The organism is Caulobacter sp. Root487D2Y (assembly GCF_001427165.1).
In the GTDB taxonomy this organism is placed as follows: Bacteria; Pseudomonadota; Alphaproteobacteria; order Caulobacterales; family Caulobacteraceae; genus Caulobacter.
Map to the genome: position 1 here is coordinate 324792 of NZ_LMFD01000012.1, position 42742 is coordinate 367533.

The window sequence follows — 42742 nt, forward strand, 5'->3', positions numbered from 1 at the left end:
AGCACCGCGCGGACGGCCGAATGACGGTGCAGGTCGATATAGGTCTGCTGGTTGCTGGTGACCTCGGCGCGATCGGTCTTCGGATCGGCGCGGCCCTCCTCGCCGCGCGCGGTCCCCTTGGCCATCTGCGCCGCGACGGCCTGGGCGCGGCGAGCCTCCTTGGCGGTCAGGAAGCCCTCGTGCGTGGTGACCTCGCCGCGCTGGCTGACCGACAGATAGACCTTGCCGCCCTTGGCCTTGCTGACGCGCTCGTGCTTCCAGCTGTCGAAGGAGCGCCCCGTCTCCAGCACCTCAACCGCGCTCCAGCCTTCGGCCAGCAGGGCCTCGCGCTTGGCGGCCAGGGCCGCGTTCTGGCAGGTCCAGAACAATCCCGGATCGGTGAAATAGCTGTCTTCGCCAAACAGGTCGGCGATGATGGCGCCGGGGTAGTCCTCCAGGCTGAACAGGGCGTGCTTGGTCGGGATCGCGGCGCCGCCGAACAGCCAGTTCTTCAAGCCCTGACCGACCGGCGTGACTTGGTCGGGGTCGTCATGGATCGCCAGCCAGGCCTTCTGCTGGCTCTTGGTGGCCAGGGTCAGCAGGCGGATGGTGGCGACATTGACCGCCTCGCGGCGATAGAGCTTGCGCAGGCGCGGCAGAAGATTGCCCAGCGCCAGGGTGCGGTTCACCACGGCTTCGGACATATGGAAGGTCGCGGCGATTTCCTGGGGCGTTCGCCCCTGCTTGATCAGCTTGGCGAACGCTTCCCAGGTCGAAACCTCGTCGGGCGGCAGGCGATGGAGGTTCTCGATCAGCGAGGCCTCGATGGCGGCGGCGTCGTCGCCGGGATCAAGGATGCAGATCGGCACGGGATCGATATCGACCCCGGCGGCGATTTCGGCCTGGGCCGCCGTCAGGCGGCGCGCCCCGGCCACGACCGCGAAGGCGCCGGGCATGACGGCGCCGTCAGCGAACCTCTCCTGGACCAGCATGGGAACAAGGACGCCGCGCTTTGCGATGGACGGCCGGATGTCCGAAACGTCCGGCGCGGGTTGTCCAAAGTGCATGTTGAGCGGCGAGATCGTCATGTTGCGGGGATCGGCGAAAGCAAGTCTCATAGCGAACGCTCCTGTTTTCCTGTTGGGGATTTGGGGGTGGAACCGACCCCGCCCGCGATGCTGTCCAGGCTTGGGGCGGGGTCGGGGATGCGCCGGGATTGGCGCGGGGCGTCCGGCGCCGGGGCTTGCCCCGGCGCGCGGAATTTCAGGGTCTGGATCGGGCGACTGGGATCATGACGCGCCGCCTTCGCGACGGGCGATGACCCGCAGCAGCGTCTCGGCGGCGCAGATCGAACCGGCGCGACGCGTCGCGGCGGTCCAGACCGACAGCGGCAGGCCCGTCGAAAAATGGAGATCGCGCTCGATGGTCAGGCCGAACGGCAAACGCACGGCCTGGATTTCGGCGAGACTGAACGACCCCAGTTCCGGCTCGCCCAGGTCCGCGAGACCGAACAGGGTGTCGCCGTCCGCGTCCATTTCGGTGACGAGCCAGCGGCCCGGACCGAGCGGATTGAAGAACTTGACCACCGGGACGTGGTCGGTCTCGACCTCGGCGGCGCCGTTGATCAGCAGCAAGGCGCGAAGGGTTGGCGGCAGCAGGATCATGCGACCAACTCCCGCTCCAGGACCTCGGCCGCCTTCGGACCGGTCGTGACGGACGACGCCCGCGAACCGAAGGCCAGCAGCAAGTCGGCGGCCTTGGAGGCCTGTGAGGCGGCGCGGAAGATGGCCCGGTTGTCCTCGCGCACGACCTCCAGCCACGAGGCCAGATAGTCGGCGTGCCGAACGGTGGGGACGATGCCCAGGCTGGCGCAGAGGAAGGCCGCGCCCATTTCGGCGACCAGTTCCTCGCGGGCATAGGCCTTGCCGCCCCGCACGCCCGACTGGTCGCGGTCCAGGCGCGAGCCGTGCCCGGTCCAGTGCGACAGTTCGTGAAAGGCGGTGCGGTAATAGTTGATCTGGTCGTGAAAGGCCGGTTGCGGCGGCACCTGCACGAGGTCCTGGGCCGGAGAATAGAAGGCCTTGGTTCCGCCGATCCGGAAATCGGCGCCCGTGGCGGCGATCAGCGCCTCGGCGCGCGGGACAACCTGCCGCTCGGGGAGCGGCGCGGGTTCGGGATCGACGTCCTCCAGGCCCTCGCACTGGGCGAGATTGAAGACGGTGAAGCGCTTGAGGAACGCCACCTTGCCCGGTTCCTCGCCGTCGCGCGCGGCGCGCTCCAGCTCCTCGCGCGGCGTGAAGCGGTCGGCATAGACCACGGTCGCGCCGCGTTCGCCCTTGCGCACGCAGCCCCCGGCGGCCTGGGCTTGGCGGAAGGTCAGCCAGCCTTGCGAGGGATAGCCGTTCTCGATGACGGCGCCCCAGAGGAGCAGGATGTTGACGCCCGAATACCGGCGCCCGGTGATCCCGTTGCGCGGCAAGGACAGCGCCGCGCCCCCTGCCCGCCCCCAGGGCTGGACCCAGGGCAGACGCCCGGCCTCCAGCTGGGCGATGATCTTGCGGGTGACCTCGTCATAGAGGCTGACGACATCGGTCTTGGCGCCCGCCCGTCGGGAGGGCGAGGCGGCGGACGTTTGGCGCTGGCCTTTGCGGCGTTGACCGGTGGGGCGCATGAGGATGCTCCTTCACCGCCCCAAAACCCCACATCCTTTCCCCGGAAAGGGGGGTGGGCGGCGAAGAAGCCGGTTAGGCCCGCCGCAAGGGCGGGCGGCACCCGAAGGGGCCGAAACGTAAGTGGAGGAGACGGCCGAAGGCCGGCTTGCCGCCGGCCCGGGCGGGCCTATGCCGGCGCGCCGCCCACCCCGCTTTCAGGGGAAAGGCCCTTCAGGAAAGTCATCGCGCGAAGCGCGATGTCCGCTTGGTCGGCGCCATGGCTCAAGCGGCGCGCGGCGATGTCAGGACGCGGCCATCACCTGGGCCAGATCGACAAGAACGCGGCGCTGGTCCGCCGACAGGTTTCGATAGGCCTTCACCAGTTCGGCCGAGCCGTTCAGGACCAGGAAATCGCCGAACTCGGAGAGGATCGACGGATCCGCCCCAGCCTCCTCCAGGTCGCTGAAAAAGCTCCCGGCCGGCACGCCAAGGGCCTGGGCGATCGCGAAGAGCTTGGACGCGCTGACGCGGTTGCTGCCGACCTCGTACTTCTGCACCTGCTGGAAGGTCACGCCGATCGCCGGCGCCAGGTCATGCTGTGACACGCCGATCGCACGCCGCCGGGCCCGGATCATCTTGCCGACATGCACGTCGATCGGGTCGGGGGCCTCCGCGGGCGGCTTGGACATCGGCGAGCTCCACATTCAGCCATTTGATAATGCACGACCGGCCCCGGTGCGTCGCGCCAGCCGGGCCTGACGGTGCTCCTCCCCAGGTCCGGGTCGCGGCGCCGGCCTCCGATCGCCGCGGCGTCGGCGGCGACGGCCTCGCGTACGGTTCCCGGCGGGCCGCCCGCGACGCAAGGGCGCACCAGCGGCCCAGGCCGCGCTAGTCCTCCAGGAAATCCGGCGGCAGGTCGATGCGGTTCAACTTCCAGGAAAACAGGCCCTGCCGGCGAAAGATGAGCTGGATCTTCTTGCCGCCGTCATCCCCGGCGGGCGCGCCGACCCGAAAGCGGTCGAGCGTCACGTAGCCGGCGTCCTTGGGCAGGCCGAAAACAGGCTTACGGTCGGACGGCGTCTGGGTCTTGGCCAACAGACGCGTCAGGCCCTCGGGGGTCACCAGCGCGTTGACGGCCTTGTCGGCCATCAGGGGAATCAAGGCCAGGCCCAGACCCGCGAAGGGATTGGACTGCATCTCCGGATCCTCCTGAAACTTGGTCATGAAGGTCGCGGTAAGCTCGGCCTTCAAGTGCTCGCGAACGGCCGGGAAATCGACGCGCTCCTCAAGACCGTCCTTGTCGCCGGCCCGAGCCGCGTTCACCAGGCCCACGACGGCGATGTAGGGCGACGCCAAATAGCCGCCGACAAGCAGCACGATCGCGCCCGCGGCCGCCGCGCCCCAGGTTTTCATGCGCTTGTTCACGCCCCGCCCTCCCCTTTTTGGCTATCGAACAAGCTTGGCTTTACGCACTCAGATTGTCCATCGCCTCGGGGCCATGTGATCGGCGACCAGCGGTAGCTTCCCCCCGGCGCTCGTGATCGATCACCGCGAGGCAGACACGCGCCGGCCGCCGCCCTTCGCCCGCCACCTGCAAGCGGACATTCAGTCAGATTCCACCTCAAGCCGATTGACTCTCACGCCATCCAGAATGAGAACATTAGCGGAACATCGAGAACCGCCAAATGTCACCCCCACGTGCCCCTCAGCGCGCGACACTGCACGCCCCTAAGCCGCCCCGGGTCTACCGCCGCGACGTCAAAAGGCTCACGCGCGTGCGCCTGTACGCCGACCCTGAGAGCAAGACGCTGTTCTTCACCACACCTGGCGGCGGCTCGGGAAACTCGCGATCGACGTTCATCGCCCCGGATAACGTCCCGCCCTTCGAAGGCGAGGAAGCGTGGTTCGAGATGGAGTTGGTCGAGGGCAAGCCGTGGTCGTTCTGGCGCGCCGTGCGCCAAGTGGAGCCGCCGGCCGATGCCTGAGCCTAGCGACAGCGATCGCCGCAAGGCCGCGATGCTGGCGCCAGACGTCGCCGCGACGCTGCTGATCGATTGTGTCGAGCTGGGCTACGACGTCCGGTTCAAGTGCCAATACTGCGGCATGGCGCGCACCTGGGGCCGGCGCGACATGCTCGGCCAGCGCCTGCGTTCCCGCCTGGCTTGGTCGATGGCGCGCCTCCAGCGCGCCGTGAGTTGCCCGGTGCGGACCTGCGGCGGCCCCATGCCGATCCTGCATCTGATGGCGGGCGGCTATCACGACGGCTTTGACCGCGGCGATGCGGCGCGTCGGCGATCGTGGCTGGTCGAGACGCTGCTGGACGCTGGGATCGCGCCGGGCGAGGTCGGCCTCGCCTCGACGCCTCGCGGGTGACGCATGGCGGTCATCTGGCCCACCCTGCAGCGGATCAAATCGCCGCTGACGATCACCTGCCGGCGATGCGGAAACCAGCAGATCTGGTCGCGCGAGAAGGCGATCGTGAACCTGGGCGGCGACACCCAACCCCACACCATCCGGATCAAGCTGCGGTGCAGCCGATGCGGCGCGCGCGGGCAAGACGGCTGGATCGACACCGACGCGAGGATGTAGATCTAGGACGACCAGGGCCTCAGCGCCCAGGCCGCAAACACCCCGCCCGCGGTGAACCCCGCAAGTCCGGCGACCAGGCTGCCGATAAACGGCAACTGGGCCAAGGCGAGCATGATCAGCGCGCCGGCCACGAACGTGCAGAGGAGCCATGCCAGCCAAGGCAGGACCTTGCGTTCGATCGGGCCCAGAGGCTGCTCGCCGCCATCGGGATAGTTGTTGGCCATGGACACGTCCTCCCCGCCACAAGGTGCGCAAGGTCCAAGACAACAACAACGGTTTTTGTCTCAAAGCCTCTCGGGCGGCGCGGTCAAATCCTCGAACTCGTCATGACCCAGCGCCATCGCCTCGGCGCGCGACAACACTTGATCCTCGAAAGCCCGCGAAACCCAGATCCGCACACCGCGATATCGGATGCCGCGCAGGGGACTGACGCAGCGCGCACCGAAATCACTCGGCATGCGGCACCAGGTGTCGGCCGACAGCCTGATCAAGCCGGGGCCGCCCTCGTCAGCATGGAGATCGATCAGCTTGTCGATGTCGTCAGGGGTCATGGACGGGGCATAGCTGAGTCGGCAAAGCCTCGCCCGACTAGTCGGCCGAACAGCGTTCGCCTAGGTTCCAGGAGATGAACGACGGCACGAAAAAGCCAGATCGGCCACCCGATGAGGAGCGCCACGGGAAAGGCGCTCCAGACGCGGGCGTCGGCGTGCTCGCCGAGGAGGCCTACTACGCTGAACTGTTCGTCGACGCGGCTGGACACCCGATCCATGCCCCGAGGGGGTGGTGGCATCTGAAGCTCTGGAAGGGTCCGTGATGTGCAACCTTTACAGCCTCAAGACCGGCGACCTCTTCGCCACCTGGAACAAGGTGCTGAAGCTGCCCGTGGTCTGGGAAGGTCGGGCGTCGAACTTCGAGCCGCGCCCGGAGATCAGAATGACGGAGATGGCGCCGATCGTGCGGCATGTCGGCGACAAGGCCATGGTCTCGATGACCCAGTGGGCCTGGCCTGGGCCCAAGGGGCCGGTGTTCAACTACCAGTCCGACGGTCGAGACTTCGCAAAAAGCGACCGCGTGCTGATCCCCGCCGACGCCTTCTATGAGTTCACCGACAAGCTGCCGGGGCAGAAACGCAAGACGCGGTGGAGATTCACGATGGTGGACAACCCGCTGTTCTGGATCGCCGGCGTCGTCAAGCATGGCTGCTGGACCATGCTGACGACCGAGCCCGGTGCGGACATCAAGCCCTATCATGACCGTCAGATCGTCCTGTTGTCAGCCGAGGACGGGCGAGATTGGCTGGACCTCACGCGGCCCCAGTCGCAGATGCTGACCGCCGCGCCGGCGGGCACGCTCAGCGTCGTGCGCGACTTCCCGCCCCTCCTGGACGAGGCGCCCGATCCGGCGCCCAGCGGACAAGGTAAAGGTTGAGACGATGATGAAACTGATCTGCATGCTGGCGATCACCCTCGCCCTTGGAGGGGCGGCAAGCGCCGCGGACTTTCCGTGCGGCGGCGCGACGACGTCGCCATTCCCCGCGCTGGCGCCGAACGATCACGATCATGGCCGCTATGCGCCGCAGGCCGCGGGCCTGAGGAAGACGTTCACGGCCTATCAGTCCGTCTTCGACGACGCCGATGACGACGACGGGGACGGGCGCGCCGATCTTCGCTTCAATCCCGAATACGTCGCCTATGAGCTTCGCGGCGTGGGGCCCAACGCCGCCGGCGACTATCCTGAGCCCGCGATTTCAATCCAGCGCCCGAGCCGCTGGTACAACTCGGTGGAGTTCGCGCCCCTTCTGGCCGCTGTCCCCGGCGTCACCGCCAAGGGGCTGGATGAGTCCTACGCCGGGCTGGGGAGCGTGTGGAACCGCGGCCACCTGGCGATGAGCGATCACGCCCAGCGCATCAGCGCTGAAGCCGCCTGCAACACCCATCAGTTTTGGAACGCCTCGCCCCAGGCCCAGGACCTCAACCAAGGCCCGTGGCGATTTCTGGAGACCTATTCGGCCGCCGCGGCCAACAAGTATCGCAGCGTCTGGATCGTCACCGGCCCGATCTTCGATCCGGCGACCCCGAAGCTGACGATCGGCGATGCGGGCGAAGCCCCGGTCGAAATTCCCGACGGCTTTTTCAAGATCCTCCTCCATGAAGGCCCCTCAGGCGTCGAGACCCTGGCGTTCATCTACGAACAGCCCAACGCCCTGGACGCGGCCGGCCGTCCAACGCCCAGCGCCCAATGGGTCAATTGCAACAAAGCCAAAAGCCTGCACCATCGCTACGACCCCAAGCCCCAGTTGGTGTCCATCGCTCAGATCGAGCTTCGCACCGGGCTGCGCTTTTTCGTGGGGCGGCCGGATCGCGAACATCTGACCGCCCGGGCCGCCGATCACCTTTGGCCCGTCGAGACGCGCTATTGGGACGCCCCGTCGGCCTGCGCCGGGCAGCGCGGCGTTCCCTAAGCTCGGAGAAGTGTTGGCCTGGCCGTCATGACCGAGATGCGCCAGAAACAGACCTTGGGCCACGAGCCACAAGCAGACGTTCGAGCCGCCGGCCCAAGGCTCGCCGTGGACCTCGATGCATCTTGAGGGCGCGCTGGTCGAATCAACAAGACAAGGTAGTGTCGCGTTTCGCGGTTCTGGGGAGGGCAAGCGTGACCCAAGTTCGTAAAGCTATTTTCGCCGGCGTGATCGCTCTGGGGGCCGGTCTTGGCTCGAGCGCCCTGGCCTGGCATGGGCAAGGTCATATGATGACCGCCAAGGTGGCTTGGGATCAGATGGCGCCGGGAGCCCGCTGCCGGGCGGTCAAGCTGCTCAAAACCCACCAAGACGCCTATGGCGATCAGTTGAACGCCTTGGGCCCGAACCGTGGCGACGAGGCCCTGTTCGTCAGCGCCGCGACCTGGCCCGACCGGATCAAGCAGGACAAGACCCACTATATCAATGACGGCGAGGAGCCGACGGGCGCTCAGGCCGGTGACAATGTCGGCTTCTCCGATCGGTACATGCACAAATACTGGCACTATGCGGACTACCCGGTGCCGGCCAGGCCGGCGGCCAATCTGCCGCCGCCCATCAATGCGCGCGAGCGCATCGAACTGTTCGCCAAGACCCTGGCCTCGACGGCGTCCGACGATGTGAAGTCCTACGACCTGGTCTGGCTGATCCACCTGGTGGGCGATGTCCATCAGCCCCTGCACGCGGCCACCCAGGTCAGCGGGGCGTTCAACGGCGGCAAGGACGACGGCGGCAACGGCGTCCTCCTCAGCTGGAAGACCAAGGCCGACTGGAGCGATCCGACCTATTATCCAGCCTCCAAATACCTGCCCGCCAATCTCCATTCCTACTGGGACGGCGCGCCGGGAGACGACAGCGCCAGCCTGGCCACTGCGGCCGATCTGGGGGCCGGCTTGCCCCTCGCCGACCAGGACAAGGCCATGGTGATCCATGTCCAGACCTGGCTCGACGAGAGCCATGATCTGGCGGACCGTCTGGTCTACGCCTCGCCGATCAAGCGCGGTCAGAAGGGGCCGTTTTACTTGACGCCAACCTATGCCGAGCGCGCGGTGCGGACCACGCGCGATCAGGTCTCGCTGGGCGGCGCGCGCCTTGCCCGCCTGCTCAACCAGGCCCTGACCTATGACGAGCCCGGCTGCCCTTGAACGGCCTTGAGCCCGCGCCAGGCGGGGCGGCCGGTATAAGGACCGCTCGCCGCCGGCTGGGCGGTCCGGCGGCGTGACGACCTGGGCCTTCTTCTGTCTTCGTGCGATCCCGGTTCGGAAACGCCGCGGCCTCCAACCTCCCCGGCGGCTCAGCCAGAGAGATCCTTGTCGCCTGCCAACCAAAGCCATTGTCGCTGGACGCCAAGGCTTCGCCGCCGCCACAAGGAGTCCAAAAGCGCTTGTCGCCGATGGGCTCGTTCAGCCGTAGCTTTTTCGGCTTCCAGGCGGACCGCGCAGCGCCAATCGCCAATATCGGCCGACCCTCAATGACCGAGCCTTCGTTCCCGCCATCACCTGGCTACGATGACCCGTCAAAAATACTCATCTTTCGATATCATCACGGAATAGACCGCATCGATATCGACATAGTCATGGCAAGGTCGGTTTTCTTTCGACAGATATTCGCACTTTCTGATCAAATCGGATTTAACGTCTTCGCTGAGCGCAAGGCAGACACCGAAGCTCCCAACCGCGCTGTCAGATAAGCGCACATCAGCTCCATCAATCGCATCGAATTCCAAGAAGACGCTGCCGGACAGCCTCGCGATGAATTCTGCCACTTCACGCGCCCGCAACATCACAAATATGATGTTGGTGTAAAGTCCGGTATCGACGAAGTACTCTATTTTCACAGCGCCGCTCTCTATCAGATAACGAGGTTGGGCATATTTCCCCAGGGAATATTTTGCCACCCCGCGTTTGGATTGCCCGGCGGCTTATAGTCCCAATGTGGATTATGGTACTTGCTGGTCCCCGGATCCCAACGCCACTCCCCGCCATCAGGGTCATAGAGACTTCTTCCGCCCTTCTGCACCTCCGAAGGCCGGCTTGCGGGACCTACGCGGAAAGGACCCTTGGTGGGAGGCTGCACCCCTCTCGGCGGCAGGCCTCGGCCAACACCCGGCAGCTCGCCATATTTGGTGTACTGCTCGACGAGTGCTTCCTCCAACGGCGTCAGGGGCACAAGTTCTTCGGGGATTCCGAACAATGGCGACGAAAACTGGGCCAAGGTCAGGTTCGGTTCAGGCATGCTGACGCAGCTGGTCGATGTCGTACCGAGGGTCGCGGTAAAGCTGCCGTCACTGTTTTGCACGAAACTGCCCGGATTCTGCTGGGCAAAGCAGACGTCCGCCAACCCGCTTGGATCGGTTCGATTGACCGGATCATTGCCGACATAGGCGTACCAGTTGAGACCGTCGTCGTAGCCGATGGGGTCGGTCTGGAGGAACCGGCCCAGATTGGGCGAGTAGGCGCGAGCCTTGTAGTGGTACAGGCCGATCTCCGGCATCCAGACTTGGCCGGTATATTCGAAACGACCGCTGTTGGCGGGACCGGCGCCGAACTCGTCGTAGGTGTTGATGGAAAGCACGGCGCCGGCGTTGTCGGTGGTGGCGACGACAGAGCCGCGCTCGTCGGCGACGAACCATCGCCGGGCCGCCGCCGGCGGCGTGGCGCTGGCGCTCTCGTACCAGACGAGCGGCTCGTCCTCGCCCGGACCGAAGACGTATCGACGGATCAGTCCGCCGCTGGCGTTGTATTCCGAGATCAGGTTGTCGCCATCATAGCCAAACCGCGTGGTCGCCGGCCCAACCACCCGCTCCAGCCTGCCGATCGGATCATAGGTCAGCGCGCCGCTCACCCCGCCGCCCGAAGCGCTTATCAGGCGGTTGTCTGCGTCGTAGCCGTAAGTGGTTCCCGCGCCGTCGGCGGTGAGATTGCCCTTGTCATAGCTCAACGAAACCGCGCCCGAGATCGTGACCTGGTTCAGGCCGTTGAGGGTGTAGGCGCGATCCACGACGCCCGGCGCGGGCGCGGCATAGGCGCTATTGGTCGCCGTTCGGCTGGTGATGCGTCCGGCCGCGTCGCGGCCGAAGGTCAAGGTCTGATTGCTGGCGGTGTTGGGGAAGGCGTGGCTCAGCGAGGTCAGGCGCGAGGCGGCGTCGTAGACGCTGGTCGTGTTGACCCCGTTGGCCCGGGCCAGCATCCGCCTTTGCCCCCGGTCGTCATAGTTGAACGCGGCCAGGATGGCGCCGGAGCTCTCATAGATGCTTTGAAGCCTCCCGCCGGCGTCATAGTAGTAATTGACTCCGAAGCCGTCGCTCCATTGCAGCGAAACACGCCGCCCGGCCAAGTCGTAGCCGGTGTAGGTCGGAACCCAGACGCTGTTTCTGTAATCGTAGGTGACGGAGGGACGGCCCAGGCCGTCATAGTAATTCGCGATCACCTGCTCGGCCGACGCGCCGGAATAGGTGAAGGTCGGACGGCCAAGGTTGTCGTAATAGTACCAGCCCTTGGGGTCGTCGCGGAACGTCAGGCGATTGAGGGCGTCGTAGGTGTAGTTGGTGACCTGTCCCCGGCGCGTTTCCTGGGTGACGTTCGAGGCCGGGTCGTAGACGTTCTGGGTGAAGTCGCTCGTGGAGCTGCCGCCGCCTGAAGGGTTGGGATAGCGCGTCTTGGCCAGACGGTCGAAGCCGTCATAGTCGTAAGTCGTAAGATTGCCCTTGCCGTCGGCCACGGATGCGACGAGCCCGTTGTTCGTATAGACCGTGACCTCGTTGCTCACCCCCGCCGCGCCGAACCCGCGCGACAAAGTGGTGACCCGATCGGCCGCGTCGTAGGTCGACTTGGTGATCTGGTCGTTCGCCGCGTCCAGAACACAGGCCCCCGGCGGCGAAGCGTTGGCCGGGTTCATGCGGACGACGGTGCAATCCAGGCGATTGGCCGCGTCGTAGCTATACTGGGTGAGCGCATAGGCCGTCCCGCCCGCCGTGACCGTGGTCTTCACCACGCGATCCACCGCGTCATAGGCCGTGGCCTGCTGCTGCAGCGACACGAAACCGGACCAGTCCGCGTCGGCCTGGGTGGCGACGGTTCCTTGCTCGATCTGACCGACGCGGCCCGCCGAATAGGTCGTGCGCGAGGCGGGGTATTTGGTTTGGCCCAGATAGTTGGTCAGCGCCGGCCGGACCACGCCCACCACGCGTCGCGAAGCATCGTAGCGGTAGCGTATGGTATCGCCCGCGCCCGCCAGGGGACCATCGACGGTCAACACATTGCCGGCCGTGTCGTAGGTCATCGTCGTCGTGGCGGCGATCAAGCCGTCGCCCGACGCTTTGGTCGTCGACGTCGGCAGCAAGGTGTTGGAGCCGGCATAGGAAACAATGGTCTTGGACTCGTCGCTCCCGCCCGCGCAGGACGCCGTGGTGACGCAGGTCGACGTGCTGGTCAGCCGCCACACCGATCCGGCCTGAACGAGCGTTCCTGCGCTGTCCTTGGCGTAGCTCGGCAACAGGCTGTAACCGTAACGCGTCTGCGGCCTGACGCCATTGTCACCGGCCGGCGCGGTGACCGTCAGCACGCCGCCGTGACTGGCGTCGTAGGTGTAGTCGGTGCGCGCGCCGCGAGGGTCGATGACATAGTTGGGCTGATTGCAGGTCTTGGGATTGAGGCAAACACTGTCGAAGGACGCCGATATGACGACATCGGCTGGCGCGCCGGGGGTTTTGGAGACTTCCCGACGCTCGGTCAGATTGCCGCGCGTGTCGTAGGCGTACTGGACGTAGTTGCCTTCCGGCTGCGTGACGCGATCAACCCGAAATGAAGAATCGTAGTGAAAGGTCTTGGTGTGACCAACCCCGTCGGTGTCCGTAAGCACCAGGGCGTAAGCGATGGACGAGGTCAGAACGCGCGTATGCCCCAGCGGATCGACGACGGTCGCGGTTCGCGTGTCGCCGCTGTCCACATAGGAATAGTTCCAGGTCGCCGAGCCGTTGCTGACCGACGTGACCCGCCGCATGCCGTCGCGCGCATAGGTCTTGGTCGCGCCGGAGGCTGCGTGGATGGTCAGGTTGGACGATCCCGTCGAGGTGTAGGTCAAAAGACTGTCGATCGGATTGACCGGCGCGCTCGGAGAGCAGGTTCCGGTGGGATTGCAGATGTCGACGGCCATGTTGATGGCTGTCGGCGTCTGCCACGGATCGCGGATCTGGTAGCCAAGGCTGCTGACCACCGACAGCAGCCCGTGGGCGAGCACGTTGGTGCAGCCTTGACCGTTCGGCATGCAAAGATTGTAGGCGTAGTAGTTGAAGGTGATCACTTCGCCAGACGGACGGGTGATGGTGCTGACGCGTCCGCTGTCGGCCTTGGACGTGAAGGCGCTGGCCAGGGATTTGAGGAAGACGGCGACGGCGCCGTCCTTCATCACGTAGGTGAAGCTGGTGCTGTCGTAAGACAGCGTCGCGCCCTTGCCGTTCGGCGCGGTGATCCCGGGTCCGGAAACGTAGAACTGTTCCGACTTGCCCCCCAGGCTCACCAGATAGACGCCGCCGCCGCCCAGGAAGTTGACCGTGCCCGTCAGGTTGTCGCTTTCGCCGGCCCCGACGAAAGTGCGCGATAGGGTCATCCCCGCGTCAGGCGCGCCGATCGTGAGGATGGTTTGGGGCGCGACGATATAGCCGCTGAGCAGATCCACGCCGTTAGCGTCCACGAAGGTGTGGACGGGCGGCGGCGGCGCGGAGGTTTGCGCCCTGGCAGCTGGAGGCAAAAGGGTCAGGCTCAGCGTGACGCCGATCAGGAACCCAGCCCGCGCCCAAACGCCCGCGACGTGCGCGCTAAGTCCCATCAACTCCCCCCCGGGGTTTTCTGTCTCGACCTCAGCCTACGGTAGCGCTAGCGTACGCGTCAACGTTGTAGTTTGTTCGAGAACAACGACGATAGGGGGAACCATGTCACGAGGTGTTCTGCTCGGCGCGGCCGCATGCTGCCTGTTGTGGTCCGCGACCCAAGGGGCGTTGGCGCAAGCCAATGCGACGTTCAGCTATGACGCTCAAGGCCGGCTGGCGGGCGTGGCTTATACGTCGGGTGTTCAGACCGCCTACACCTACGACGCCGCCGCTAACCGCACCCGCGTGCAGGTCACCAATGGCGCGCCGCCCGCGACCAACCAGGCGCCGACTTGCGCCAACAGGTCGATCAATATCGGTTCGATCCCAAATGGCGGCGCCGGCGTCTCCCTGACCCTTCAGCCGATCACCCTAAGCCCGGCCTGCACCGATCCCGACGGCGATGCGCTGACGCTGGTTTCGCTCACGGGGTTCACCAACGCCGCGACGGGCACCCTCTCCGGGGCCAATGCGACCATCAACAACGTCAGGGCCCCCGGCGCCAGCTTCACCTACGCCGTGTCGGACGGACATGGCCACACGATCTATCCGACCTTCACCATCATACGATCGTCGTAACGTCGGGCGGCACGGTGGGGACGCCAGAAACGGCGGCCGCGGGCGCTGGTTGTTTTGGGGCGTCGCCTTGAGACTGCGCCGCCCGCGGCGTTGGCGCCCAAGGTCGAGTTGCTCCGACGTCTCCAGGGCGTCGTCCAGGTCGATCCCGATTCGGCGCTCGGCGCTCCCCAGTTACGCGCGCCGCTAGCGCCAGGCAAAGCCGGCCTTAGACGATGATCGCAGCAGGGACGCGCGCTAAAGTGTGGAGGCGGGATCGCGAAGACGGACCGCAGGCGCGGTTCGGGAGGTTCGCAATGCTCGTCCGCGCCGTAGCCCTTGTCGCGCTTCTGGCTGGCGCGCCGCTCGCGGCGGCGGCCGAGACGCCGCGCGCGATCGCCGGCGGCCCGGCGAGGGTTGCGCTCTGGCCGCGGGGCGCGCCCGGCGCCGAGCGGCGGTCCAACGCTCAAGATCGTGGTGATCGGCGCCGCCGGGGCGGGCGCACTCACACCGCCGTTGTTGGCCGATCGTACAGTCTTGTATGGTGGACGAGCCTTGACCGTGCGGTTCTAAAGCCGGGCCATCCTGGGGAATGGGCGCATTGCCCGCACCGCCTGCCCGCACTTCCACGCCCGTACACTGCCGGACCGCGCCAATTGCTGCCGTTGGCATGGCTCCAGGAACGCGACATTCAGAGCAGGCGCGTCTGCACTCGGACCGCGTTAGAGTTGGTTCGTTGATACGCTAGAGGTCGATCTGCTCGGACATCTCCAGCGCGTCATCGACCTCGATGCCACCGAACTCAACCGCCCCGACGAGGAGCAAGGATGCCAATCGTGTGCAGCCACTGCTCGACCAGTTGTGGCCAGTGATCGACGGGCAGGTTCTTCGGACGTAGGCCGAAGGCGTGACCGCCTTGCGCGTAGCTGTGCAGCTCGACGGGTACGCCGGCCTTCTTCAGGCCCATATAATAGCTGAGCGCGTCCTCGACCTGGTCCACGTGGTCATCCTCGTTCTGCAACAGGAACGTCGGTGGAGTCCTGGCCGTGATGTGGCTTGCGATGACCGGATTGAGCGCGATGCTGTTGTCGGCCATGGCCAGGTGGCCGGGATAGAGGGCGATAGCAAAGTCCGACCGGCTACTCACGTTGTCCGCCGCGTCCACGGGCGCGTAGAGGTGCGCGTCGAACCAAGTGCTGGCTTCAGCGACTAGGAATCCGCCGGCCGAGAACCCGATCACGCCCACCTTGCGCGGGTCGATACGATATTCGGCGGCGTGAGTGCGCACCAGCCGCAGAGTCCGCTGGACGTCCTGCAGCGAGGGCCGCGAGAGCGCCTTGTTGTGCGGGCGGCACTTGCATCGCCAGTCGTAGGGGACGCTTGGCACGCGATATTTCAGCAGGACGCAGGTGATCCCGCGCGAGGTCAGCCAGTCGCAGATTTCCGTGCCTTCGAGGTCCATGGCCAGGATCTGGAATCCGCCGCCCGGGATCACCACGACCGCCGCCCCGGTATTTTGCCCGCTCGGCGCGTATACCGTCATCGTGGGCCGCGTGACGTTGGCGATGGCCATGTCCTTCACGGTTTCCGGTCCGGGCATAACCGGCTGGTCGGGCGGCGTTCCTGGCCAGATTGGTGTCTGGACGTGGCCGGCCGAAGGCTGCCAGACCTGGGACCTAGCGGCTGCGTTTGCCGCGGGGGCGATCGCAACGACGGCTGCCACGAACGCACTCAAGCCGGCGGCGAACCTGCCGCAGCGTCCCTGAAAATCCCTCATGTGCGAATGCTCCCTGGACCGCTTTGAAGGGACGATCGCCTGTCTCAATCGCACCCTGCAAAGGATAAGATCGCAGGCAAAGCATGAGGAAAATTTGGGGCTGATCCGATACGCGCCGCGATCCCACTGAGTGCGCTGCGCGCTTTCGAGGCGGCCGCGCGCCACCTGTCGTTTACCCGTGCCGCCGACGAGCTCTGCGTGAGCCAGACGGCAATCAGCCATCAGGTGAAGGGGCTGTAGCAGCGGCTGGGTGTGGCTATCTTCCGGCGGTCCAACCGCGGACTGAAATTGACCGACGAAGGTGTTGCGCTGGCGCCCCCACTGTTCGAGGCCTTCAGCACGATCGATCGGATAACGACGGCAGCTTCCGCGGCGGCGTCGCGCCATGAGCTGCCCTTGGTCCCGCTCCAGAAACACGACCTTCAAACCGGTTTGTGGGGCTCCGCCTATGACACCGCGACGCAGGGCATCTCGGCAGCCGAGAAGCGGAGGCCTAGATCGCCATGAAGGTGGATTGCGGCCTCGGTTATGGCCTGTAGCTAGGACTTCGCGGCCTTAGCTCCCGTCTAGGCGATCGGCGGCGGCGGTGTCAGCCTTGGCACCGAGGGCATCCCCGAGTGCCTCCTTCACCTCGGCGCGCCAGCGCAGCGCGTCGATATAGGCCGGATCCGCTACCAGGGACGCTTCTAGTTCCTCCAGCGCTCGCCGCTGATCCCCCAGTAGGAAATAGACACGCCCCTTGCGGGCCAGGGACATGCTGTCGCCGGGCGAAAGGCGTAGGGATGCGTTGAGATCGCGAATGGCCCGGTCGAAGCGGTCCTGGGCGATAAAGACGTTGGCGCGATTGTAGTAGGCGGGTTCGAAGTCTGGTTCCACCGCGATGGCCTGGTCGTAGTCAGCAAGGGCGGCGTCGTAGCGCTCGGCGTCGGCGTTCGCCAAGCCGCGGTTGTTCAACACGAAGCCGGACTTCGGCGCCAGCTTCACCGCGGCGTCTAGATCGGCCATGGCGGCCGTGTCCTGATCGTTCAGACGCAAAGTCGTGGCCCGGGCGACCAGCAGGTCGGTGTCGTCCGGCGACAGGGCCAGGGCCCTGCCATAATCGGCTATCGCGTCACGCGGGCGCCCGGCGCGGCGCTGCAGTCGCGCCCTGGCCGTCCAGGCGTCGACCTTCTTGTCGTCCAGCTTCAGGGCTTGGTCGTATTCGCGCTTGGCGTCGCCGTCCTGCCCCAGTCCCGCCAGGGCGTCGCCCAGCGACACGTGCAAATCGGCGCGCTTGGGCGCCTGGGCGATGGCCGCGCGATACGCCTCCACGGCATGAGGCCAGTCTTCTCGATCGCTATAGGTAATGGCCTTGTTGATCTTGGCCGCAAGGTTGGCGGGATCAATCGCCAGGGCCGCGTCATAGGCCTTCAGCTCCTCATCGCCGCCCTTCAGATAGCTCAGTTCGATGCCGATATTGTTCTGGGCGTCGGGGTCCTTAGGATCCAGTTCGGCCGACTTGCGGAAATCGGCCAGGGCCGCCTGGTGGTTTCCCGCGGTCGAATACAGCTGGCCGCGATTGTAGTAGGCGGCGGAGTCCTTTGGATTGATGGCGATCGTCGCGCCGTAGGCCTCGAGGGCGCGGGCCGTATCCTTCGAGGCGCCCAGGATCATGGCCCGCTCGAACAAGGCGTCGGCGCTTTTCGGGTCCAGTTTTAAGGCTGCGTCCAGCGCCGCCAGCCCATCGTCGAAGTGCTCAAGTTGGCGCGACAGGGTCCCGATCGCGATCAGAGCGTTCAGCTGCTTGGGATCCAGGGCGACGACCTGGCGATAAGCGGCGACGGCGTCTTCCTTGCGATCGAGCGCCTCCAGCGCCTTGCCGCGCATGAAATGGGCGCGCATCAGTTTCGGGTCCAGGCGCGCGGCCTCGTCGGCGTCGCGCAGCGCGCCGGCCTTGTCGCCCATGTCCCGCTTGAGTCCCGAACGGTAGGTCAACGCGTAGCCGTCGGCTGGATCGGCCTTAACCGCCTCGTCATAGGCCTTCAGGGCCTCCTTCGGCCGTTCCTGATATTCCAGGGCTAATCCGATCTGCGTCTGGATCGCCGCATCGCCTGGTGCCAAGGCCAGGGCGGCGCGCAGATCGCTTTCCGCACCCGCGGCGTCGGCGTCCAGGCGCAGGTCGGCGCGCTGGATAAAGGTGCGGACCGATTGAGGGTCGATCGACAGGGCCGCGTCGTAGTCGACCCGGGCGCCGGCGGGATCGTTCCTGAACCATTGCCTGGCGCGGCCCCGATACAGCAGGGCCGCCGCATTGCGCGGCTGGGACTTCAGCACCGCCTCGAAGTCGGCGACCGCTTCGTCGACACGCTCCTGGTCCAACCGCGCCACCCCGCGGGCCAAGCGGGCCTCGGCGTCGTCCGGCGCCAGCTTTAGCGCGGCCTCGGCATCCTGCTCGGCCTCGACGTTGCGATCTAGCCGCCACTTGGCCAGGCTGCGGGCGGTCAGGACCCGGACGTGCTGGCCCGGGTCGGTCACCCCCGCCGCGAGCGCCTGGTCGCAGCCGGCGATGACCTTCTGCCGATCGACCTTGGCGCCATAGGTGTCGGCGGCCAAGCACGCGGTTGTCGGATCGGCCGCAATCGCCGGCGTCCCGGCCTTGACGACTGCTGCCGTAGCGGTCGAGGCCATCAACAAGGCCAAGCCGGCAGATCGCAGGTGAGCAACGCGGATCATTGTCCAACTCTCTGGGCGAAGCCCGCCGGATAGGCCACGCCCACGATGGGCTCTCGTGCCAGCCACTTGCCGGCCGCGGCACGAACGTCCTCGACGGTCACGGCCGACATTAGCGGCTCGTATTTCAGCGCTTCCTCCAGAACGGCCGGGTGCTGGAACGATCCTCCCATGGCGCCCGCCCACCAGGCGTTCGTCTCATGCTGGGCCCGGGCGGCGGCAAGGATCGGCTGACGCGCGTCCTCCAGCATCTGCGGGGTGATGTCGCCGGCCTGAAGCTGAGCGGCGACCGTGCGAGTCTCGGCGACGATCGCGTCGATATCCTTGGGACTGGCGTCAATGGCGACCCGCAGCACGCCTTGGTCGCCAAAATCGGGCCCATTCGTGAAGACCTGGGGCATGTAGGTCTTGCCCAACTCCTCGCGAACCCGGCGACGCAGAGCGGTGTCGAACACCGCAGCCAGCAGTTTTAGGGTGTATTCCTCGGGCCGGCGCTCGGGCGTTGACACGTAGAGCGGCCACGATAGTTGGGCGGCGGCCTTGTCGGGCTGTCCCCGGTGCTCGATGTGGATCGGGGTGACCGACGTTTCTGGATAGCGCAGGAACCCCGGCTGAACGCGTTCGCGCGCGGCCGTGGGCCGCGGTGGAAGGGCTCCGAAGGTCAGCGACGCCTCGCGAACCGCGCTGGCCTCGTCGATGTCGCCCACGATCGTCAGCTCGATCGGCGCCGTCGTCAGGATCGGCTTGAACACGCGTTCGATGTCGGAAGACCGAAGTCTGGCCATGACATCACGGGGCGGCGGATTACCGGGATAGTCGGGCGACACGGCCCGGGTGACCGCGATGTTCACCGCAGCCGCCGGCTCGGTCAGGAAGGTTCGATACGCCATGTCGATGGCGGTTGGCAGCCTGGCGTCCAGCGCGGGCCGGAAGCCGGGATCAGTCATGTATGCCGCCAGGACCTGAAGTTGCGTATCCAAGTCGTCTGAGAACGCCGTGGCGCGGATCGCGAAGCTTTGCGGTCCCATGCCGAGCCGGAACGTCCACGCCGCCCGGGCGTCGAACAGGCTCCGGAGATCCTCGATGCTGTTCTTGGCCAGGCCGCCGGCAACTACCAGCGACGTTCCTATCTCGGCGGCGGCATACTGGTTGTCGTCGACCTCGCGTCGTCCAGCGCCGAAGCTCAAGCGAACGTCGACCTTATTGAGTTCCAGTTTGGTCTGCTTGAAATTTAGAACGAGTCCATTTGCGAAGCGCAGGCGCGTGAAGCCAGGGTCGGCGATGGTGGTGCGTTCAACGACCTTTCCCGGCTTGCCGAACGCGGTGTAACTCCAGGTCGCCGTGGCGCGCTCGGCGTAGCGCGCCTGCGGCGTCTCGCCGGCCCCGCGTGTCCAGGCGGTCAGCAAGGCTTCGCGCGTCGCTGGCTTGGGGCCCGTCATCACCAGCAGCGGCGCCGGGCCTGACCAGTCGGCGGCGAAGCTGGCTTTGACGTCGTCGGGCGTCATGTCCTCAACCGCCAGATCATAGGCATAGAGCGCGTCGGCCGGGTTGGTGATCACATCGCCGACAAGGGCCTTGGTGGTGAGACTGTTGGCCAGCTCGGGCGAACCACGCGAGGTGCTGGTCAACACGGCGCCGCGCAACCGGGACCTGACGGTCTCCACCGCCTTCTCGGTCTCGGCCTCTCCCGGCCCGTCCTTGGAGAACCGGTCCATTTCGGTTTCGGCCGCGCGCAGGGCCTCGTCCCAGTCGTCTCCTGTTGGCATGACGATCAGGCAGACCCCGGCTAGGTCCCGCGCGTCGTTGCTCATCACCGCCGCGCCGAGCAGATGTTTGTCGTTGGCCGAGGTCACCTGGGCCAATCGCTGATTGAGGATGGTCTGCCAGGCCTGGGTGCGCACCTTGCGGCGCAGGCGCGCCACATCATCGACGCCCAAGGTCTCGCCGGGGCGAATGCGGCACGCGCTGAGCACCGTGGGCAGAGTCTCGCCCGCCACGGTGAAGGCGTCCTGCGGACGACCCGACGTAGGCTGCACCAGTTTGGCGCGGATCGGCTTTGGGCCACGGTCCGACCAACTGGAGAACGCGTTCTCGACCATCGCCTGCATCGTCTCGACGGGCAGGTCGCCGACCACGACGACTATCGCGTGCTCAGGACGATACCAGGCGTCGTAGAAGCGTTGGAGGTCCGCCCCCTTGGCCGCATCCAGGGTCGCCTGCGTACCGATAGGTTGGCGGTTGACCGAGCGCTGGCCACCGGCCTGGAACTTGGCGATGGCCTCCTGGGCCGACATCAGCGGGCTGCTGCGCGCCTCCATCTCCGCCAGCACGACGCCGCGCTCTCGGCTCACGGCGTCGTCGGCGAACACGATCCCGTCCGCCACATCGCGCAGCCATCCGAAGGCGCTCTTCAGCTGAGCCTGGTCCGGCTTGGGCATGTCGAGCTGGTAGGTGGTCGAGAACGTCGTGGTGACGGCGTTCTGGTCGCGCCCGAACGCCACGCCCCAAGGCGCAAACATTCGGTCAGTCCCACCGGTCGGGAAGCCGCGCGTTGACCGAAAGGCCATATGCTCGACGAAGTGGGCGAAACCCTTCTGGGCGTCAGCTTCCTCGTAACTGCCAACGTCGATCGCGAACCGCAGGGAGACCGCACCTGTGGGGTTGGCGTTGCGCATGATCAGGTAGCGCATCCCGTTCGGGAGGGTCCCCTGGCGCACGTTAGGATCGGGCGTCAAGGCAGCGTGATTGACCTTGATGGCCGCCGCCGGCTCGGCAGCCCGGCACATGGGACCAGCCACCATCACGCCAAGCGCCATCATCGCGCCCGCCCACTTGACCAAACCAGACAAACATCCCCCCCGCACGCTACTCAACTCGAGGCGTATCGCTTCCGGTCAAGCTTCACCAGAGACGCCGAGCGTGCGGCGGCGAAATACTCGAATCACCGCTATTCGTTTCGAGCCCTGGCCGCGCGCGGTTATCTCGACGATCGTCGCCACTTCTCTGCGGATCCGGATCCTGCCTAGCTGGCCGTAAAGCGCCATGAGCGGACCTTGAGACCCGGCCGCGAAGCGGACACTCAAGCCCACTCGGACGCCAAACCCAACAGACAATACGCCCGAAGGCAGGTCGTGCGGATTTCGCGTTGCCGCGCTAAGGATGTGATCGGGGAGGCTAATGCGGGCAGGTTCAATGCAAAGCGGCTCGTCTGCTGCGTCGGCGGCGTCCACTTTTCTCGCCGGCCGTCTGGTGAGAGTGGCTTCGGCAGCTTGGCTCGTAGGGCTGGCAACAATCTGGGTCCCCACACCCGCCCGCGCGCAGCCGGCGACAGATTCGGAGAAATTTGCGGTCCTGGTGGGGGTCGACGCCTATCCCGCACGGTCGCCCGGCGGTGAAGCGGCCCTGAAACCACTGAAGGGGCCCGGCAATGACGTCGCGTTGGTCAGGAAACTGCTCGTCGAGCAGTACCACTTTCGCGATGATGACACGCACATCATGACCTTGGTCGGACCGGCCGCCACCCGTGCCGCGATCCAGCGGGCGGTCGAGGGCCGCCTCGCCGAGGCCGCGCGCCAATACGGGCGTCGCGCGGTGATCGTCTTCTATTTCGCGGGCCACGGCTCTCAGACGTTCGATCAAGACGGCGACGAGAGCGACGGTCGCGATGAGACGATCGTCGCATACGACAGTCGCTCGACCGCGCAGGGCGACATCACCGATGACGAACTTCGGCATTGGTTCGAGCCGATCCGTAGTCACACCAACGCGATCACCGTCATCCTCGACAGCTGCCATTCGGAAACCGGCCTTCGGGCGGCAGACGACCTCACGCCCCGTGATGCACCCCCGGCGCAACCGCTCCCTGAGCCGGCGTCATCGCTGCCGGCTGCGGAGTACGTGGGGCGAGTGCTTCCCGAACGAAAGGAGTATGCGATCCTCACCGCTGCGCTTGCCGGCCAGGAGGCGTACGAAGGTCGGGTCGGGGACGCCGTGCACGGCGAGTTCACCTGGGCTCTTGTGCAGGCGCTGCAGCAGGATCCCGACCAGACCTACGACGAGTTGCGCGACGAGATTGACGCCGCCCTGCGGAAGCGATCGCCCCGCCAGCAGCCGAGCGCGGAGGGTCGAACCGAAGCCATAGTCTTCGGTGGCGCCGACCAGGAACACGACCCCCATGTCCGGATCACTCGCCTCAAGGATGGCGCGATCTCGATCGCGGCCGGCGAGCTTCAGGGCGTTCGCGTCGGCGGCGCCTTGGCGATCTATGACGCCGCCGCCGTGCGGCTACGGGGTGAGCACCTCAAGATCGCGGATGCGGTGGTCACGCGGGTGGGCATCGACTCCGCGGAGGCGACCGTCGAGGGGGCGCCGACGCGCCCGATCACCCTCGGCGACAAGGCGCGGATCGTCACCCCGTTCTTTGGATTAGGTCCGGACGTCGTCAACCTCGGGGCGCTGGTGGCGGAGACGACCACGCCCGAGGACGCCAAGGTGCTGGCGGCGGCCGGAGCCGAGCTGGCGCGCGGTCGCCTCGTCCGGGTCGCAAGCACCGGCGAGCCCTGGGACATCGAGGTGCGCCGCGGTTGCATCCGCGGCGGCGCCCTGGAGGTGAAGACCCCGTCGAGCGAGGCGTGCGCGTCGGCCTATTACATCACCGCCCGCGGCGCCGAGACCCCCTTGATCGGACGTTGGGCAGCGGCGGGCGACGACGCAGGCCTCGAGTTGGCGCTGATGATCGAAGACGCGACGCGACAGGCGCGCCTCCGCGCCTTCGACAACGCGGTCTCTCCTTTAAAGGGGCTCGTGCGTCTTGAGCTGCGGGAGGTGATCCCATCCCAGGGGGCGGACGGGCCGGTCTTCACACCGGTCGCGAGCTCGACGGCCGGGGCGGTGACACATCTGGCCCTCGGGCGTTCCTTCCGTCTCGTCGCCACCAACGACAGCGACCGCGATCTCTACGTCGCCCTGATCATGCTCGGGAGCAGCGGTCGAACAGAGCTCCTAACGGAGAACCCGAAGGGCGACCGGCTTGAGGCGGGCCGCTCCGTGATCCTGAAGGCGGGCCGAGGCGTTGGGCCGCCGTCCGGACTTGAAACTTACAAGCTGATCGCGAGCACCTCGCCGGACGTCGACTACCGCCTGGTCGACGCGGCCTTTCGGGGCTCGGCCCCGGCCTCACCCCTGGCCGAACTGTTGCAGGCGGTCGCAGTGACTGGCGTTCGTGGCTCCAGTCGCAAACAGCCCAACCCGGACCTGAAATCCTGGACCACCGATCGCGCCGACCTGTGGATCCTGCCCTAACGACGCCGAGGCGGCAGAAGCATCACGTCCTGGGCGATGCCGCCGAAGTCGAACAAGGCCGGTCGCTGGAGGGGGCGCGCCTTCGCGCCGGTGCCCGGCAGGTCCACGGAATCGCGGAAGCCGCCGGCCTCCGCCGACGATGAACCCGCCAGGCTCGCAAAGATCTCCGGGGCCCGGACCTCGCCAAATCGGAGCCATTCGGCGAGGGTCAGCCGCCCGTCGCTGTCGAGGTCCGCTTCGCGCTTCTCCAGGCCACGCCGCACCAAGGCGTAGGTGAGCAAGCCTTGCTGCAGTCGACCGACCTCGCGCGCGCCCTCATCGGCTTGGCTGGCTGCCAGCACCCGCATGCGCTTGTCGTAAGTGAGTTGGCCCAGCCCCGGGTCGCCGAGCGGCCCTGGTCTGAACCCCTGCGACGCCACGCTGCCCGCCGCGTAGCACGCGTCGATGATCACGCTCATCTCCCCCGCATCTACCGGCTCGAGCCATTCGGCGAGCTCGGCGGCGGAGATGTACTTCGCGCGCACGGGCTCCGTGACCACCACGCCGGGCTCCGAGTCTGAGGGCAGCAGGTAGAACCGGCCGTCCGCCTCGATGTGGCCGTGGCCCGAGAATTCGACGATGACCACATCGTCGGGTGTCGCGCGCTTGAGCTGCTCGGCGCCAGCGACGCCCCTGAGCTGCGCGCGCGCCGCCTCGTTCCCGCCTAGGACGGCGAACACAGCGCGGATTTGAGCCTTCGTCGCCGTTGATCCGTCCGCGTCCGAGACGAGGGTGACCGGCGCCACATCGTAGTCGATGATCCCGCGCAACGCGTTCGCGATATCCCTCGCATCCTTCGCCGCAAAGCTGAGCGGCCGCAGGCCGTTTGCATATTCGTTGACGCCGATGGCGATGACATAGGCGCGCCGCTTGTCCTGGCGGGGCGCGATCCGGCTGGAGAACAGAGCCGGGGGCGTGGTGTCGCTCTTCACACGGTCTTCGTTGAAGGCGTAGGCCGTAAACTGCACCGGCCCAGCGCGCGCATCCGACGGCACCTGGACGGTGAAGTCTCGGCTCCCCCCCGGCACCGCCATCGCGGTGCGCCAAGCATCGCGGTCCGTCGCGGGCGGACCGGGATAGGAGGCCGTCGCCCAGCGCTGCACGAGTTGGCCGTTCCGGAACAGGCGCAGGTCGTAGGGCGCTGTCTGCGTCTTCCCATTGGGTTGGCTGTCATCTCGGCCCGGATCCGCCGACACTGTCACAATGGCCGTGCCGGGCGCGGGGCCAGGCCGAACGGCGCGGATGGCGACGCGCGGCTGGACCCGGTTCAGCTTGGCGAACGCGGTCGGATCGCGTGGCTCGAGGCGGCAGCCCGTGCCGGTATCCACGCCGCCGCACCCCAGCGCCAGTGGCAACAGCTGCGGCTGGAAATAGTCGCGCATGAAGAGGCTCGGAGAGAGCGGCCGGTAGGGATCGTCCGGCATCAGCCACTGGAAGCCGCCCAGCGTATCGGGTGTCGACGCATCGAACCGCCCGTCTTCGGCGACGACAACCCACTCGCCGGTGTTGCGCGAGCCCAGGGTAAGCTGCCGACGGTCCGACCCGGCCGGCCAGATGCGCGCAAGCCCGTCGTCGCCCGCGGCGATAACATCACCGTGGGGCGTAACCGCAAGGCCCCGGATCGAGCTGCTCGATCGCGCCAGCTCTTCTTGCTGCCAATCGCGTATCGGGTCCTCTAGTGACGGCGGCCGCCAGGCGAGGACCCGACCGTCGTCGTGGCCGCCGAAAACCGAGCCGTCCTGGGCGACCGCTATCGCGAGCACGCCGGTGGCGCGGCCGTCGACGCGGATCAGACCGGTGCGGGTGTCCCACTCTGTCAGCCACGTGAGGCGCAGGTCGTTGTGGTCGGCTGGCGTCGCGGTGCGCAGCACGGCCAGGTACCGCCCGTCCGGGGAGAAGGCCGCGGCCTCGATCGCCTGGACGCCCGTGGTCGGGGCGTGCAGGTCGTAAGGCCGCCCCGCGGGCGGCGCAAGGCGAAGGCGCAGGAAGGGCTGCGCCTCGACGTCGCTTGCGCTGAGCGGGAATTTTGCGGTCGCCCGGCTTGCGCTGACCAAAAGGTCTTCGGTCACGACGCTTTCGCCGGTCGGGGCGAAAATCAGCGGGCCCCGGCGCGCCGACAACACCTGGCCGTCGGAGGTCCGTCGAAGGAACACGCGGACGATATCCTTTTCGCGGACAGCATAGGCGACAGTCAAACCGTCGCGCGTGAACGCGACCGCGTCGATCCCGGGTCCGCCCAAGCTGCGGGGTGTTTCTGTCGGCACGATCGCCCAAAGGAGGGTGCCGGTCTGGAGATCCCAGACGGACACGAACCGTTGGCTGTGTCCCCCGGCCACCAGGAAGCGGCCGCTCGGGTCGAGGGCCACATTTCCGATTGTTCCGGGATGCCCGTGAAGGACCTCCTCTCGACGTCCGGTCGTCAGGTCCCAGACCTGAATATCCCCGTTGCCCTGCGCGAGGATCAGGCGGCGGCCGTCGCCGCTTGTGGTGACCGCGGAGAGCTTCTCGTTGCCCGCCGGCGAGTCGCGCAGCGTCCGACCGGTGGCCGCGTCCCAGACCCGCAGCCGCTTAGAACCGTCGAACGCGCCCAGCAGGTACCGACTGTCCGGGCTGAAGCCGAAGACACTACGGCCGTCGGCTTCGATGGGAGCGCCGCCTTTGTCCAAGTTCCAGATCTTCACGCGCCTGCCGTCGTCGCTCGCGAACTGCTCGTCGCCGACAGCCGCCAGCAAGGTGCCTGACGGTGAGAATGCGAGGCCGTCGGCGGTGCCCTTTCCCACGCTGAGCCGTCGCGACACCGTTGCTCCATCGTCGGTGGAGACCTGGAACGCGTCGCCGTCGGGATAGATTAGGGCGCTTCCGACTAGGACCGCCGACTTGGAGCCGACCAACTGACCGCGTCTGGGACCGGCGACGCCGCTGATCCCGCTCCACGCCGCCGCGAGTTCGCGCACTGTTTCAGTTTCGGGGTCATAGACGCGGATCCGCGGCGGGTTCTCGGGCGGCAGGACCTGCGATCGCGGCTTCACCCCTTCGTCGTTGAACCTGAACCGGCCGGCCTCGCCCTCATAGGCGTCGCGCCAGTCCAGGATTAGCGACCCGCGGGCGCCAGGGCGCAGCAGCTCCGTAGAGGACCATTCGCCATCGGCGGAACCGGGCTTGGCCGTCCACCGTAGGACAGAGCCGTCGCCGTAGTGCGCGACGAGCTGGCCATCGGCGCGGAAGACGAGGCCGCTGGCAGAGCCGTGGCCCGTGAGGGTCGCCAGCCGCCGGCCGGTAGCCACCTCCCAGACGATCACGAGCCCGTCCTCTCCGCCGCTCGCCAGCTTCTGATCGTCTTGGCTGAACGCCAACGCCCGCACGATTCCCACGTGGCCATGCAGGTCGCGAAGCAGTCGCAGGTCGTCGGCCCGCCAAATCAGGACCCGATTGTCCATCCCGCCGGAGGCGACAAACCGGCTGCTGCTCGACCATCGCGCGGCGAATATATTCTCGTTGTGGCCTTGCTGGACGACCAACTTGGGGAGCCGGTCGACCGGTCCGCTGGGGGCGAGGCTCGCCGTATTGCCGATGCCGAAGCTGAAGGCAGAGCTCTGCATCCCATGCTTCGCGCGCAAGGCCGGGAGGCTGCGAAGGATCTGGACGGACCGCTCTTCGGCCAGCCAGGCGTCCGCCACGGTCGACGAGACCTCGACGATCGGCTTTGTGGACGTCTGGATCCGAGTCCGCTCCGCTGGAGGGACCTCCAGCACCGGCCGCATGTGGTCGGAGATGAGGTGGCAGGCGCAGGTCGATGTGTTGGCTTGGCGCCATTCCTCGCAGCGCTGCAGCACCAGCTTGCGGTTGTTCGCCGGAGCCTGCTCAGACTCATGCCACCAGTGGTCGATGAAATAGATCTGGCCTGCCGGCACACGCGTGACGCGGGCCCATGGAATGCAAGCCGCCGCCGCACCTTCCCGGTCGTTGAGCACCTCGTCCTGCCTTTGCTCCTTCAGCAGGTGCCGCCAGAAGTTGAGAAAGCCGACCGCCAGATTGTCGGACGTCTCTGCATCGGCACCGGACTGGCGCGCAGCCGACACCATCGGCGCAGGAACAGGCCCCGATTGTGACGCGGCGGTCGCAGCGCCTCCGAGGATCAGTGTCGCAACGAGCGCCAGACGAGCACCAACCTTCGACCCGTTCATCCAGCAGCCCCCATGGAACGACGGCCCCACTTCAGGTCATCGACTTGCGCAGGCACAACTTTACCGCACTATGGAGATCTGTGAACAACGTTCGTCGAGCGGGAGGCCTGGGATGCGGGGGGTAATGTTGATGCTGGCCGTGGGGAGCGTTGGGCTCGCAGCTTGCGCAACGACGTCACGGCAGGCGGAGATCACCGGGGTGCCGCTTCGGGTGCTGCGTGATCCGCTGATCGAAGGGCGGCGCGTCGCTGTCCTGACGGAGGACTGGTTCTACTGCTATCCGCCGAGCCGCGAGCTGATCCTCGTCCCCCGGGGCTACATGACCGATTTCGCGTCGGTACCCAAGATCAGCCCCTTCGCCCCCTTCGGAAAGCACGCCGAAGCCGCGATCGTTCATGACTGGCTCTATGCCGTCGGCGAGCCCAATCAGCGGCAGAAGGCCGACGAGATCTTTCGCTACGCCATGGCGGAGCAAAAAGTCCCCGTCATGACCCGGAATGCAATGTACGAGGCCGTCCGTCTCGGCGGCGAGGCCGCGTACGGTCGTGCTACGGAATGGATGAAGCGGTTCGCCAACCCCGCGACGGGAGAGCCTGAAGCGCCACGGTTCAAGAAGCCGGCCTCGGCGATTGTGCAGCCCAACGTCGATTGCCGGATTTTGAACAGCCAGAGTGGCTTGAAGGGCCTCCGCGAGCGCTATCGGTCCGTCGATTGGCCTCGGGCGTAAGCGATGGTCGACAGAAGATAGCGCGTCCAAGCTCGCCGTCGGTTAGCAAGTCGGGCTCCCGAATCGACCGCCGACAGAGAACCCCGGCCGCGATCCGTCCGCTGGCCGTCGCTCTCGGCTAGCGCTTGGTCGAAGGTGATAATGTCGACAGTCAAGGCTGCTTCCCGCTCCGCATCGCCCCAGCTTAACCTTAGAGAGGATGCGCGGCACCGTCGCTTATTTGCTCGGCGGAGACGGCGTTGTGCCATCAGCGGACCTTGGTACGCCTTCAGAAGGAAGACGTTGGCTTGATCAGCCACGGTCGTTCGTTGCTGAGCTCGTGCCACGCGCCCTCGACCTGCGAAGACTGTGGGCGGGGCGACGCCTCAGCTGAAGATGAGGGCCGGCAGACTGGCGCTAAGCCGATTGGCGTCGACCTGCGTCACGACAAGGCTTCAGCTAGGTAGATTTTCCGCGCCGCGCGCCAACGATGGTGAGGCATCGACGATCGACTGCGCGAAGGCGTTGAGCGACACGCCTTGTCCCTAGGTCGAGAGGGACGCCTTAAACGCCGCCACCGCGCGGCTGATCGTCCGCGCGCGGTGACGCAGCATGGTGAAGGCTCTGGGATTGAGCGGCCAGTCCAGCTGTCGGACCGCCCCGGCGCCCACTCTGCACGCGGCCGAGAGCTCCGAGACGGCAGTCACCAGCTGTCCGCCTTCGACGGCTTCCAGAGCGGCTTCATTCGACGGGAGCTCAAGTACGATGTGGAGGTTTTCTGGCGTCACGCCGGACTGGCGCAGACCCGCCTCCACATGATCCCGAGTGCCAGAACCTTGGTCGCGCATGACCCAGGCAGCAGCCTCGAGATCCTTTCGCGTGAACGAGCGCTCTGCGAGCGGGTGGGCCGGTCCGACGAAGAGACCGATCCGATCCCCGCCGACCGGTTCCACCGCGAGGAGGTCGTCTTCAACATCGCCCTCAACGAACGCCAGATCGGCCTCTCCGCTCAGGACACGGGCAGCCGCCTGACTCGTATTGCCGACGAAAAGCTTCAGCTGAATGTGCGGCGTGGCCGTGACGAAACGCGCCATCCTCGCTGGAAGCCAGAAGCTGGCGACGGTCTGGCTCGCGGCGATGCGGATCTCGCCCTTGAGAAGACCGGAGAGCTCGTTGAGCACCTGGCGGGCCAAGGCGGCGCGAGCCAACACGGCGACGGCTTCGGGCATGAACAGGCGTCCAGCCTCTGTTAGCGTCAGGCGCCGACCAATACGATCGAAGAGCCGCGTCGCATAACGCTCCTCCAGCGCGGCGATGGCGGCGCTGACGGCCGGCTGGGTCAGATTCAGCCGTTCGGCCGCCCGTGTCATGCTCAGCAGCTCCGCCGCCGCCACGAAGATCCGAAGCTGTTCAAGCGTCATTCCATAAATATCGCTTATGCTACGCCAAAAACCAATCAATTGGATTTGTGATCTGTGTGGGCGCACCGTTCTGCGCATGGAAGCTTTGCACAAACTCAGGGCGGCCGGGCCAGGCCTGGCTCTCACCGTTGTCGTCACCGTTTGCGCGGTCCTACTACAAGAGGCGGAGACGCGCCTTTTGGTTCGTCCCTGGCTCGAAGCCCTGGTGCTGGCGATCCTGTCGGGCGCGCTGGTGCGGACGATCTGGACGCCGCCGAGGGCGTTTGATCCTGGAATCCACTTCGCCGCCAAGACGATGCTGGAGCTGGCGATCATCCTGATGGGGACGACGGTGAGCTTCGGCGCCATAGCCGCCGTGGGCGCCCCACTGATGTTCTCCATCGTCGGGACCGTTTTCCTAGCGATTGCGACAAGCTTCTTGATCGGTCGGCTACTGGGACTGCCGACCAAGATGGCGGTGCTGGTCGCTTGCGGAAACGCGATCTGCGGCAACTCCGCAATCGCCGCCGTCGCGCCGGTGATCGACGCTGACGGCGATGACGTGGCGACTGCGATCGCCTTCACGGCCGTGCTTGGCGTGGTGGTGGTCATCGGCCTTCCGCTGGCGGCGCATCTACTGGGTCTCTCGTCGATGGCCGGCGGGGTGTTGGCCGGGCTGACGGTGTACGCCGTGCCTCAGGTCCTCGCCGCGGCGGGACCAATGGGTTCGGCCGCCGTCCAGATTGGGACCTTGGTCAAGTTGGTGAGGGTTTTGATGTTAGGGCCGATCGTCACGGGTCTTGCTCTGCTGGGACCGAAATCCGCGGACAGCGTCGCCCTACCGCTCAAACGGATTGATCCGCTGCACTTGCTGCCGCCGTTTATCGTCGGATTTCTGGTGTTGGCGAGCCTGAACTCAGCAGGATTGATGCCACACGCCTGGATCCTCCCGGCTCAGAAGGCCAGCCTCGGCTTGACCATTGTGGCCATGGCTGGACTCGGACTTGGAGTCGATCTTCGCAGCGTTCGCACGGCGGGGCCGCGCGTCATCTTGGTGGTGACCGCCTCGCTCGCCGTCTTGAGTCTAACCGCGCTGGCTATGTTGCACCTGTTGAAGCTCAGCTAGCACCTACCGCCTTGTGATCCCCACCGGCTGTCCGTCCGGCGGACCCACGCTCAACCTGGCGACTTGCAGGTCTGTAAAGGCGCGGACCCGCCCGAAGCGAAACTTGGCCCGCTCCAAGAGAACGACATCCAAGAGTGGTGTTGAGTCACAAGGGCCGCCGCTTCAACCGAGGATTTCGCAACATTCGGAGCGAAGAATGATTTCCGACAGAGGGAATAAACGCCGTCGGCCGGCGTCTCACCTTCACCAAGGCGCCCTGCGCGCCGAACCTGGAGAACGTCCTTGTCCCCTGTCGCACGCCCCTCGAAGCGGATCTGGGCTCCCGTGCTGATCGCCGCCAGCCTGGGCTGCGCCGCGCCGCTGGCGGCCAGCACCCCGGCCGACGGCTTCAAGGCCGAGAACGACGCGGCCATGAGCAAGATGATGAGCGCCATGGACGTCAAGCCGACCGGCGACGTCGACCGCGACTTTGTCGAGATGATGATCCCCCACCACCAGGGCGGCATCGACATGGCGGTCGCCGAGCTTCGCTATGGCAAGAACGAACAGCTGCGCCGCGTCGCCCAGGAGATCATCGTCGAGCAGCAGCAGGAGATCGCCGCCATGCGCCTGGCGCTGGGCGACCCGTTGCCGCCGGCCTACGCCGCGCCGACCGCGCCAGCGCCCGCCGCTCTCCCCTCAGCGCCGCCCACGCCCCGTCACCACGCCGCTCCGGCCAAGGATCACTGAGATGAAAACCGCCTCCTTCATGCTGTCGCTTTTCGCCGCCAGCGCCCTCTGCACCGCCGCCTGGGCCGGCCAGGCTCCCGGCAAGGCCAGCGACGCCGACATCGCCATCAGTCACCGCGATCGCGTCTACGCCGCCGAGCAGTTCTCCAACACCGTTTCGGTCACCGATCCGGTCGACAACAAGCTCCTGGGCGTGATCCGGTTGGGCGATCCGTCGCCGGGCAATATCAGTCCGCTCTACAAGGGCCAGGTGCTGGTCCACGGCATGGGCTTCTCGCCCGACCACAAGACCCTGGCCGTCGTCTCGATCGGCTCCAATTCGGTAACCTTCATCGACACCGCCACCAACGCGGTCAAGCACACCACCTATGTCGGCCGCTCGCCGCACGAGGCCTTCTTCACGCCCGATGGCAAGGAGGTGTGGATCACGGTGCGTGGCGAGAACTATCTAGCGGTGCTGGACGGCGCGACGTTCGAGGAGAAGGCCAGGATCATAACGCCGGCGGGCCCGGGCATGACCATCTTCTCGCCTGACGGCCAGTACGGCTATGTCTGCTCGTCGTTCAATCCCGAGACGGACGTGATCAGCGTCGCCGACCACAAGATCGTCGCCAAGGTGGTACAGCCCAGCCCCTTCTGCCCCAATATCGCCGCCTCGCCGGACGGTCAGCAGGTGTGGTTCACGCTGAAGGACGTGGGCAAGGCGGTGGCCTTCAACGCCCGGCCGCCGTTCAACATCCTCAAGGTCATCGACACCGGTCCGATCACCAACCACGTCAACTTCATCCACACCCCCAAAGGACAGTTCGCCTATGTGACCATCGGCGGACTGAACCAGGTCCAGGTGTTCCGCACCGACGACTTCAGCAAGGTCGCGACGATCCCGGTCGGCAAGCTTCCGCACGGGATCTGGCCGTCGGGAGACGGTACGCGCGTCTATGTCGGGCTGGAGAACGCCGACGAACTGGCGGTGATCGACACGGCTAGTCACAAGGTGATCGCCAACGTGCCGATCGGCCAGGCCCCGCAAGCGCTGACCTATGTCCCCAACGCCGTTCCCGAGGGTCCAGGCACCCAGAACCTGCAGCCGCTGGGCGTGGCTGGACAGGCCGCCCACCTGACCCTGGCGGCGGTCGGCGGCCCGGCCGGCTCGACGCCGACCAGCGTCAGCCTGTTCGACCAGGGCCTGATCCAGGTCGTGCAGGCCTCGGTCACCGGACTGCCGCCCAAGTCCCCCTATGTGCTGGCTCTGTCGACCCAGGCCGACGGGGGCGGTACGCTGCAGCCGCTGGCCAACTTCATGACCAATCCGGCCGGCTCGGCGATCGTCAACGCCATCGGCCCGATCCGCCAGCTCGTGCAAGCCAGCCAGCCCGATCAACGGCGCTATCTGGTGGTCACGGCCGGCGGAGCGACCGGACCGGGCGCGCCGGTGCAAGTCCAGGTTCCATAGGCCTTCGGGCGGGAGCGTCGCCATGGATGACATGATCCGCCTGATAGAACCGTTGATCCCCAGTCTGCGGCGCTATGCGCGGTCCCTGGTGCGCGACGCATCGGAGGCCGACGACCTGATTCAGGACTGCCTGGAACGCGCCGTTGACCGCTGGGGCCAGCGGCGCAAGACCAGCGATGCGCGCAGCTGGCTGTTCTCGATCCTCCACAACCTGGCGATCAGCCGTTGGCGACGGGTTCAGCGGCGAGGTCTGCACTTGGCGATCGACGGCGTAGCCGAAGCGGCGCTGTCGGCGCCGGCCAGCCAGTTGGACGGCATGCAGCACGCCGACCTGCTGCGCGCCCTGGCCGAGCTCAGCCCCGACTCTCGGGCGGTGATCCTGCTGGTCGGCGTCGAGGATCTGACCTACGCCCAGGCCGCCGAAGTGCTGGGCGTGCCGATAGGCACGGTCATGTCGCGACTGTCCCGCGCCCGCGAGCGCCTGGCCCAACTCATCGCCGTCGATGCGGCCCAACCCGCCCAGCGCCCACACCTGCGGAGGATCAAATGAGCGCGTCACGCCCGATCAGCGAAGACGACCTGCAAGCCTTTGTCGACCATGCGCTGGACGCCGGGCGCGGGGACGAGGTGCGCGAGTATCTGAGACTCCATCCCGAAGTTGCGCGCCGTGTCGACGGCTATGTCGCCCAGCGCGCGGCGCTACGCGCGGTCCTGGCGCCGATCGCCGAGGAGCCGATCCCTGCGGAGCTGGGGATACGCGCCCTGGCCGAGGCCCGGCGCGCCCGACAGAGCGTTTGGCGGCCCGCGATCGCCGCGGCGATGCTGCTGTGCGTGGGCGGCCTTGGGGGCTGGATGACGCACGGGGTGCTGAGCCCGCCCATAAACGGCGTCGGCGCGCTAGCCCACGAGGCCGCCGATAACTACCGTGTCTATGCGTCCGATATGCACCGGCCTGTCGAGATGGGATCGGCGCAGAAGGCCGACCTCGTCCGCTGGGTGTCCAACCGCCTGCGCAGTCCGGTCGCGGTTCCTGATCTGCAGTCGGCCGGCTATCGCTTCATCGGCGGACGCCTGGTGACGACCCCGCACGGGCCTGCGGCCATGTTCATCTATGACAACGTCCAAGGCGAGCGGCTGGCGGTCATGGTCCGACCGATGAAGGTGGAGAAGGACACCCGGATGTCGGAACAGACCGATGGCGGCTTGGACGGCGTCTCGTGGGCGAGCGATGGGATCGGCTACAGCCTCGTTGCGCCCACAAGACCTGAATCGCTGCATCCCTTAGCAGACGAGGTGCGCCGGCAAGTCGAAGCCATCGCCTGACCTCTAGCGTTCAAGTTTGTCAGCGCCCAACGCTGCTTCGCAGCACTTCGTCGCCGTAGAGCCGGGCGCTCCCCGGGCCTACTGCTCGAAGAGAGGGGACCGCCGATAGGTAGCGCCATGAGCGGACCTTGATGGGTCTCCAGATTCCGGACCTTCAACGATAGGAGCCAATGGCGAGGTCCGCCCCTGAGCGGACTCTCTCATTCGTGAATAGGCGACTGTACGTGGTTCCAGCCGACGAGGGTGCCGCCACACTCATGCGCTGCGATCTCGTAAGCGAGTGCATAGTCGGGGAGCCATTGTAGTGGTGTTGCGCTCCGCAATTTGAAACCGCCCCTCCGCTTTAGGATGTGGCCGTTCAAGCGCCGCAACAGCTTGCGCTTCGCATTTCCGGCGGCGTGAAAATCGAACTCAACGACGGCAGCATCCGAACCAGGCGCAATTGCTTGCCAACTAGTCACGAGCGCCTTGTTCGATCGGCTCTGGCGTTTGCTGATGGCGTCAACATCGAACTTGGCGCGCACCTGGTCTGGATCGAGCCATACGCTATGGATTACTCGATCAAAGAATGTGGCGGTCGCCCAGTCCATTTGTGTCTCACGCCCAAACTATCGAGGGGCATCTCAACCACGCAAACAGCCCGCAAACCACCCCCTGCCGAAGTTGGGAGGGTCCGCTGGGCGGCAACGCCGCCGAAACGTCCGAATGCTGGTGCGATGCTCCCGGCGATAAACGACCCTTCTCCGCCGATCCGAAGGTCTGCTTCGCCGGCCGGGTCGCGCCACGAGCTGACCTTGGAGTAACTCCGGACCTTCAGTTGCTCCGCTGAAGGTGGCGCGCCTAACCCTTGCTCGCCACGACTGTATGCTCCCAGCCGCCGCCCAGGGCTCGGAACGACCGGATGGACGCGCGGGCGGCCTCGGTGCGGGCCTGGACCCTGGCGTCTCGCACCGCCAACAACCGCGCATCGGCGTCGAGCACCTCGATGAGACTGACGACGCCCGCGTCGTAGGCGACCTTGGAGGCGTCCCTGGCCTTGACCAAAGACTCCTCGCCGTCGGCCAGGACACGCTCCTGGTCCTCGCGCTTGACCAGGCTGGAGAACGCGTTCTCCACGTCCTCGGTCGCGCGCAGGACCGACTGCTGGTAGGCCGCCAGCGCTTCGGCCTTCTGGCCGCGCGCGGCGCTGACCTCGGCGCCGACCCGGCCAAAGTCGAACAGCCGCCAGCGCAGACCCAGGACGCCTTGAGCCTGCGACGCAGGACCCTCGAAGAGCGTGCTGCTCGTCGTGCTGGCCGTGCCCACTAGTCCGCTCAATGACAGCTTCGGGAAATATTGCGACAGGGCCGAGCCGACCCGCGCATTGCTCGCGCGAAGCCGCTGCTCGGCCACGACGAGGTCGGGACGCCGCCGCAGCAGTTCGGCCGGACCGCCGGCCTCGGCCAGGCCCGGCGCGGCCGGGATCGGGGCCGCCACCGCAAGCTCGGCGCGGTAGGTTCCCGGCTGCGCGCCCAAGAGCACGTCCATGGCGTTGAGCGCCGCGTCCAGGCCTTCCTCGAGGGCGGAGATACCGGCCTTGGTCTGCTGCAGGGCGCCGAGCGCCTGATGGAGTTGAAGTTCGGCGGCGACGCCCTGCGCGCGCTGCAGGCGGACCGTCTCGACCAGCCGGCCTTGCGTCTGCACCTGCTGGCGGGCGACGGCCAACCTGGCCTGCAGGCCGCGGATCAGCATGTAGGTGTCGGCGGTCTGGGCGGCGACCGCCAGCCGCGCCGCGGCGACGCCGGCCCGCGCACCTTCATATTGGGCGCGGGCCGCCTCCTGGTCGCGGCGCGAGCCGCCGAAGACGTCCAACTCCCAACCGGCCACGACATTGGCTTCATAGAGCACGCCATCGCGATCAAAGTTAGGCGTGGCGGCCAGCAGGCGTCCGGTCGGGGTCTGGGTGGAGGCGTGGGCCTGGGCGCCGCGCGCCTCGACCGAGGCCGACGGCAGCAGGGCGGCGGTCGCCGCACCTAGGCCCGCGCGCGCCTGGGTCACGCGGGCGGCGGCCTGGGCCAGGTCGAGGTTCTGGGCCAGGGCGTGATCGACCATCCTGTCGAGGACGGGATCGTTGAAGCCGCGCCACCACGCATCGACCGGCGCGACCAGGGCCGACCTGGCGACGACGGCGGCCTGCCCCCTATAGGTCGGCGGGGCGGCGATCGTCGGCGCGACATAGTTGGGACCGATCGCGCAACCGCCCAGCACGGCGACGCCGGCGACCGCGGGAAGGGTCCGAAGGAAGACGGAGCGCATGATGAACTTTTCCGAGGAAGAAATCAGAGTGACCAAATAATTATATCGTCACTCGTTTGTCAATCGCCAGACCCGATGGTAGCGTGCGGGCATGAACACCATCGAACCTTCGCCCTCCTCAGCCGGGCAACGCGGCCCCGTCGAGCACGGCATCCGCGACCAGATCGTGGACGCCGCCGAGGCGCATTTCAGCCGCTACGGCTATGGCAAGACGACGGTCGCCGACCTCGCCAAGGCGATCGGATTCTCCAAGGCCTACATCTATAAGTTCTTCGATTCAAAGCAGGCGATCGGCCAGGCGATCTGCGTCCAATGCCTGGACAAGGTTCTCGCTGCGGGCGAAGTGGGCATGGCCGAAGGCAAGACAGCTTCCGAAAAGTTGCGGCGTTTTTTCAGTGGGATAGTTGCAACCAGCGCCGAACTCTTCTTCGAGGACAAGCTGCTCTACGACATCGCGGCCTACTCGGCCGAGGAGCGATGGCCCTCGGCGATGGCCTATATGGAAAGAGCTCAGGCGCTCCTGAAGGAAATCATCCTTTTGGGCCGAGAGACCGGCGAGTTCGAGCGCAAGACGCCGATCGACGAAGTTTGCGAGGCGATCATGATGGTCATGCAGAGCTTCATGAACCCGCTGATGCTCAAGCACAATCTGGATGACCTGCCCGAGGCGCCGACCAAGGCCGTCAACCTCGTGCTACGCAGCCTCGCGCCGTGAGTGTTAAGTGACTAGTTGACAAATTCGTCACACGACTTCAGCTTGAGAGCCTTCCGTCAAGGCAGGATCCTCAAGCCATGTCCCGAACCATCGCCGCCGCCCTGCTCTTGGCCGGCCTCACCCCCTTGGCCGCCTGTGGCGGCAAGGCCGACGCCAACGACCCCCGCACCCAAGCCCCGATCGTCCGGGCGGCCGTCGCGGGTCCGGCGACAACCGGCGAGCGGCGGTTCAGCGGTGTCGTCTCGGCCCGCGTCCAGAGCGATCTGGGCTTTCGGGTCGCCGGCAAGGTGGTCGCCCGCCTGGTCGACGCCGGCCAGACCGTGCGTCTGGGCCAACCCCTGATGCGCATCGACGCGGCCGACTACGCCCTGGCCGTCGCGGCCCAGAACGAACTGGTCGAAGCCGCTCGCGCCCGCGCGGTGCAGGCGGCGTCCGAAGAGCGACGCTATCGAGGCCTGGTGTCGGCCGGCGCGGTATCCGCGCTTGTGTACGACCAGGCCAAGGCCGCCGCCGACGCCGCCCAGGCGCAACTGGCGGCGACGCAGGCCCAGGCCCACGTCTCGCGCAACACCGCCGGCTATGCGGTCCTGATCGCCGACGCAGACGGCATGGTGATGGAAACCCTGGCCGAACCCGGACAGGTCGTGGCCGCCGGTCAGCCCGTCGTGCGCCTGGCGCATGCCGGGCCGCGCGAGGCGACCATCACCCTGCCCGAGACCGTTCGCCCGGCGCTCGGCTCGACGGCGGACGCCTATGTCTTTACCGGCGCAAAGGCCGGCCAAGCTCGGCTTCGCCAGCTTTCCGACGCTGCCGACCCGCGCACCCGCACCTATGAGGCCAAGTACGTGCTGAGCGGCCCAGCCGCCCAGGCGCCGCTGGGCTCGACCATGGTCGTGGCCTTACCCGGTCAGGCCGAAGGCGAGGCCCAGCGCGGCGTCGAGGCGCCGATCAGCGCGCTCTACGACGCCGGCAAGGGCCCAGGCGTCTGGGTCATCGACCCGCGCACCTCCACCGTCCAGTGGCGCGCCGTGCGCGTGGCGTCGCTGGGAACCGATACGGTAACGATCGCCAGCGGCCTGTCCGGTGGCGACCGCTTCGTGGCCTTGGGCGCCCACATGCTCCACCAGGGCCAGAAAGTCCGCGTCCAGACCGGAGCGCCCCAATGAACTTCAATCTCTCCGCGCTGGCGGTCCGCGAGCGCTCGATCACCCTCTTCCTGATCATCGCCATCACCTTTGCCGGCGCCTTCGCTTTCATGAAGCTGGGCCGCGCCGAAGATCCCAGCTTCTCGATCAAGGTCATGACCATCGTCAGCGCCTGGCCAGGCGCCACCGCCCAGGAAATGCAGGACCAGGTCGCCGAACCACTCGAAAAGCGGCTGCAGGAGCTGAAGTGGTATGACCGGTCCGAGACCTTCACGCGGCCGGGCCTGGCCTTCACCACCCTGACGCTGAAGGACCAAATCCCGCCCAAGGACGTTCCCGAGCAGTTCTACCAGACCCGCAAGAAGATGAGCGACGAGGCGGCCAACCTGCCGCGCGGCGTCCTGGGTCCGTTCGTCAATGACGAGTACGGCGACGTCACCTTCGCCCTCTACGCCCTTAAGGCCAAGGGCGAGCCCCAGCGGTTGCTGGCACGCCAGGCCGAGACCCTACGCCAGCGGCTGCTGCACGTTCCCGGGGTCAAGAAGGTGATGATCATCGGAGAGCAGCCCGAGAAGATCTTCGTGGAGTTCTCCCAGGCCCGCCTGGCGACGCTGGGCGTGAGTCCCAGGGATCTCTTCGCCGGCCTCAACGACCAAAACCTCGTCACGCCCGGCGGCTCGATCGAGACCCAAGGACCCCAGGTGCAGATCCGTCTCGACGGCGCGCTCGACGACCTGGAGAAGATCCGCCAGACGCCGATCGTGGTCGGCGGCCGCACGCTCAAGCTGGCCGACATCGCCGAGGTCAAGCGCGGCTACCAAGACCCCCCCACCTTCCTGATCCGCAGCGAGGGCGAGCCGGCCCTTGAGCTCGGGGTGGTGATGAAGGATCGCTATAACGGGCTGGAGCTGGGCAAGAGCCTGGAGAAGGAAGCCAAGGCCATCTCCGCGGAGATGCCGCTGGGCATGAGCTTCGCCAAGGTCACCGATCAGTCGGTGAACATCGAGGAAGCCTACGACGAGTTCATGCTGAAGTTCTTCGTGGCGCTCGCCGTCGTCATCGTCGTCAGCCTAATCAGCCTCGGCTTCCGGGTCGGGCTGGTGGTGGCCATGGCCGTGCCGCTCACCCTGGCGGGCGTGTTCGTGATCATGCTGGTCACCGGCCGCGACTTCGACCGCATCACGCTAGGCGCGCTGATCCTGTCGCTGGGCCTGCTGGTCGACGACGCCATCATCATCATCGAGACAATCGTCGTGAAGATGGAAGAGGGTAAGGATCGGATCTCGGCGGCGACCTATGCCTGGGGCCACACCGCCGCGCCGATGCTGTCGGGCACGCTGGTGACGATCATCGGCCTGATGCCGGTGGGCTTTGCCAAGTCCACGGCCGGCGAATATGCCGGCAACATCTTCTGGGTCGTGGCCTTCGCCCTGATCACCTCCTGGTTCGTGGCGGTGATCTTCACGCCCTATCTGGGCGTGCTGATGATCCCCAAGATCAAGCCCGTCGAGGGCGGCCATGCGGCGATCTACGACACCCCGCGCTATCGTCGCCTGCGTTCGATGGTCACCTGGACGGTGGACAATCGCTTCAAGGTGGCGGCCGGCGTCGGCGTGGCCATGGTGCTCGCCATCTTGATGATGGGCGGGACCAAGAAACAGTTCTTCCCGATCTCCGACCGGCCCGAGGTGCTGATCGAGGTGCAGATGCCCGAAGGCGAGAGCATCGCGTCGACCGGTCAGGCGGTTGAGAAGGTGGAGGCCTGGCTGCGCAAACAGCCCGAAGCCAAGATCGTCACAAGCTACATCGGCCAGGGCGCGCCGAGGTTCTTCCTGGCGATCTCGCCGGAGTTGCCCGATCCCTCCTTCGCCAAGATCGTAGTGCTGACCCCCGACCAGAAGGCCCGCGAGGTGCTCAAGCGCCGCCTGCGCCAGTTCGCGGCCAGCGGCGCCGTGCCCGGCGCCCGGATCCGCGCGACCCAGATCGTGTTTGGTCCGCCCTCGCCCTTCCCCGTGGCTTTCCGCGTCATGGGACCCGAGACCCCACAGGTTCGCCAGATCGCTGAGCAGGTCCGCACGGTGATGCTGCGAAACAAGGGCCTACGCCAGGTCAACACCGACTGGGGCGAGCGTGTGCCGACGGTCCACTTCGTGCTCGACCAGGATCGCCTGCGCGCTTTTGGCCTCAGCTCGAGCGACGCCTCGCTGCAGCTTCAGTTCCTGCTGACCGGGGTGCCGGTGACCCAGGTGCGCGAAGACATTCGCTCGGTCGAGATCGTGGCGCGAACCACGGGCGCAGATCGTCTAGACCCCGCCAAGCTCGGTGCCTTCACCTTGGTCGGGGCATCGGGCGAGCGCATCCCGCTCGACCAGATCGGACGGGCCGAAGTGCGCATGGAAGATCCCATCCTGCGCCGCCGCGACCGGCTGACAACGATCACCGTGCGCGGCGATATCGACGAGCGACTGCAGCCGCCGGACGTCTCCAGCCAGGTGACGAAGGACCTCAAGCCGATCATCGCGGCCCTCCCAGCCGGCTACAGGATCGAGATGGGTGGCTCTATCGAGGAAGCCGGCAAGGCCAATGTCGCCCTGGCCGCGATCTTCCCGCTGATGTTCATCTTGATGATGATCGTGATCATCTTCCAGGTCCGGTCGCTGTCGGCGATGTTCATGGTGCTGCTGACCGCGCCGCTGGCCCTGGTCGGGGTTGCGCCGACCTTGCTGCTCTTCCACCAGCCGTTCGGGTTCAACGCCATTCTCGGACTGATCGGCCTGGCCGGAATCATCATGCGCAACAGCCTGATCCTGATCGGCCAGATCCACATCAACCAGGAAGAGGGCCTGGACCCGTTCCACGCCGTCATCGAGGCGACGGTGCAGCGAGCAAGACCGGTAATCTTGACCGCCCTGGCCGCGATCTTCGCCTTCATTCCACTGACCTTCTCGGTGTTCTGGTCGTCGATGGCCTACACCCTGATCGGCGGGACGATCGGCGGGACCATCCTCACCCTGGTCTTCCTGCCGGCGCTCTATGCGATGTGGTTCAAGATCAAGGATCCTAGTCTCGACGCGACCAAGGCCCATGGGCCGGAACAACTGGCGACTTGACCGGCGAACCTCGCCAGACACGGCGCCATCATCATCGCCTCGACAGGGAGTCTGACCATGAGCGTTCCTGAAACCACACTGGCCGACCAGATCGCGCCGGGAGCATCCGGCCTTGAGCAACTTCAGGCGATGATCGCCGCCGGTGGGCACCCGCCCATCGGCGACACCCTGGAGTTTTCCCTGACCGAGGCCGGCGACGGCTGGGCGGCCTTCGAAGGTCTGCCCGGCCGCCACGCCTACAATCCGATCGGTACGGTCCATGGCGGCTATGCGGCGACCTTGCTCGACTCCGCCTGCGGCTGCGCGGTGCATTCCAAGCTCAGCGCCAAGCAGGCCTATACGACCCTGGAACTGAAGGTGTCCTATCATCGGCCTCTGACCGACAAGACGGGCCTGGTGCGGGCCGAGGGGCGGATCGTGACCTTCGGCCGCCGCGCCGCCTTCGCCGAGGCGACGATCAAGGACGCCAGGGGGCGGATCGCCGTCGCCAACAGGCCAAGCGTCGCCACCCACAGGAGCAGCACCGCAGCGCGACCCGGCAAGGATTTGGGGCCGGCCACGGCCATTCCCAATCC

General features: G+C 66.5%; 36 protein-coding genes (1 of these 36 running past the window's edge). 19 read left to right on the forward strand and 17 right to left on the reverse strand.

Annotation, left to right across the window (positions count from 1 at the left end):
* The 5 genes from ASD38_RS18745 to ASD38_RS18765 form a co-directional block, all read right to left on the reverse strand.
* A protein-coding gene (locus ASD38_RS18745) for a ParB N-terminal domain-containing protein (protein WP_056462353.1) crosses the window boundary here: on the reverse strand, positions 1 to 1097 show its 5' portion. It extends 742 nt beyond the left edge of the window; the window shows 1097 of its 1839 coding nt (coding positions 1–1097); its start codon is at positions 1095 to 1097; the stop codon falls past the left edge of the window.
* A 171-nt stretch (positions 1098 to 1268) separates the two neighbouring features.
* Positions 1269 to 1643 carry a DUF2958 domain-containing protein gene (locus ASD38_RS18750; protein ID WP_056462356.1) on the reverse strand — a complete coding sequence of 125 codons (375 nt, stop codon included), beginning with the start codon at positions 1641 to 1643 and terminating at the stop codon, positions 1269 to 1271.
* On the reverse strand, positions 1640 to 2650 hold the full coding sequence (locus ASD38_RS18755) for an ArdC family protein (protein ID WP_082554894.1): 1011 nt from the start codon (positions 2648 to 2650) through the stop codon (positions 1640 to 1642). The genes ASD38_RS18750 and ASD38_RS18755 overlap by 4 nt, the downstream gene beginning before the upstream one ends.
* 282 nt (positions 2651 to 2932) lie before the next feature.
* On the reverse strand, positions 2933 to 3319 hold the full coding sequence (locus ASD38_RS18760) for a helix-turn-helix domain-containing protein (RefSeq protein ID WP_056462359.1): 387 nt from the start codon (positions 3317 to 3319) through the stop codon (positions 2933 to 2935).
* Positions 3320 to 3518: 199 nt separating this feature from the next.
* Entirely contained in the window at positions 3519 to 4055 is a 537-nt protein-coding gene (locus tag ASD38_RS18765) for a DUF2939 domain-containing protein (protein ID WP_056462361.1), read from the reverse strand.
* Between the two features lie 350 nt (positions 4056 to 4405).
* Between ASD38_RS18765 and ASD38_RS18770 the strand changes: the two genes are divergently transcribed.
* The 3 genes from ASD38_RS18770 to ASD38_RS18780 are packed head-to-tail and all read left to right on the forward strand — an operon-like array spanning position 4406 to position 5219.
* The gene (locus tag ASD38_RS18770) at positions 4406 to 4615 is read left to right on the forward strand and encodes a hypothetical protein (RefSeq protein ID WP_235523884.1); all 210 of its coding nucleotides are present in this window, start codon (positions 4406 to 4408) and stop codon (positions 4613 to 4615) included.
* Positions 4608 to 5003 carry a hypothetical protein gene (locus ASD38_RS18775; RefSeq protein ID WP_056462367.1) on the forward strand — a complete coding sequence of 132 codons (396 nt, stop codon included), beginning with the start codon at positions 4608 to 4610 and terminating at the stop codon, positions 5001 to 5003. Before ASD38_RS18770 ends, ASD38_RS18775 begins: the two co-directional genes overlap by 8 nt.
* A gap of 3 nt (positions 5004 to 5006) precedes the next feature.
* Positions 5007 to 5219: a hypothetical protein gene (locus ASD38_RS18780; protein WP_056462370.1), complete on the forward strand. Its 213-nt coding sequence runs from the start codon at positions 5007 to 5009 to the stop codon at positions 5217 to 5219.
* Positions 5220 to 5221: 2 nt separating this feature from the next.
* On the opposite strand, the gene ASD38_RS18785 is transcribed toward ASD38_RS18780, so the two are convergent.
* Together ASD38_RS18785 and ASD38_RS18790 are read right to left on the reverse strand one after the other, a co-directional pair.
* Positions 5222 to 5443, reverse strand: coding sequence for a hypothetical protein (locus ASD38_RS18785; RefSeq protein WP_056446362.1), 222 nt, complete (start codon positions 5441 to 5443; stop codon positions 5222 to 5224).
* Positions 5444 to 5503: 60 nt separating this feature from the next.
* Positions 5504 to 5770, reverse strand: coding sequence for a hypothetical protein (locus tag ASD38_RS18790; RefSeq protein ID WP_056446358.1), 267 nt, complete (start codon positions 5768 to 5770; stop codon positions 5504 to 5506).
* 74 nt (positions 5771 to 5844) lie between these two features.
* Between ASD38_RS18790 and ASD38_RS24030 the strand changes: the two genes are divergently transcribed.
* The 4 genes from ASD38_RS24030 to ASD38_RS23475 all read left to right on the forward strand — a co-directional run bounded on the left by ASD38_RS24030 (position 5845) and on the right by ASD38_RS23475 (position 8879).
* The gene (locus tag ASD38_RS24030; RefSeq protein ID WP_156390778.1) at positions 5845 to 6033 is read left to right on the forward strand and encodes a hypothetical protein; all 189 of its coding nucleotides are present in this window, start codon (positions 5845 to 5847) and stop codon (positions 6031 to 6033) included.
* Positions 6033 to 6647 carry an SOS response-associated peptidase family protein gene (locus ASD38_RS18795; protein ID WP_056446355.1) on the forward strand — a complete coding sequence of 205 codons (615 nt, stop codon included), beginning with the start codon at positions 6033 to 6035 and terminating at the stop codon, positions 6645 to 6647. The genes ASD38_RS24030 and ASD38_RS18795 overlap by 1 nt, the downstream gene beginning before the upstream one ends.
* 4 nt (positions 6648 to 6651) lie before the next feature.
* On the forward strand, positions 6652 to 7680 hold the full coding sequence (locus ASD38_RS18800; RefSeq protein WP_082560794.1) for a DNA/RNA non-specific endonuclease: 1029 nt from the start codon (positions 6652 to 6654) through the stop codon (positions 7678 to 7680).
* Between the two features lie 191 nt (positions 7681 to 7871).
* On the forward strand, positions 7872 to 8879 hold the full coding sequence (locus ASD38_RS23475; RefSeq protein WP_162250266.1) for a S1/P1 nuclease: 1008 nt from the start codon (positions 7872 to 7874) through the stop codon (positions 8877 to 8879).
* A 371-nt stretch (positions 8880 to 9250) separates the two neighbouring features.
* Here the strand turns inward: ASD38_RS23475 and ASD38_RS18810 are convergent, their stop codons facing one another.
* Both ASD38_RS18810 and ASD38_RS18815 read right to left on the reverse strand, forming a co-directional pair.
* On the reverse strand, positions 9251 to 9571 hold the full coding sequence (locus ASD38_RS18810; RefSeq protein WP_056462376.1) for a hypothetical protein: 321 nt from the start codon (positions 9569 to 9571) through the stop codon (positions 9251 to 9253).
* Positions 9572 to 9585: 14 nt separating this feature from the next.
* The gene (locus ASD38_RS18815; RefSeq protein ID WP_082554890.1) at positions 9586 to 13560 is read right to left on the reverse strand and encodes an RHS repeat domain-containing protein; all 3975 of its coding nucleotides are present in this window, start codon (positions 13558 to 13560) and stop codon (positions 9586 to 9588) included.
* 169 nt (positions 13561 to 13729) lie between these two features.
* Between ASD38_RS18815 and ASD38_RS18820 the strand changes: the two genes are divergently transcribed.
* Entirely contained in the window at positions 13730 to 14179 is a 450-nt protein-coding gene (locus ASD38_RS18820; RefSeq protein ID WP_056446344.1) for an RHS repeat domain-containing protein, read from the forward strand.
* Between the two features lie 778 nt (positions 14180 to 14957).
* On the opposite strand, the gene ASD38_RS18825 is transcribed toward ASD38_RS18820, so the two are convergent.
* The 4 genes from ASD38_RS18825 to ASD38_RS24215 form a co-directional block, all read right to left on the reverse strand.
* Positions 14958 to 16319 carry an alpha/beta hydrolase gene (locus tag ASD38_RS18825; RefSeq protein WP_442857056.1) on the reverse strand — a complete coding sequence of 454 codons (1362 nt, stop codon included), beginning with the start codon at positions 16317 to 16319 and terminating at the stop codon, positions 14958 to 14960.
* Positions 16320 to 16487: 168 nt separating this feature from the next.
* Positions 16488 to 18524, reverse strand: coding sequence for a tetratricopeptide repeat protein (locus ASD38_RS18830; protein ID WP_056462379.1), 2037 nt, complete (start codon positions 18522 to 18524; stop codon positions 16488 to 16490).
* A 116-nt stretch (positions 18525 to 18640) separates the two neighbouring features.
* Positions 18641 to 21481, reverse strand: a complete 2841-nt coding sequence (locus ASD38_RS18835) for a M16 family metallopeptidase (RefSeq protein WP_082560798.1) — start codon at positions 21479 to 21481, stop codon at positions 18641 to 18643.
* 54 nt (positions 21482 to 21535) lie between these two features.
* Positions 21536 to 21871 carry a hypothetical protein gene (locus ASD38_RS24215; RefSeq protein WP_162252147.1) on the reverse strand — a complete coding sequence of 112 codons (336 nt, stop codon included), beginning with the start codon at positions 21869 to 21871 and terminating at the stop codon, positions 21536 to 21538.
* On the opposite strand from ASD38_RS24215, the gene ASD38_RS18840 reads away from it, so the two are divergent.
* Entirely contained in the window at positions 21834 to 23942 is a 2109-nt protein-coding gene (locus ASD38_RS18840) for a caspase family protein (protein ID WP_268761014.1), read from the forward strand. The two genes, ASD38_RS24215 and ASD38_RS18840, sit on opposite strands and share 38 nt — an antisense overlap.
* Here ASD38_RS18840 and ASD38_RS18845 read toward each other — a convergent pair.
* Positions 23939 to 28165, reverse strand: a complete 4227-nt coding sequence (locus ASD38_RS18845; protein ID WP_082560800.1) for a caspase family protein — start codon at positions 28163 to 28165, stop codon at positions 23939 to 23941. The genes ASD38_RS18840 and ASD38_RS18845 overlap by 4 nt on opposite strands.
* Before the next feature lie 124 nt (positions 28166 to 28289).
* On the opposite strand from ASD38_RS18845, the gene ASD38_RS24220 reads away from it, so the two are divergent.
* Positions 28290 to 28892 (forward strand): DUF1353 domain-containing protein, encoded by a 603-nt coding sequence (locus tag ASD38_RS24220; RefSeq protein ID WP_162252149.1) that lies wholly within the window; start codon positions 28290 to 28292, stop codon positions 28890 to 28892.
* A gap of 524 nt (positions 28893 to 29416) precedes the next feature.
* Here ASD38_RS24220 and ASD38_RS18855 read toward each other — a convergent pair.
* Positions 29417 to 30292 carry a LysR family transcriptional regulator gene (locus ASD38_RS18855; protein ID WP_056462394.1) on the reverse strand — a complete coding sequence of 292 codons (876 nt, stop codon included), beginning with the start codon at positions 30290 to 30292 and terminating at the stop codon, positions 29417 to 29419.
* A 16-nt stretch (positions 30293 to 30308) separates the two neighbouring features.
* Here ASD38_RS18855 and ASD38_RS18860 point away from each other — a divergent pair, with 16 nt between their 5' ends.
* The 5 genes from ASD38_RS18860 (at position 30309) to ASD38_RS18880 (ending at position 34902) form a co-directional block, all read left to right on the forward strand.
* Complete coding sequence (locus ASD38_RS18860; protein WP_235523885.1) at positions 30309 to 31397, forward strand: YeiH family protein; 1089 nt, start codon at positions 30309 to 30311, stop codon at positions 31395 to 31397.
* Between the two features lie 282 nt (positions 31398 to 31679).
* The gene (locus ASD38_RS18865) at positions 31680 to 32126 is read left to right on the forward strand and encodes a DUF305 domain-containing protein (protein ID WP_082560801.1); all 447 of its coding nucleotides are present in this window, start codon (positions 31680 to 31682) and stop codon (positions 32124 to 32126) included.
* A gap of 1 nt (position 32127) precedes the next feature.
* Complete coding sequence (locus ASD38_RS18870; RefSeq protein ID WP_056462400.1) at positions 32128 to 33579, forward strand: YncE family protein; 1452 nt, start codon at positions 32128 to 32130, stop codon at positions 33577 to 33579.
* Positions 33580 to 33601: 22 nt separating this feature from the next.
* Positions 33602 to 34129: an RNA polymerase sigma factor gene (locus ASD38_RS18875; protein WP_056462404.1), complete on the forward strand. Its 528-nt coding sequence runs from the start codon at positions 33602 to 33604 to the stop codon at positions 34127 to 34129.
* Positions 34126 to 34902, forward strand: coding sequence for an anti-sigma factor family protein (locus tag ASD38_RS18880; protein ID WP_056462406.1), 777 nt, complete (start codon positions 34126 to 34128; stop codon positions 34900 to 34902). Before ASD38_RS18875 ends, ASD38_RS18880 begins: the two co-directional genes overlap by 4 nt.
* A 200-nt stretch (positions 34903 to 35102) precedes the next feature.
* On the opposite strand, the gene ASD38_RS24035 is transcribed toward ASD38_RS18880, so the two are convergent.
* Positions 35103 to 35492, reverse strand: a complete 390-nt coding sequence (locus ASD38_RS24035; protein ID WP_156390780.1) for a hypothetical protein — start codon at positions 35490 to 35492, stop codon at positions 35103 to 35105.
* A gap of 250 nt (positions 35493 to 35742) precedes the next feature.
* Positions 35743 to 37197, reverse strand: coding sequence for an efflux transporter outer membrane subunit (locus tag ASD38_RS18885; protein ID WP_056462524.1), 1455 nt, complete (start codon positions 37195 to 37197; stop codon positions 35743 to 35745).
* A gap of 91 nt (positions 37198 to 37288) precedes the next feature.
* Here ASD38_RS18885 and ASD38_RS18890 point away from each other — a divergent pair, with 91 nt between their 5' ends.
* The 4 genes from ASD38_RS18890 to ASD38_RS18905 form a co-directional block, all read left to right on the forward strand.
* Complete coding sequence (locus ASD38_RS18890) at positions 37289 to 37912, forward strand: TetR/AcrR family transcriptional regulator (protein ID WP_056462409.1); 624 nt, start codon at positions 37289 to 37291, stop codon at positions 37910 to 37912.
* A gap of 77 nt (positions 37913 to 37989) precedes the next feature.
* A complete protein-coding gene (locus ASD38_RS18895; protein ID WP_056462412.1) occupies positions 37990 to 39078 on the forward strand; it encodes an efflux RND transporter periplasmic adaptor subunit in 1089 nt (362 codons plus the stop codon).
* A complete protein-coding gene (locus ASD38_RS18900) occupies positions 39075 to 42167 on the forward strand; it encodes an efflux RND transporter permease subunit (protein WP_056462416.1) in 3093 nt (1030 codons plus the stop codon). The genes ASD38_RS18895 and ASD38_RS18900 overlap by 4 nt, the downstream gene beginning before the upstream one ends.
* A gap of 57 nt (positions 42168 to 42224) precedes the next feature.
* A partial coding sequence (locus ASD38_RS18905; protein ID WP_235523886.1) for a PaaI family thioesterase occupies positions 42225 to 42742 on the forward strand: 518 nt, incomplete at its 3' end.

Coding starts and splice junctions, on each gene's coding strand:
- ASD38_RS18860 (WP_235523885.1), top strand. CDS start 30,309: ATGCTACGCCAAAAACCAATCAATTGGATTTGTGATCTGTGTGGGCGC.
- ASD38_RS18895 (WP_056462412.1), top strand. CDS start 37,990: ATGTCCCGAACCATCGCCGCCGCCCTGCTCTTGGCCGGCCTCACCCCC.
- ASD38_RS24220 (WP_162252149.1), top strand. CDS start 28,290: ATGTTGATGCTGGCCGTGGGGAGCGTTGGGCTCGCAGCTTGCGCAACG.
- ASD38_RS18900 (WP_056462416.1), top strand. CDS start 39,075: ATGAACTTCAATCTCTCCGCGCTGGCGGTCCGCGAGCGCTCGATCACC.
- ASD38_RS18840 (WP_268761014.1), top strand. CDS start 21,834: ATGCAAAGCGGCTCGTCTGCTGCGTCGGCGGCGTCCACTTTTCTCGCC.
- ASD38_RS18890 (WP_056462409.1), top strand. CDS start 37,289: ATGAACACCATCGAACCTTCGCCCTCCTCAGCCGGGCAACGCGGCCCC.
- ASD38_RS18795 (WP_056446355.1), top strand. CDS start 6,033: ATGTGCAACCTTTACAGCCTCAAGACCGGCGACCTCTTCGCCACCTGG.
- ASD38_RS18885 (WP_056462524.1), bottom strand. CDS start 37,197: ATGCGCTCCGTCTTCCTTCGGACCCTTCCCGCGGTCGCCGGCGTCGCC.
- ASD38_RS18755 (WP_082554894.1), bottom strand. CDS start 2,650: ATGCGCCCCACCGGTCAACGCCGCAAAGGCCAGCGCCAAACGTCCGCC.
- ASD38_RS18855 (WP_056462394.1), bottom strand. CDS start 30,292: ATGACGCTTGAACAGCTTCGGATCTTCGTGGCGGCGGCGGAGCTGCTG.
- ASD38_RS18775 (WP_056462367.1), top strand. CDS start 4,608: ATGCCTGAGCCTAGCGACAGCGATCGCCGCAAGGCCGCGATGCTGGCG.
- ASD38_RS18790 (WP_056446358.1), bottom strand. CDS start 5,770: ATGACCCCTGACGACATCGACAAGCTGATCGATCTCCATGCTGACGAG.
- ASD38_RS24030 (WP_156390778.1), top strand. CDS start 5,845: ATGAACGACGGCACGAAAAAGCCAGATCGGCCACCCGATGAGGAGCGC.
- ASD38_RS18875 (WP_056462404.1), top strand. CDS start 33,602: ATGGATGACATGATCCGCCTGATAGAACCGTTGATCCCCAGTCTGCGG.
- ASD38_RS24035 (WP_156390780.1), bottom strand. CDS start 35,492: ATGGACTGGGCGACCGCCACATTCTTTGATCGAGTAATCCATAGCGTA.
- ASD38_RS18760 (WP_056462359.1), bottom strand. CDS start 3,319: ATGTCCAAGCCGCCCGCGGAGGCCCCCGACCCGATCGACGTGCATGTC.
- ASD38_RS18750 (WP_056462356.1), bottom strand. CDS start 1,643: ATGATCCTGCTGCCGCCAACCCTTCGCGCCTTGCTGCTGATCAACGGC.
- ASD38_RS18825 (WP_442857056.1), bottom strand. CDS start 16,319: ATGGCGCGACGCCGCCGCGGAAGCTGCCGTCGTTATCCGATCGATCGT.
- ASD38_RS18880 (WP_056462406.1), top strand. CDS start 34,126: ATGAGCGCGTCACGCCCGATCAGCGAAGACGACCTGCAAGCCTTTGTC.
- ASD38_RS18870 (WP_056462400.1), top strand. CDS start 32,128: ATGAAAACCGCCTCCTTCATGCTGTCGCTTTTCGCCGCCAGCGCCCTC.
- ASD38_RS18845 (WP_082560800.1), bottom strand. CDS start 28,165: ATGAACGGGTCGAAGGTTGGTGCTCGTCTGGCGCTCGTTGCGACACTG.
- ASD38_RS18815 (WP_082554890.1), bottom strand. CDS start 13,560: ATGGGACTTAGCGCGCACGTCGCGGGCGTTTGGGCGCGGGCTGGGTTC.
- ASD38_RS18785 (WP_056446362.1), bottom strand. CDS start 5,443: ATGGCCAACAACTATCCCGATGGCGGCGAGCAGCCTCTGGGCCCGATC.
- ASD38_RS18800 (WP_082560794.1), top strand. CDS start 6,652: ATGATGAAACTGATCTGCATGCTGGCGATCACCCTCGCCCTTGGAGGG.
- ASD38_RS18780 (WP_056462370.1), top strand. CDS start 5,007: ATGGCGGTCATCTGGCCCACCCTGCAGCGGATCAAATCGCCGCTGACG.